The organism is Pseudomonas savastanoi (genome assembly GCF_020917325.1).
Lineage (GTDB): Bacteria > Pseudomonadota > Gammaproteobacteria > Pseudomonadales > Pseudomonadaceae > Aquipseudomonas > Aquipseudomonas amygdali.
This window is the reverse complement of the sequence record NZ_CP076652.1, coordinates 3,226,778-3,284,448: the sequence shown is the minus strand read 5'-3', so window position 1 is coordinate 3,284,448 and position 57,671 is coordinate 3,226,778. Positions and strand designations below refer to the sequence as shown.

The following is a 57,671-nucleotide window of genomic DNA, read 5'->3' as shown; positions in this document are numbered from 1 at the left end:
CCCAAGGCAAGACCCTGGCGATGCTGACCCTGACCGCAGAACCTGGCTGGTTCCATTTTCATACGCTCGGCACTGTCCAGGCGGCGGCCGAGGCCGTCTCGCGGCAAATGGCCTTGCAGGCGCTGCTGGAAGAACAGCAAACCGTTCTCGAAGTGCTCAACGAAGGTTTGGTGGTACTGGACGAACGAGGCTGTATAAAAGCGCTCAATCGCTATGCCCGGCAGCTTTTTCGGGTCGGCCTGGATTTGCTGGGCAGCCCGTTCCAGCGTCTGGGGCGCAGTGATTTGAACGAGCAGATTCTGGCGCGTATCGGTGAAGGGCTGCGGGACCTGGACTGCACCTTTGAACTGCATGATTTCAGCCAGTTGTCCTGTCTGGTTTCGGTATGCCCACTGGAGCAGGGCGGGCGCGTGGTGTCGCTGCGAGAAAATCGGCGCATTCGGGAGATCACCCGGCGAATTATCGGCACTCAGGCCCGTTACACGTTCGAGACCATTCAGGGCCGTTCACGGGCGATTGCAGATGCCGTGCATTTCGGGCGGATCGCCAGTCGCAGCGATTCCACCACCTTGATTCTTGGCGAAAGCGGCACCGGCAAGGAGTTGTTCGCCCAGGCGATCCATAATGCGAGTGACCGCAATAGCGGGCCTTTTGTAGCGGTCAACTGTGGCGCGATTCCCCGGGACCTGGTGCAAAGCGAGCTGTTCGGCCATGTCGAGGGCGCATTCACGGGTTCGGCTAAAGGCGGGTCGGCGGGCAAGTTCGAACTGGCCGATGGCGGCACGATCTTTCTTGATGAGATCGGCGACATGTCCTTCGACGCGCAGGTCAGCCTTTTACGGGTGTTGCAAGAGGGCGAAGTGACCCGGGTCGGTGCGAAAAGCTCGCGACCAGTGGATGTACGCATCATTGCCGCCACTCACCGTAACTTGAGTCAGGCAGTGGCCGAAGGCGCCTTTCGTGAAGATCTGTATTACCGACTCAACGTGCTCAACCTGACCGTACCGCCGCTGCGTATGCGTCGGGAAGACATTGCCTTGCTGGCGCAACATTTTCTTGATCGTTGTGCCCGTTCATTGCGCAAGTCAGTGCTGGGGCTTTCTGCGCAAGCCCTGGAATTGCTGGTGGCTTATAGCTGGCCGGGCAACGTGCGAGAGCTGGAAAACAGCATTGAGCGCGCGACCAATCTGGCCACGGGTGAGCTCCTCCAGCCCGCCGATCTGCCCCTTGAAATCAGGCAGCGCAGCGGCCCCGCGGTGCCGGGCCGGCTGCCAGTGCCTTTGGCGGCCCATGACCTTGGCACCCACGAAATGCACGCGATTATTGCGGCGCTCGAAAGCACCCGAGGCAACATTCGCCTCGCTGCTCGACAGCTGAACGTTTCCCGCGGCGGGCTGTACAACAAAATGAGTCGATTCGGCTTGAACGCCGCCGATTTTCGAGGGCTCTGACGCCGGTCAGGCGTCGGTATTCTCCGAGGTTACGATCTGTAGCGGTACATACACCCGGTGCCTGAGCGGATCGAAGCTGTTGACGGTCTGCAACTCGATCAGCAGATTTACCAGTGCCTCGGCAATTTGAAGAGGCTGGGAGTCGATCACCACGTCAACCAGCCCGTTCGCGAGTGCGAGGCGCGACAGTTCGGTGGACTCCTGCAAAATGCAGCACAGCGCTGGACGTCTGGGCAGTTGCGCGAGGGCACTGATGATGCCGTCGCCACCACCGCCCACCACGCACAGCCCGCGCAGATCGTCATGATTGCCCAGCAATTCCAGGCTCGCCTCTTCGGTGATATCACAGTTGTCGAGGTTGATCAGCGGCACCAGAGGACGTAACCCCGGCGCATGTTCTGCCAGGTAACTGTGTAGCCCTTCAACCCGCGCCTGATGGCCAAGAAAGCGATGGCCGCCGAGCAGAATGCCGATGCTGCCTTTGCGAGCACCGCAGGTACGTGCCAGCAGCCAGCCCATGGTGCGTCCGACCTGATAATTGTCCTGACCGACGTAAGGCTCATCGGCCTTCTCATGAATGTCTGAAAGCAGCGCTATCACCGGGACGCCAGCCTGGCGAATCTGTTCAAGAGCAGCGTTGATCAGCGGGTGGGCGAAGCTGACCACCGCCAGGCCGTCACATTGCACTGCCAGTTGTTCGAGTTGGGCAACGATGGCGGCCGGGCTGCGATCAGTCACGTATTCGAACTGGCAGGTCAGATTGGCCCCGATACGACGTTGCGCGGCCTGGCCAATGGCCTGAGCGAGGTTGGCATAGAACGCCTGGGCGGTGTTCAGCAACAGAATGCCGAAACGGTAAGTGGGACGTTGCTCGACAATGCGCTGCGCAATCAGCCGTGCGGCGAAATAACCCACTGCTTCCGCGGCCTTCAGCACCTGCTCGGCGGTAGCGGGGTTTACCGGAGCGCGGGCGTTGAGCACGCGATCGACAGTCGCGACACTCAAGCCTGCCTGCGCGGCAACAGTCGCGATGGTGGGGCGCTTATTGTTATTCATGACATGCCCTTGAAGCGGCTTGATAGAAAACTATCAAGCACCGCAGATGCTCGATGATAGCTTGATAGTGAATGTATTCAAGGCCTTGAGAGGGGGGTGGGTGCTCTCTATATTTTCTTACGCAAAGTTCCTGAAACTTCACACTTGCGGAGAATAATAACAATGCCTCAAGACACTGCAGCCTGTCAGCGCGACTATAGCCTGACCGGCCCCGAAGCTGCCCGTGCAGCGGAAAAAGGCCTGGTATCTGCCGAGTGGTACCAGTCGCCCATCTCTCGTCAACGCATGAAACAATTGATGCAGCGCCGCGACGGCCCGGCCTTGCTCGACACCGCGATTTGGTTGCTGGCGCTGCTGGTCAGCGGTTTTGGCGGCTACTGGTTCTGGGGTTCCTGGGCATGTGTGCCGTTCTTCCTGGCTTACGGCGTTCTTTACGCCACAGCCTCCAACCCGCGCTGGCACGAGACTGGCCACGGCACCGCGTTCAAGACGCGGTGGATGAATGACGGGTTGTACCAGGTGGCCAGTTTCATGTGCATGTTCGAGCCACATGTATGGCGCTGGAGCCATGCGCGGCATCATACCGACACTATCGTGGTAGGTCGCGACCCGGAAATTGTCGAGCCACGGCCGCCGAGCCTTGTGATGATGTTCCTGAGCCTGTTTCAGATTCCCTTGCTGATCAAAACAATGGGCGGCGTGTGCCGACATGCTTTTGCGCACATGAGCGAGCAAGAGAAGGATTTCATCCCGGTGTCCGAATGGCCCAGAGTGTTTCTGGCCGCGCGTATCTGGCTCGCCATTTATGCCGGAGTGGTTGCTGCGGCACTGTATCTGCAAAGCTGGTTACCCCTCATGTACGTCGGTTTGCCCATGCTTTATGGCGGCTGGCTGTCTTACCTGTTCGGCCTTACTCAACATGTGGGGCTGGCTGAAGACGTGCTCGATCATCGCAGCAACTGCCGCACTATCTACATGAACCGCGTGCTGCGCTTTCTGTACATGAACATGAACTATCACCTTGAGCACCATATGTACCCGATGGTGCCGTATCACGCGTTGGCGCAACTTCATGAAGAGATCCGCCACGACTGTCCGCCGCCTTATGCCAGCCTCGGCGAAGCCTTCAAGGAAATTATTCCAACCCTCCTGAGGCAGCGCCGCGACCCGACCTACTTCATCAAGCGCCAGGTGTCACATGCTTCAGCGCCTGCCACCGCCGCACGTCCCCAGCCTGAAGCGACCTCCGGCTGACACTTTCCGGTTGTTCCCGAACGAGAGAGAAAAACCATGAACAATCAATGGATTGATGTATGCGCCGTGGGCGAAATTGATGAAGAAGACGTCATGCGCTTCGATCACGGCCCGCATACCTATGCCGTATACCGTTCCGCCGACAACGAATTTTTCGCCACGGCGGGCCTGTGCACCCACGAAAAGATTCACCTCGCCGACGGGTTGGTAATAGATCACGTCATCGAATGCCCTAAACATAACGGCCGCTTCGACTATCGCAATGGCAAAGCCCTGGGAGCACCCGTGTGCGTCAATCTCAAGACCTTTGCCGTACGGGTCGAAGCCGGGCGGGTTTTGCTTGCGGTCAGTGACTGAAAATCAGGAGTGCATGCCATGAATGCTCCATTGATTATCGTTGGCGCGGGTCATGCAGGTGGCCGTGCAGCGCTGACCTTGCGCGATCAGGGTTACGCCGGCCGACTGATACTGATCGGCTCCGAGCCGCACGTGCCGTATGAGCGTCCACCTTTGTCCAAGGGCGTGCTGCGAGGCTCCGTGGACCTGGCCGGTTGCAGCCTGTGTGCGGACACGCGCCTCACTGAGCTGGGTATCGAGCATCTGACCGACAATCCGGTAAAGAGCCTCGACCCGCAGGGTCATCGCCTGCAGTTGGCTGACGGCGATGAGTTGCCTTACAGCCGATTGCTGTTGGCGACCGGGGGCAGGGCGCGTTGCCTGGCACAGATCCCCAGGCACCTGAGCAATGTTTTCTACCTGCGCACCCACGATGAAGCATTGGCGTTGCGGGGTGCCTTGATCCACGGTTCACGCCTGGTGATCATCGGTGCCGGGTTCATTGGCCTTGAAGTTGCGGCGACGGCGCGGGCTCTAGGCTGCCAGGTGACGTTGCTCGAAGCAGGCCCTCGTCTGGCCGGGCGCGTCTTGCCTGAAGAAGTGTCCCGGGCATTGCTGGATTTGCATCGGCAGCACGGCGTCGATGTACAACTCAATGTCGTGCTTGAAGGCGTGCAAGGCAATGAGCGCGCCGAGTCAGTGCTGCTGGTCGACGGCCGGAGTGTGCTTTGTGACGCAGTGGTTGTCGGCGTTGGCATGCAGCCGAACATCGAGCTTGCAGTAGCGGCTGGCCTTGCCGTGGGGCAAGGGATTCGTGTCGACGATCGACTGCGCACCAGCGCCCCGGACATCTTCGCCGCCGGTGATGTGTGTGAGTATCGCCTGCACCCGGAGGGGGTATATCAGCGGCAGGAGACCTGGCGCAACGCCGAAGCGCAGGGGCGCCACAGCGCATTGAATATGCTGGGGTACGATCTTCCGTTCCAGGAGGTGCCCGGCTTCTGGTCCGATCAGTACGACTGGAGCGTGCAGACAGTCGGTGTAACCACGCAGCCCCTGCCTTCAGCCAGCCGCGCATTGGCCTGCGGTGGGCGGTTGCTGTTCTACCTGGATGCGCAACAACGACTGCAGGGGGCCTGTGGCCTGGCGCTGGGCAACAGCGTTGCCAAAGATATCAAGCTGTGTGAGCGCCTGATCGTTGCCAGAACTCCGCTGAGCGTCACCATGCTCAACGACCCCAAGTGTTCGCTCAAACAACTGCTGAGGCTCTGACATGGACACATTTCTGGTATTTCAGTCGCTATGGGCCATGCAGGACCATCGTGGCCAGTGTGACCTTCCCATCGAGGCGCAACTGGACAGAATTGCCGCCGCCGGCTTTGACGGGATCACCGACCATTACTGGCATGCCCCCGATGTCATGCGGCTGCATGCCGCCGCAGAGGCCCGTGGCTTACAGATTGAAGGTCAGCTATTCCCACAGACAGTAGCCGATCTGGACAGGGCGCTTGAAGTTGCTTGCCGCTACGGTTGTCACCACCTGACTCTGCAGGCCGATGCACGTCCGCGGACGCTGGCCCAGGCGATCACGTTGATCGAGGGCTGGCAGCGTCTGGCCGAGCAGGTGGACTTTCCGGTTCTGCTGGAAACTCACCGTTACCGCCTTACCAGTGATCTGTTGTTTACCCTCGACGTGCTGGCGCAGATGCCGGACCTCAAACTGTTGGCTGATTTGTCCCACTACGTGGTAGGTCGGGAGTTGCCCGAGTCGGCGACGGCCGAGGACGACGAGCACATTCACAGCATCTTGCGCCATAGTTGGGGCTTTCACGGCCGTATAGCCAATAGTGAACAAGTGCAGGTGCCTTTGAGCTTTGCACAACACCGCCCCTGGCTTGAGCGGTTTTCAGCCTGGTGGCGTTACGGTATTGAAGATTGGCTGGCTCGACCGAATAAACCAGCCAGCCTGTCTTTCACGTGCGAGCTGGGCCCACCCCCGTATGCAATCACAGGGAGTGACGGGCGCGAAATTTCAGATCGCTGGAGCGAGGCACTGTTACTCAAGGATCTGATTCGCGGAATCTGGAATGATTGCCGTTCAAGGGTCTGACGGGTTCAGCCCACTTGATGCGAATGGTGAACTCTTCAAAAGCATACCGATGTGTACATTTTAGGTTGACGACCCATCGCCAACGGTTTAAAACTATACACGTCGGTACAGTTTTGGTGGTCTCGCAGTTCATTGCAGACTGACACACATCCAGAACAGTCCGGCAGCGCCTCGCAGAGCAGTCTGATGATGATCGATTAAATGCCGTGCAACGCGGTACGTCGCGATCATGGATGGCCCTGCATCAGGCAAGAGAGTGCTCCGAGATACAGTGCCTCTGGAAAACGTGCTTCTGGATAAACAGTCCCGGGATATTACCAGTGCCCTTCAAAGGTACTGCCCGTGACGGTGCGTGCCTGATAGTAGTCGGGCTCGGGGATTGACGGTGAGTGCTTGAATTTCAATAACCTGATCACGCTGGAGAGTTCTGCATGCACTACGTTAAAAACATGAAGTTGGCCGGGCTGTTGTTATTGGTTTTTCTGGTCACGGGGTGTGCCAGTCACGAGCCGTCGCCTTATTCAGGAATCGAGTCATCACTTGAAATGCGGCCCAACAAACAGGACAGCTCGGGTCGTATTCCCTTCAAGTACTCGACGTCAGTCAACTGGAACCAATACGATAAAGTAATGCTTGAACCCGTGGTGATCTACTCGGGAGCGGATGCGCAATTTTCAGACCTGGAGCGCAACGAAAAGACCGTCCTGGCCAACGACATGACGGTCAGGTTCTCTGAAGCCCTGGGCAAGCATTTCCGGTTCACCGACACACCTTCACGCGGGACAATGCGCATTCGCCTCACCCTGACCGGGGCCGAGACCACTGTTACCGGGCTGTCTACATTCTCCCGATTCGATATCGGCATGGGGTCATATAACCTCGTTCAGGCCTCCAGAGACCGTGAAGGTACGTTTACCGGGTCCGTCAGCTACGCCGTCGAGATCTACGATGCGTCCACTTCTCAGCTTCTGGAGTCCTATGTCACTCGGCAATATCCAAAGGTTTATGACATAAGCTCGACCTTCGGGCGTTTGTCGGCGGCGCAGGCGGGTATTTCCAGAGGCGCGGATGAGCTGATTGAGTTGTTGCTCTCAAAGTAAAGCAGCCTTGGGAAGCCCGGCCTGATAATCGGGTCTTCCTGTCAGTCAGACACCTGAGAACTGAAAATGCTATTTGTGAATAATAAAATAAATATAAATCAAAAATAATAATATTAGCTTATGACCAAATAGAATTATATTTTAGAAATTGATTCCGTTATGTTTGGTTTCAACAGCCTACCCCTTACCTCGGATGGTACCAATCGTTATCAGGATTCTGCGCATCAGGCCGCCGTCGAGTGCGCCATGACCGAGGGATAAACCATTCCCCTCAAGCAGAATCGTTGGAAGGGAGTTCAACGTATGTTGCCTGTTCAATCCTGCCACTGGCTTTATTCCTCTCGCCCTGCTGTTGACAGGCGCTGCGCGTCACTTCTGCCGCCAACCGGCTTCTCACCCCACCGCTAGCTCATCGCGCAGGTTTTACCTGCACAGCCTGAAACGTGCGTACCGCGCTGTCCCTACGACAGCAGGAACGCCCGACTTTGCGATTTGCATGCATGGCTTCAATGACGGCCATGTCTGGAGTGAATATGAAGCAAGCTTTACACCGTGCCCGAGCCTCGACTGCCGTGCTGGGCTACTGCCCGCTGGCGTTGGCGATAGGGAGCGTTTTGCTGTCAGGGACGATTCAGGCCGAGGAAAAAACCTCCGAGGATGAGCGTCGCACCTTGTCCACCGTGGTAGTTACCGGTAATCGCGGTGCCGAGCAGCGCACCGTGACCAGCAGCCCGGTGCCGATCGATGTGGTCAGTGCCAAACAATTACAGAGTACTGGCAAGCCCGGCCTGATGGAGGCATTGAGCGCGGTCATCCCATCTCTGACACTGCCGGAAAAAACCGGTTGGGACGCCAGCGGCATTGCCCGTGCGCCCAACTTGCGTGGTTTGAGTGCCGCCGAGGTGCTGGTGTTGGTCAATGGCAAACGCCGCCATACCAGCGCGACTCTTAATATCAACGGCATCAACACCGGCGCTGCGCCGGCAGACCTCGATCTGATCCCGATCAGCGCCATTGATCATGTAGAAGTGCTGCGTGACGGTGCCGCGGCTCAATATGGCTCCGATGCCATTGCCGGGGTGATTAACGTCATCCTCAAGGCCGACACCAGCGGCACCTCGGTGACCAACGCCGGGCTCGGTTATGACGGCAAGAAGCAGACCGTGCAGCAAAGCCTCAATAAAGGCTTCGAGATTGGCGACGGCGGTATCGTGCAACTGGCGCTGGATGCCCGCAGCCAGAATGACGACAACAAGGCCAGCGCCAATGGCTACAGCTACGAACAAGCCTACGACCTGGCGGGCAAGTCCACGTATGGCGGTTACGGCGCGCCGAAAACCAATCTGCTGACCTTGGGTTACAACGCCGAGCTGCCGATCGATGACAGTTTCAGTCTGTATTCCTTCACCACCTATTCGCGTCGCAAGGCCGAGCAGGGGCAGAATTTTCGCCTGCCGACCATTACCAATACGATCACCACCGGGCCCAATGGTTATCCGGCGGGATACACACCGACCTGGTACATCGACGAAGACGATTTTCAGGCTGCGTTTGGTGGCAAAGGCACGCTTGGTGAATGGGACTGGGATCTGTCCAGCACTTACGGGCGCAACGAGGCGGAGCAGGGCACCACGCATAACCAGAACCCGTCGCTGGGTGAGGCCACGCCCAACAGCTTCACATCAGGAACGTGGATTTCCACCGAGCTGACCACCAATCTGGACTTCAAGCGCGGCTTTGACATCGGCCTGCAAAAGCCCCTCGACGTGTCCTACGGCCTTGAACATCGACGCGACACGTATGAGGTGCAGGCGGGCGACTATGAATCCTATGCCAACGGTGGTTACTGCGTCGCACCGGGCAACTGTGCATCGTCAGGTGCGCAGGTCACCAACGGCATTTCGCCGGATGAAGAAAGCAGCGCCTCGCGCAACAGTGTCGCCAGTTATGTCGACGTAGGCTTCAACCCTGTGCCTGACTGGTATGTCGGCAGCGCACTGCGCTATGAACATTACAACCAAGGTGTGGGCGCGACCCGCAGCGGCAAGTTGACCACACGCTACGACTTCACCCCGCAGTTCGCCGTTCGCGCCACCGTCAGCAATGGCTTTCGTGCGCCATCCCTGGCCAACAGTCTATTCAGTGCACGTTCGACCACTTACGGCGTGGTGGACGGCGTGTATCAGTCGATCAATTACGGCGTACTGCCGACCGGCTCGGGTGCCGCCAGAGCGTTGGGTGCCGAGGACCTCAAGCCGGAGCGCTCCACCAATTTCAGCCTCGGTTTCACCCTGACGCCTACCGATCAGTTGACCCTGACCGCCGATGCCTACGTGATCAATCTGCGTGACCGCATCACCCTGACCGGCACCCTGCTGGGTGATGAAGTCACTCAGGTGCTGCTCAACAACGGCATCGATTCGACGTCGGGCGGCCAGTATTTCATCAACGGTGCCGACACCCGCACCAAGGGGCTGGATCTGGTCAGCAACTACCGTCAGGACCTTGGGCAGTACGGGTTAGTGAAGTGGACGGCGGCGTTCAACTGGAATCAGACAAAGATCCTCAGCTACAAGGAATCCACCTCGATCCTCGGTACTTCCTATGAGCTGATGGACCGCGAAGCGCGCAATCTGATTACCGGCGTGCAGCCGCGTACCAAACTGATTCTGGGCGGCGACTGGAGCATCGAGCGCTTCAACCTGAACCTGGCGCTGACCCGTTACGGTTCCTACAAAGAGGTCAACTCCTCAGCCAATCGCGATCTGGACCGGGTGTACAGCGCCAAGTGGATCACCGATCTGGACCTCGGCTACAACCTCAGCAAAAACCTCAACGTTGCCATCGGCGCAAAGAACCTGTTCGACATCTATCCAAAGAAACAGGGGGTTCCCAGCAGCACCATGGTCAGCAGTTACGGCACCTATTCGCCCTACGGTTTTACCGGCGGTTACTACTACACCCGGCTGACTTACGCCTTTTAAGGCCAGCACCTGAAAACCCCCATTGAGTGCGAGGAACAAGCATGCCCACTGTCGCCAAACCCTATGACTTCATCGACGAGACCAGCCGTTACCCGCTGCGCCAGAGCCGGGTAGCACAACCACCGATCAAGGCATTGCAAGTAGTACCCGCCCGGCATCCCGGTCGCTGGGTGGGGTCGATATTCGCTGCACTGGTGCTGGTCGCCATCGTGCATTCGCTGGCGACCAATCCGCGCTGGGAGTGGGGCGTGTTCGGGCAATGGTTCTTCTCGCCGTCAGTGCTGCGCGGCCTGGCCCAGACGTTGCTGCTGACACTGCTCAGCACCGTGTTTGGCATCGTTCTCGGCACGGCGCTGGCGCTGGCACGCCTGTCGGGCTCACCGCTGCTGGCGGCGCTGGCCTGGGGCTACATCTGGTTTTTCCGCTCGATGCCGGCGCTGCTGGTGTTGATCATTCTCTACAATTTCGCCTACCTGTACGACCACATCGTACTGGGTGTGCCGTTTACCGATCTGGTCTTCGCCGAATGGTCAACGGTCGACGTGCTCAGTCAATTCACCGTGGCGGTCCTGGGCTTGAGCCTGATGCAGGCGGCGTATACCGCAGAAATCATTCGTGGCGGGCTGATCGGTGTCGATGCTGGCCAGCATGAAGCCGCTGCAGCCCTCGGCTTGCCGGCTTCGCGTCGGGTTTTCCGCATCATTCTGCCCCAGGCACTGCGCTCGATCCTGCCTTCGGGCTTCAACGAAATCATCGGCCTGGTCAAAGGCACTTCCATTGTTTACGTGCTGGCCTTGCCAGAGCTGTTTTACACCGTGCAGGTCATCTACAACCGTACCCAGGCGGTGATTCCGCTGCTGATTGTTGCCACCGTCTGGTACCTGATCATCACCACGCTGTTGACCAGCGCGCAGTACTACGTCGAGCGACACTTTGCTCGTGGCACGGCGCGTGTTTTGCCGCCCACGCCCTTGCAGCGAGTGCGCGGCTGGTTGAAGGAGAAGCATCATGAGTGAAGCCTCTGCACCCGTGCGCGCGGGGCGCATTCAGATCCAGGGCGTGGGCAAACGCTTTGGCAGCCAGCAGGTGCTCAAGGACATTGACCTGAGCATTGAACCGGGCAAGGTCACGGTGATTCTCGGGCCGTCCGGCTCGGGCAAGTCCACGCTGTTGCGCACCATCAACCACCTGGAAAAGATCGACAGCGGTTACATCACCATCGACGGCGACTACGTTGGTTATCGGCGCAAGGGTGATCTGCTCTATGAGCTCAAAGAGCGTGAAATCCTCAAGCGGCGCATCGAGGTTGGCTTCGTGTTTCAGAATTTCAACCTGTTCCCGCACCTCACCGCCTGGGAAAACATTGCTGAAGCACCGTTGGCCCATAAACGCTGGAGCAAGGCCGAGGCGCAGGCAAGAGCAGGTGAATTGCTGGCCAGGGTTGGCCTGGCAGACAAGGTGGACGCTTACCCACGCCAGCTTTCCGGGGGCCAGCAACAGCGCGTCGCCATTGCCCGTGCGTTGGCGCTGGACCCCAAGGTGCTGCTGTTTGATGAACCTACCTCAGCCCTCGACCCCGAGCTGGTCGGCGAGGTGCTGGATGTCATCAAAGGGCTCACGCAACTGGGGGTCACGCTGGTGGTAGTGACCCACGAGATCGGTTTTGCCCGGGAAGTGGCGGATCACGTGGTGTTTCTGTGCGATGGCCAGTTGATTGAGCAAGGGCCGCCGGAACAGGTTTTCCACCATCCCCGACACCCTCGCACCGCTGCCTTTCTCGGCAAGGTGCTGTGAATTTCCCGCTTTCAAGGAGTGATTGCTGATGCTAGTGAATACCGCCCGCGTAGCCCTGCTGACGATAGCCGTCAGCGTGGCGCAAAGTGCTTTTGCTTCCACCGCGCAACCGGTCGACCTCAGTCCTGACCGGCAACGCATTCATGTACCGCGTAACGAAGCGGCCATTGCGCAGATCCCGGCGGGCTTCAAGTTTGCCCAGCCAGGCAAGTTCACCGTGGCCGTCTCCGGTGTGGCGGGGCCGCCCCTGGCGCTGCTGGCCAATGATGACAAGACCACCATCGGCAGCGAGGCCGACACCGCGCAACTGGTGGCGGACAGCCTGGGCCTGCAATTGAACGTGGTGCAGACCAGTTGGGAGGACTGGCCGCTGGGCGTCAGTTCGGGCAAATACGACGCAGTCATCAGTAACGTCACTGTGACCGAAGCGCGCAAGAAACGCTTCGATTTCGCCACCTACCGCCAGGATGTCCTGGGCTTCTATGTCAAGACCAACAGCAAAATCAGCGAGATAAAACAGGCGTCGGACATCGCGGGGCTGAAGATCATCGTCGGCTCCGGCACCAATCAGGAAAAGGTCCTGTTGGCGTGGAACGAGGCTAACGAAAAGGCTGGTATCAAGCCTGCGCTGTTGCAGTATTTCGATGATCAGGCGGCTGCGCAGCTTGCCATTCAGTCGGGGCGCAGTGATGCGCTGTTCGGGCCCAATTCGGTGTATGCCTACTCGGCCGCCATCACCGGAGGCATCAAGCGGGTCGGCACGGTTAACGGCGGCTGGCCACTGCAGGCTGATATCGCCGTGACCACGCGCAAGGACAACGGTCTGGTCAAACCGATTCATACCGCCCTTGAAGGCGCGATTGCCGGCGGGCAGTACGAGCAAGTGTTGCAGCGCTGGGGCCTGGATGTGGAGCGCGTCGACAAGTCGCTGATCAACCCGCCCGGCTTACCGGATTGAGGCCTTCAAGGGAGCAAATGACATGGGACTGACACGACGTGAAGCACTTTCCAGCATTGCTGCGGTAGGTGGCGAAAAAGCCGTCAAGGACGCGCTTGCGGTACTGGGGCTGGGGCCTTCATCACACCGGCGGCCAAAACCTCTGAAACTCGGAAGCGGGCTGGGGCAGGGCACTCGCGTACTGGTGCTGGGTGCCGGAATCGCCGGGCTGGTGACTGCGTTGGAATTGACGCGGGCAGGGTTTACTGTGCAAGTGCTGGAGGCCCGTGATCGAGTGGGCGGCCGCAACTGGACGTTGCGCAGCGGCGATCAGGTGGACTACAAGGACGGTCGCACGCAGACCGTGGGCTTTGATCCCGGGCTGTATTTCAATGCCGGGCCAGCGCGGATTCCCAGCCAGCACCGCACGCTGCTCGACTATTGCAGCGAGTTGGGAGTGCCGCTTGAAGTGCTGGTCAATAGCAGTCATGGCGCTCAGGTCCGCCCGGACCTGCAACAGCCCGCGTTCACTGTCGGCCAGGCTATCAACGACGCCCGTGGCCACCTCTCGGGTCTACTGGCCACGGCGGTGCAGCGCGATGCTCTGGACGATGTGTTGAGCGGCGAAGAGCGTCAGCGCCTGTTAGCGTTTTTGCAGGTGTATGGCGACCTCTCGCAGGAACTGGCTTATGAGGGCAGCCTGCGTTCCGGACATCAGGAGTCGCTCTCGCATCCGGGGGCATTGCCGACCAGTGCGCAGCCGGTAGAGCTGGAGCGCCTGCTGCATCCCGAGCTGTGGGGCGCGCTGCTGCACACTGAGTTTCCCGAGTTCTCGGCGACCATGTTTCAGCCGGTCGGCGGTATGGACCGCATCACCGACGCCTTTTACCAGCGCCTCACCGAACAGGTGCAACTGGGCGCGCAGGTGCGCCAGATTCGTCAACTGGAAGACGGTGTGGCGGTCACCTATCACGACAGACACAGCGGCCGCGAACAGGTAGTACGCGCCGATTATCTGGTCTCGACCCTGCCGTTGCCGTTGCTGGCCAGGCTGGATACCGACTTCAGTAATCCGGTAAAGGCCGCTTTGCTGAGCACCCGCAACGATCAGGCGACCAAGGTGGCGTGGCAATCCCCGCGCTTCTGGGAAACCGATTACCGCACCTATGGCGGGTTGTCCTGGATCGACCATCCGGCGCGCCTGCTGTGGTACCCGAGCAATGACTTGAACACCCGCGATGGCCTGCTCGTCGCCGGTTACGTGACCGGGGAGGGTGCCGACGTGTTCGGCGCGAAACCGTTCGAGGCGCAATACGCAGCCTCCAGAGAGGCGGTCGAACTGCTGCATCCCGGTTACTCGCATCACTTGCGTAACCCCTTGGCCGTGTCCTGGGAGCAGATTCCTTACAGCGAAGGCCCGTGGCTGCAACGCGAACATTTCCCGGCCGACGCCAGCGCCTTGCTGGATGAACCTCATGGCCGGGTTTACTTCGCTGGCGACGGGCTGGTGCAGAGCGGCGTGGGTATCTGGCAGGAATCGGCCGCCAATTCGGCGCGCCATGTGGTCGGGCAACTGGCCGAGCGGGTCATCCAGCAACGGCAGACCGCGGCCCTCGCGGCGTCGTGAGCCTTCATTGCAGCATCAACATCTATTGGGGAGAGACACCATGAGCGACAGCATTCAACGTACCAGCGTCGGCGATTTTCCAATCTCGCAAACCGTGACCGTGCCTGCCTCGGCCAGCCTGGTATTCATCAGCGGCACTTTGCCCGACCTTGCCGACCCACACGCTCCGGCGGGCACGCCTGCCGCCTATGGCAACACTGAAGTGCAAAGCGTTTCGGTGTTCAGCAAACTGCGCAATATCCTCCGGCAACAGGATCTTGACCTGGGCGATATCGTGCAGTTACGAGTGTTTCTGGTGGGGGCCGAGGAAACCGGCGGCAAGCTTGATTTTGCGGGCCTGCAGGCCGGTTACACGCAGTTTTTCGGCACCCCCGAGCAACCCTTGAAACCTGCGCGCACCGCTTTGCAGGTAGTGGCGCTGCCATTGCCCGGTGCGCTGATCGAGGTCGAAGCCATCGCGGCCAGACCTGCTTGATCCAGTGCCGTCAGTTGCTTGACTATCGCCGTGCGGCCCGGGTACTGACGTCCACCCACACCGCCAGCACCAGGATGCCGCCCTTGACGATCATCTGCCAGTAACTGTCGACGTCGAGCATGGACATGCCGTTATCGAGACTGGTGATGACCAGCGCGCCAAGCAGGGCACCGTAGACAGTGCCCGAGCCGCCGCGCATGGAGGTGCCGCCGATAAAGCAGGCGGCAATGGCGTCCAGTTCACCCATGTTGCCGGCCGAGGGCGAGCCTGCAGCCAGGCGTGCGGTATTGACCAGCCCGGCGAAGGCACACATGACGCCCATGATGCCGAAGATCCACAGTTTTACGGCCTGTACGTTGATGCCGGATAACCGCGTGGCTTCCATGTTGCTGCCCACCGCATAGACGCGACGTCCGAAAACCGTCTGGCTGGTGACATAACTGAACACACCGAGCAGGACCAGCAACAGCAACACCGGAACGGGGATTCCGTCGTAGCTGTTGAGCACATAGACAAACCCGCCCAACACAGCGCCGATCAATACCACGCGTAACACATCACGAATCATCGAGTGTGCCGCCAGCCCGTGCAGTGCTCTGTTGCGCCGTTGTTTCCAGGTCAGAAACAACGTCAGCGCCAGCAACAGTACGCCAAGCCCTGTGCCGACAGAGTGCGGTAAATACCCTTGGCCAACGTAGACCAGCGAAGGCGATACCGGGGCGATGGTCGTACCACCGGTGATCCCCAGCAGAATGCCGCGAAAGGCCAACATACCGCCCAGCCCGACAATAAAGGAGGGAATGCGCAGGTAGGCCGTCATGTAGCCGTTGGCCAGGCCAATCATCAGCCCGCATAGCGCAACCACGCTCAGGTTTGCCAGCAGCGGCACGTGGTAGACCACATCGAGAATCGCCGCCAGGCCACCGAGCAGGCCCAGCAATGAACCCACCGACAGGTCGATCTCGCCACTGATGATCACCAGCACCATGCCACACGCCAGAATGCCGGTGATGGACATCTGCCGCAGCAGGTTGGAAAGGTTGCGCGGGGTCAGAAACCCGCCGTCGGTCTGCCAACTGAAGAACAGCCAGATAACCGCGATGGCAATCACCAGCGCAAGCATTTTGTAGCGGGTGAAGAACTGTTTGACCTGGTTCATCTATGCGGTCTTCCGGGCATTATTGTCAGGGGCATCGGGGTGGCTGAGCGCAGCGGCGAGCACCTGTTCCTGAGTGAGTTCATGGTTGATGAAGTCGCCGCGCAACTGGCCTTCGCCAATTACCAGCACACGGTCGGACACGCCCAGCACTTCGGCCAGCTCCGAAGAGACCATGATGATCGATACACCTTCGGCCGCCAGCGCGCCCATCAGCTTGTAGATCTCGTACTTGGCACCTACATCGACGCCGCGGGTGGGCTCGTCGAGGATCAGCACGCGCGGTCGGGTCAAAAGCATTTTCGCCAGAACAGCTTTCTGCTGGTTGCCACCAGACAGGCTGGTGATCGGCAGGAACGGGCTGGCTGTCTTGAGGTGCATGCGCGAGATTTCCCGGTCGATGCTGCCCAGCTCGGCTTCGGCGTCGATGCGGGTCATTTTCGAGTAGCTGTCGAGGACCGCGAGGGTGATGTTCTGACCAACGCCCAGGTCCGGAATAATGCCCTGACGCTTGCGGTCTTCGGGAACCATGCACAAGCCCGCGCGGATTGATTTGAGCGGCGTGCGTGTGTCGACAGGCTGGCCGTCCAGCCACACTTCACCGGTATATCGGCCCGGGTAGGCACCGAACAGCGCGGACACCAGTTCGGTGCGACCTGCGCCGACCAGCCCGGCAATGCCGAGAATTTCCCCGCGCTTGAGAGCAAACGAAATGTCGTCGACCCGTTTGCGTCCGGGGTTATCGACGTCGTAACAGGTAATGTTTCGCGCCTCGAAAATCACCTCGCCGATCTCGTGGGGTTCGGTGGGGTAAAGGTTGCTCATTTCGCGACCGACCATCTGGGTGATGATCTTCGGGATGTCCATGTCCGACATGGCGGTGGTGGCGATATGCTTGCCATCGCGGATCACCGAAATGGTGTCGCACACGGCCGCCACTTCATCGAGTTTGTGCGAAATGTACACGCACGCCACGCCCTTGGCTTTCAGGTCACGAATGATGTCCAGCAGCACCTCGATTTCCGAGCGGGTCAGGGCCGAGGACGGCTCGTCGAGGATCAACAGGCGCGCCTTCTTGTTCAGTGCCTTGGCGATTTCCACCAGTTGCTGATAACCGCCGCCGTACTGGGAAACCGGCAGTGCCACGTTCATGTCTGGCACTTTGAGCTCACGCATCAACACTTCGGCGCGGTGGATCATGGCCGGGTAGTTCATGCGCCCACCGGGGAGCGTCAGTTCATGACCCATGAAGATGTTTTCGGCCACCGACAGGTCAGGCACCAGCGTGAGTTCCTGATGAATGATGACGATCCCGGCTGCTTCCGTTTCGCTGATGGACTGCGCCTTGAGCGACTGGCCGTCCCAAAGGATCTCGCCGTCCCAGGTGCCGTAGGGGTAAACCGCCGACAGCACCTTCATCAGCGTGGACTTGCCCGCGCCGTTTTCGCCGCACAGGCCGACGCACTCACCGGGCCGGACCTTGATGTCAATGCCGTTCAAGGCTTTGACGCCGTCAAAGGTTTTGACGATGCCGTTCATTTGCAACAGGTAGTCGGACATGGCACGGGCTCACACGGGGATTCATGGGCGTGCCTGGGCCTGCGCAGCCATGCTGCACAGGCTCAGGCTTTCTATCGACTGATTATCGATAGCTCACTGGCCGCCCATCTGCGCCTTGGTGTAGAACCCGTCTTTCTCCAGCAGGTCGATGTTGTCCTTGGTCAACGGTGTCGGGGTTAGCAGGATGGTGTCGACTTTCTTGCTGCCATTGTCGTACTGCGAGGTAAAGGCAGGCTTCTCGTTGCGCACCAGTTGCACCGACAGTTTGGCGGCTTCGCTGGCAATCAGCTTCAGCGGTTTGTAGACGGTCATGGTCTGGGTGCCATCAATGACCCGCTTGACCGCCGCCAGGTCCGCATCCTGTCCCGAAATAGGCACTTTGCCGGCCAGTTTCTGTGCGGCCAGGGCCTGAATCGCGCCCCCTGCGGTGGCGTCGTTGGAAGCAACGATGCCATCGATCTTGTTGTTATTTCGGGTCAGGGCATTTTCAACAATGCTCAGGGCTTCAGTGGGGTTCCATTCCTTCACCCACTGTTGGCCGACGATTTTGATATCGCCCTTGTCGATGGCTGGCTGCAGCACCTTCATCTGACCTTCGCGCAGAATCTTGGCGTTGTTGTCAGTGGGGGCGCCGCCCAGCAAGAAGTAGTTACCCTTGGGCGCTGCTTTCAGCACGCCGCCGGCCTGCATTTCGCCGACCTTTTCGTTATCGAAGGAGATGTAAGCGTCGATGTCGGCGTTGAGGATCAGCCGATCATAAGACACCACTTTGATTCCGGCCTTCTTGGCTTCGGCAACGGCGTTGGTCAGTACGGTGGCGTTGAACGGCACGATGACAATCACGTCGACGCCGCGAGAGATGAGGTTTTCGATCTGCGAAATCTGTTTCTGCTCGTTGGCATCCGCCGACTGTACGTAGACCTTGGCGTCCAGTTTCTCCGCCGCCGCAACGAAGTAATCACGGTCGCGTGACCAGCGTTCCAGACGCAGGTCATCAATGGAGAAACCGATTTTCGGGTGGGCGGAGTCGGCCATGACCGGCAGGGACAGCAAGGCCAGAGCGCTGGCAAGCAGCGTGCGTTTCAGGGTGTTCATAGGGTGCGTCCTTTTATTGTTGTTCGAAAGACACTTCATGATGTGCAGTGTAATGCCGGTGCAACTGTAGAACGTTGTCGGACGCCGCGGGCACAGATTTGTCGTAAGAATGTCACTGCGGCGTCCGTTCTGCCTGGTTTCAGGAGTAGATAAAGCGGTTGACCACACCTTCCAGCAATTCCTGCCGACCGCTGACGGCTTGTGGGTTCAGTTCGTTGTCGAATGCATGGTTTGCAAGCGACTCGAGGCTGAATTCACCCGCCAGCAACGACTTTCCGAAAGGCTGCTGCCAGCCTGCGTAGCGCTGGTCCTTGAACTGCTGAAGCTTATCGTTTTGCACCATGGCCGCTGCGCGCTCCAGCGCCAGGGCGAGCACATCCATGGCGGCGACGTGGCCGTGAAACAGGTCGACTTCGTCGAGGCTCTGACGACGGACCTTGGAATCGAAATTGTAGCCGCCATTGGTGAAACCACCGGCCTTGAGAATCTCGTAGGTGGCGAGGGTCATCTCCTCGACGCTGTTGGGGAACTGGTCAGTGTCCCAGCCGTTCTGCGGGTCGCCGCGGTTGGCATCGATGCTGCCAAAGATCCCCAGCGAGACTGCTGTGGCAATTTCGTGGTGGAAGCTGTGCCCGGCCAGGGTCGCGTGGTTGGCTTCGATGTTGACCTTGATCTCTTTTTCCAGGCCGTACTGCTGCAGAAAACCGAACACCGTGGCGCTGTCGTAATCGTACTGATGCTTGGTGGGCTCCTGTGGCTTGGGCTCGATCAGCAAGTCACCTTTGAAGCCGATCTTGTGTTTGTGCTCGACCACCATGCGCATGAAGCGGCCCAACTGCTCGCGCTCCTGCTTGAGGTCCGTATTGAGCAGGGTTTCGTAGCCTTCACGACCGCCCCACAGGACGTAGTTGGCCCCTTTGAGTCGCTGGGTGGCGTTCATGGCACTGAACACCTGAGTCGCGGCGTAGGCAAATACTTCAGGGTCCGGGTTGCTGGCGGCCCCTGCGGCAAAGCGCGGGTTGCTGAAACAGTTAGCGGTGCCCCACAGCAGCTTGATCCCGGTTTGCTCCTGATGACGCTCCAGCTGATCAATCATCTGCGCGAAGTTGTTGCGATACTCCTTGAGCGAGCTGCCTTCCGGCGCTACGTCGGTGTCGTGGAAACTGTAGTAATCAATGCCCAGCTTGGAAAAGAACTCAAACGCTGCTTCAGCCTTGCCGATAGCCAACTCCATCGGGTCACCGGAACCTTGCCATGGGCGCTTGAAGGTGCCGACACCAAACATGTCGGCGCCTGGCCAGACGAACGTGTGCCAGTAACAGGCCGCCATGCGCAAATGCTCGCGCATGGGTTTGCCGAGAATCAGTTTGTCGGCATCGTAGTGGCGAAAGGCAAGGGGCGAGTCGCTGTCAGGGCCTTCATAGCGAACCTTGTCGACGGCGGGGAAGTACGGCATCTGCGTTTTCCTTATTGTTCTTGGCGATGCCTCGATACTAGCAACGGCCTTGGGCCTGCTGATTATGAAAATCGTCAACGCACAGTGCGATTTTGAGTATTGAGATTGGTCCTTTGCGGGCCTAGTCTGTGTTGAGCGACGTAGTGCTTATCGAATCGATATAAAAATCCGGCATAAAAATAATGAAAACTGTACCCCCCGTTCACCGCATTGCACTGTTGTTCAACGGCAGCAAGATCTATGACCGCGGCATCATCAGCGGCATCGGCAACTACCTCAGCAGTACCCGGGTGTCCTGGGATCTGTTCCTGGAGGAAGATTTTCTCTGTCGCCTGAAAGGCATCGAGCGCTGGCAGGGTGACGGGATCATTGCCGACTTCGACGACCCGCTGATTGGTGAGGCATTGGCCGGCATCAGGCTGCCGGTGGTGGCGGTAGGCGGTTCCTACCAGGATGAGCGCGCCTACCCGAAGGGCATCCCCTATGTCGCGACCGACAACCACGCCTTGATCAAGGCCGCCTACGAGCATTTGATAGTGGCCGGGCTGACCCGCTTTGCCTGCTTCAGTCTGCCTGAGGCTCAGGCCAATCGCTGGGCGCAGGAGCGCGAGCAGGCCTTTCGCCGACTGCTGCAACGCGACGGCTTGCACGCCGAGGTCTATCGCGGCCTGGGTACCAGTGCACCGCTCTGGGACAGTGCTGTAGAACAGCAGATCGCCTGGCTGCAAAGCCTGCCCAAGCCGATCGGCATCATCGCGGTGACCGACGCCCGCGCCCGTCAGTTGCTACAGGCCTGCCTGACTGCCGGAATTGCTGTGCCCGAACAAGTGGCGCTGATCGGCATCGACAACGATCCGTTGACCAGAACCCTCACGCGGGTGCCGTTGAGCTCGGTGGTTCAAGGCACCGACACCATGGGCCGAACCGCCGCGCGCCTGCTGCACCAGATGCTGCACGGCATGCCGTCTTCGGGCACCCACATTCTGATACCGCCGGACGCTGTCAACGTACAGGCTTCGAGTCTGCATCAACCGTTGGGGGACCCCTATGTGATGCAGGCGTTGCTGTTTATCCGGCAGTACGCGTGCCAGGGTATCAAGACCGCGCAGGTAGCGGCTTATGTGGGCGTTTCGCGCTCGTCGCTGGAGGCGCACTTTCGCCGGGTGCGGGGCTGCAGCGTGCATGACGAGATCCTGCGTTTCAAACTGGCCGCTGCCGCACACGGGTTGCAAAACACTGACTGCGCAATTGCCGACATCGCCCGCGATTGTGGTTTCCGGTCGGCGCAATACCTGCACACGGTATTTCGCCGGGAATTTGGATGCACGCCGCGAGAGTACCTGCAGGGTGCCAATGCGGCAGTGCAATGCCCGGTTGCCTGACAATTCAGGCAGCCACGACTCTTATCGTCCAGAAGTCGGTGGACAGATTTTCATCCAGCAGATAGCTGTAGGGCAGGGTGAAGTAGCCTTCCATGCCCCAGCCAGTGCCCCATGAGTTGCGCAAGATGAAATGCTGATGGGCATCGTTGTAACCCACTGCCAACACGCAGTGCCCTCCGAGCATCTTTTCGTGAGGGCCCGGCATCGGGGCATGCCCGGTCTGGGCGACCTTCTTGCTTTCAAAGCTCTCGTAGACGGAAAAACCAATGACAAACGGATAACCTGCCGCCAGGCAGCCTTTCATCTGGTTGAGGTTTTGCGCAACTTTCTGGTAGGACACCGCTTTGTATTTTCTTGCGTCTTTGTAGCAGGCAGCCGGAGGTTTGACAGCGAACTTTTCAATGTCATAAGGCCACTCTTTTTCAGGGCAATCACCTTGCTCCGCTACACTTTTAATTCCGTGGCGTATCATCGCGCCGCTGTCCGAATCGACGGTATGCTCAATGACCCGTTCGTTGTAATAGATAAACAACCGCGAGGGCTCGAACGCCGGCGTCAGCTTTTGCTTCATGCGATCAAACTGAATCGCTCCGGCAATACCGTTCGCGGTACAACTGCCCAGTTGGCCCTGGTCGTATACGGGCGGGCAATGGTGGCGCAGATCAACCATGTGTGGAAGCGCCGCCAGCGCCGTTGTCGGCGCCGCATAAAGATGATCGCGATGATCAGGCAGATCGCGAATCCATCCATACTGTTTTACGGTATAGGTCATTTCGTATCTCCTTGTAAGACACTGTCAGAAAATTTGACAGCGCTCATGTAAACAGGTTTTTGGCAGGCGCGGATTAAACTTCGTTTAGTAAGTAGTGAACTATGAGTTGGCCGGGTGGATTCATTTGGCCAGTACTGTTAGTTGAGCAGCGGGCCATATTAACCAGTTTGTTAAATGGGCCTGCGGAATAGAATTACTGCTTTTTTTTGCGCTTGATACGAGCCAAAGCGCCTTATCGAAAGTGGCAAAACGATACTGCTTTATAGACGCTTATCCTAAGCCCATAAGCGTACCGGTCGGTACATTTAAATTGACAGCATGCGATGTACGGGCTAAAAGATACACCTCGGTACAGTTATGGTCGAAGCGCAAATCGCCACATGCAAGATGAGGGGTAGAGGGATGGATACGATGCAACTGCATGAAATAATGACTGCTCACCTGCGTATCGATACGCCGCAAGCGCTTTGCAATCCTCAGCGGGGGCAGCGTAGCAGCGGTGAGGTACTGGGAGGCGAATTCAACGGCGATCGATTAAAGGGGCAGGTTCTTCCGGGAGGCAGCCTTTTTCTCGTGCCCCAGGATGACAACCTTGCACGATTCAGCCTGTACTACACCTTGCTGACTGACGACGGAATAAAGATAGATGTCGTCGGAGAAGGGCTAGTGGCCTTCAGTGAAACGGACCGCGCGCCATTCGCCGAATCGCAGTGTCGATGCACATGCAGCAAGCAGTTCAGCGTTCCTTCCGGCGCTCATGATTACTTGCAGAGAAACCTGTACGTCGGCAGAGTAAATATAAAAGCCGGGGATGACAGCATGCGTGTCAGTATTTATCAGGTTAACGAGATATGAAGAGCCGTCAAAGAAACGCGTGGATGCGATAGCAAGTGTCAAGTGTGTTATCAAGGTATAACCCTTGTCGCTAACACTTGGCGGGTCGGCGTGATGACATTTAAATTATTTTTGCTCGTTATCTATATAAGCAGGGGCTGGTCAGTCTGACACGCCGGCTTGCGTGCAGGCTGGGTTCAACCATTGTCACTCTATCAGTCGGGTTTGAAGTGCTCGACATGTTGTCCACCAACAAGCAGTTCGAGCGTTACTTTCAAGGGCGTGAGGACGGTCTGTCGCCCACGCCGGATATCTGTCTGGTTCATTGGGTTGTGGCGTGACCGTTACTAGCTGGCAAAAAAGCTCAGCCCTTTGCCGATCGCGCATTCATAACTCACCGGATTGCCGACCTGCTGATAGCCGGGAACACTCAGCGTCGTCATGCTGAACATGGCGCTGCCATTGGAGCGTATCTGGTAGCGAATGAACTGCTCGATGGGCTTGTTATCTCGATCCAGGGTGAAGTGGCTGTCCGAGAACGCGAGGGTGCCGTCGGGAGTGATGCGGTAGGCATCGATGCGTTTGCCGCCTTTGGTTTTGGACGGCTCGGCACCCGCGACCGAGGACTTGCATTGCCCAAGATCAATCGCCACAGCTACCGACTCTCCGGTGTTCAACGCCTGGATGATAGCGGGGTAGCTGACCAGCGCGTCGCCAGCGTGAGCAGCACCGGGCAGTGCAAGGGCAAGTAATGCGGCAGCGTAATAATGTTTCATGGCAACTCCAGTAAGTCAGTCTGAAGGTTGAAAAGACCGTCATCTCGTGGTTATCGAGCGTCGCGAAACCTACCATAAGGTTTCCTTGAAGTGGGCCCTGAATAGCAGTGGCACGGCTCTGATTCGACGTTCTTCATTCTTTTTCTCGATCAGCCGATAGAAATGACGGTGCTAATTTATTCGTCAGCCACGGGAAGGGGATTGAACATGCTGAGACAGCTGAAAATAGCCGCGCGGACCTCCGCCTGCTTTGCGTTGATGGTGGTGCTGGTGTTCGGGCTTGGTATTTTTAGCATTCAGCAATTGCACGGTATTCGTGAGCAATCGCTTGAAATCGAAAACGACGCGCTTCCAGGGATTGCGCTGGGTGACGATATTGCCCTGGCGGTCGAGAAAACCCGCACCACCGTGGCCAAAATGCTTGCCACGCATGATCTTGCGCAGGTAGCTCAGGCTCACAACGAGTTCCTTGAAAGGAAGGCCGGTTTCCAAAAGGCCGTAGAGGCTTACGACCCGCTGATCACCGATGATGAAGAGCGCGCGCTCGTAGAGGGTCTGAAGAGCACTTATCAGGGCTACATCGAGCGTGGCGAAAAGGTCTATACGCTGATCAACGAGAATCAGGCAGAGGCCGGAAGGGCGCTCGTCTGGGGCGAGATGAAGGCCATGGCGGAAAGTATAGAAGCCGCCCTTGGCAAGCTGGAAAAGATCAATGATGACTCCGAAGCCGAATCCAGCGCTGCAGCGACGTCGGTGTATGAAAACGCCCTGATCGTCACTCAGGGGGTTATGTTTCTGACGGTGTTACTGACCGTATTGCTCGCCTGGCGCCTGACCAAAAGTCTGGCAGTGCCGATCAGTCAGGCGCTGCACAGCTCGGAAACCATTGCTGCGGGCGACCTGCGTCCCAGCGCAATCAACCGTGAGGGCACTGATGAAGCGGCCCTTTTGCTGCAATCGATGGAGCGCATGCGCGGCAATCTGAGCCAGACCCTGAGTCAGGTGGGCGATGCCGCTCACCAATTGGCCTCGGCCACAGAGCAAATGAGTGTGCTGATGGCCAACAGCAACGCTGACCTTGTGGTGCAGAACAGCGAGATAGAAATGGCCGCCACCGCCGTTACCGAGATGAGCCAGGCGGTCGACGAAGTAGCGCGAAATGCGGTGGCCACCTCGGAAGAATCCAAAGCCTCTTCGGTGTCGGCCCGCGAAGGTCAGGAAGAGCTCAATCAAACCGTTCAGTCGATCCTTGAACTGACCCGCAATGTCGGCACCGCGTCGGTCGAGGCGCAGGCGCTGGCAACCCGCACGCTGGATATCACCAAGGTCCTGGATGTTATTCGCGCAGTCTCCGAGCAAACTAACCTGCTGGCCCTCAATGCCGCCATCGAGGCGGCACGGGCTGGCGATGCCGGGCGGGGTTTTGCCGTAGTCGCGGACGAAGTTCGCGCGCTGGCTCATCGCACCAGCGAGTCGACCCGTGAGATCGAGACCATGATCGGGCACATCCAGCAGGGCACCAAGAGCACGCTGGTGGCGCTTGAAGTCAGTACCGAGCAGGCCCAACGTACCAAACAGCAGGCCGAGTCGGCCAACGCCGTGCTGGCCAGTATCGCCAGTTCGGTCATGGTCATCGATGAGCGAAATACGGTGATCGCCAGCGCTTCTGAGGAGCAGGCGCTGGTCGCGCGCGAAGTGGATCGCAACCTGGTACGAATCCGTGACTTGTCGGCGCAGTCGGCAGTGCGTACCGGCCAGACCGGCAGTGCCAGTCAGTCGCTGGCCGAACTGGCGAGTGATCTGACTACTACCCTTAGGCAGTTCAAGCTTGGCTAAGCAGTCAGGCATGACCTTGCTGTTGCCCGGACAACAGCGAATCGACAATGTGTTCGCCGCCTTGGGCCTGAAGCGTCGGCTATCAGCCTAGACGCAATTCGGCGCAATAGCCTGCAAGCCAGGCTCTGCGCCGTTGCCAGCGTAACCGCAGGGCTTTGGGCATGACCTGTGCACTGCTGATCAGGATTGTTTTCCTGAGCCAGCGGAGCCACCCGAATGCCTGATGCCGTCCCGATTTATAAGCCAACCCGTCTGCATGCAATAGGGCGCGCCCTGGCGCTGACCCTGTTGGCCACCAGCCTTGTCGCGACGGCACATGCCGATGACAGCGATGTACCTTCGCTGGCGGGCAAGCGCATCGCGATCAGCATGACCGGCACCAGTCACTACTTCGATATCAAGACGTTTCAGGCCCAGGTGGATGAGGTCAAGCGTCTGGGCGGCACGCCTATAACGCTTGATGCAGGTCGCAACGACAAGAACCTGGTCAATCAACTGCAGACCGTGGTTACGCAAAAACCCGACGCGGTGATTCAGACCCTGGGCACACTCAGCGTTATCGACCCCTGGCTCAAGCGCATCAGCAAGGCGGAGATTCCACTGTTCACCATCGATGCACCGTCGCAATACAGCCTCAACAACACCACCTCGGACAACATTGCCACCGGCAAGGCACTGGCCGGGCAACTGATCAAAGACGCGGGTGGCAAGGGCAACGTGCTGGTGTTCAACGGCTTTTATGGTGTGCCGGTGTGTGCCATTCGTTACGACCAGCTCAAGTTGGCGCTCAAGGATCATCCGGGACTGAAAATCATTGAGCCGGAGTTGCGTGACGTCATTCCCAACACGGTTCAGGACGCTTACTCGCAAGTCTCGGCGCTGCTCAATAAATACCCCAAAGGCAGTGTGTCGGCCATCTGGGCGGCCTGGGACATTCCTCAACTGGGCGCCAGCAAGGCACTGATCGACGCCGGAAGAACTGAAATCAAGACCTATGGCGTTGACGGCACGCCGGAAGTACTTGAGCTGATGCGCCGTGAGAACTCACCGATTGGTGCCGTGGTTGCGCAGCAGCCGGCCCTGATCGGCAAGACTGCAGTGCAGAACGTCGCTCGCTATCTGGCCGGGCAACGCGACCTGCCCAAAGAGACTCAGGTGCCGACCTTGCTGACCACGGCCGCCAACCTGCCGCAAGTGCAGGAGCTCAGGGGTGATAACTGACGGAGGAGATCGACCATGAGACCAGCGATTGCAGACGTTGCAGCGGCACCAGCGGCCTTGCACTTGCAGGGCATCAGTAAGCGCTTTGGTGCTACTCAGGCACTGGATGGGGTCAACCTGCGGGTCGAGGCCGGAACCATTCATGGGCTGGTTGGCGAAAACGGCGCAGGCAAGTCAACCCTGATCAAGGTCCTTGCCGGTATTCATCGCGCCGATGCGGGCAGCTTGAGCATTTATGGCCAGCAGTTCGACAGCTTTACTCCGCGCCAGATTGAAGCCGCGGGCGTGCATTTCATTCATCAGGAGCGCTTGCTGCCGGGCAGCTTCAGCGTCGGTGAGGCGTTGTTTTTCGGGCAGGAAATCAAACGCGGTCTGTTTGTCGATCGACGCGCTCAGGAGCGCGAGGCGGCCCGGTTGCTGGATGATTATTTTGCCATGCGCCTGCCGAGCGGGGCGCTGGTACGCGATCTGGACAGCGCGCAGCGACAGATATTGCAGATCACTCGCGCACTGCTGGCCAAACCGCAGGTGCTGGTGTTCGACGAGCCGAGTGTGTCACTGGTCAAGCAGGAGGTGGACCGGTTGCTGGCCATTGTCCGGCGCTTGCGCGATGACGGGCTGAGCATTGTGTACATCTCCCACTATTTGCAGGAAATCGAATCGTTGTGTGATCAGGTCACCGTGCTGCGCAATGGGCGCGACGTGGCGGTGGTTGATCCCGCGCATGTCAGCACCGCGCAGATCGCCCGGTTGATGGTCAATCGTGACGTGGGTGAGCAATATTTCCGGGCGCAGACGCAGCCCGGCCCGCCAGTGCTTCAATTGAACGGGCTGGGAGCAGGGCGCTTTTACAACGGCGTTGACCTGAGCGTGCGAAGTGGCGAGGTGGTGGGCCTGACCGGGCTGGTCGGCTCGGGTGCCAAGGAACTGCTCAAGAGCCTGTTCGGGCTGCTCAAGCCGGATCGCGGCGACGTGCTGTTGAACGGTCAGCCGTTGCAACTGAAATCCCCTCGTGATGCGGTGCGCAACGGTATCGCGCTGGTCCCCGAAGAGCGCCGCACGCATGGCGTAGCGCCAGCGCTTTCGGTGCTGGAGAACATTACCCTGGCCAGCCTCGGGCGCTTCAGCCGCTGGGGATTGCTCGACGGTGCTGCGCAGTCAAGGGAAAGTCAGCGCCTGATAGGTGAACTGGCGATCAAGACCTCAGACCATGATGCGGCGGTTCAATTGCTTAGTGGTGGCAACCAGCAAAAGGTCGCCCTGGCCAAATGGCTGAGTCGACACTCGACGTTGTACCTGCTGGATGAGCCCAGTGTGGGTGTCGACATTGGTGCCAAGGTGGAAATCTACCGGCTGATTGCCCGGCTGGCTGAAGGCGGTGCAGCAGTGCTGGTGCTGTCGTCGGACCTGCCGGAACTGATCGGCATCACCCAGCGCATTGTGGTGCTGCACAGAGGGCGTATTGCGGGTGAATTCGATTCGTCGAGCACCGACAGTGACCAGTTGCTGGCCTGCGCCACCGGGGCCAGTGAAAGCCGTCATGACGGTAAAAACACCCTCCAGGAGACCCGCCATGTCTACGCTTGAAACATCAGTCATTCAGGTCGGCGATCCATCGCAACGCTGGCTGGTACGGCTAGCACAACGCGGTTCGTTACTGGTATTTCTGGCGATACTGCTGGGCTTTGCGGTCAGCGCGCCCAACTTTCTCAGCATCGGCAACATCAGCAACGTGTTCGCCCAGTCAGCCGTGCTGGGCATATTGGCGCTGGGCCTGACATGTGTGGTCATCGGCGGTGGCTCCAACGTTGTCAGCGGCGGGCTGGACCTGTCGCTGGCGGCTAATCTCGGTCTGTGCGCAGCCGTTTACAGCAGCCTGAACAACGCCGGTTTCGACGCATGGCAGGCGATTGGCCTGACGCTCGGCTGTGGTCTGCTGGTTGGCGCGCTCAATGGTCTGGCGGTGGTGTTTTTGCGCTTGCCGCCGTTGCTGGCGACGCTTGCGAGCATGAATTTGATTGCAGGTCTGGAGCTGGTGCTGACCCAGAACACCGTACTGGCTACCGATTCCGCTTTGCTGGACAACCTCGCTTCCTGCGTCTGGCTGGGCATTCCGGCGCTGGCGTGGGTGTTGCTGAGTGTCGCAGCGCTGTTGTGGCTGCTGATTCAGCACAGTGCGTTTGGCCTGCGCCTGTACGCCATCGGTGAGTACCCGCAAGCGGCAACTGCTGCCGGCCTGAATCTGCAGGGCTATGTGTTCGCCAGCTACCTGATTGCCGGTGGCTGCGCCGCCATTGCGGCGTTCTGCTCTGCTGCATTTTTCAGTGGCAGCACCACCGGCTCCGGCGACATGCTGCTGTCAGTGGTGGCGATTGCCTTTCTCGGTGTGGTGTTCTCGCGGCGCCTGACCGCCAACATTCCTGGCACCTTGCTGGCGACGTTGCTGCTGGGTTTTCTGATCAATGGCTTTCAATTGCTGAACATCTCCAATTTCTGGGTCAATGGCGTTCAAGGCGTGCTGATCCTGCTGGTGGTGGCATTTTCCGGGGCGCTGGGCCGCCGGGAGGGTGAACAATGAATACGCTGACCCTGAACACTTCTTCAACACTGGTGAAATTCCTGCCGCGCCTGTTGCCTGCGGTCCTGCCGCTGTTGGTATTGATCATCCTGCTGTTTTTCGCCATCAATGCACCGGGATTTCTGAGCTGGGGCAACCTGTCGAGCCTGGTGCTGAACAATTTTGTGTTGCTGGCCATTGTGGCCGTTGGCATGACTTGGGCAGTTGCTGCCGGCGGCATCGATCTGTCGGTGGGAACGGCGCTGGACTTTGCCAGCCTCGGCTTTGTCGTCACGCTCAATGGCGGCCACGGTCTGGGCGCGGCCATCGCGGTGGCCTTGTTGGCAGGCGGCGCGGCGGGCGCGTTTAATGCGACGCTGATCGCCGGGCTGCGTATTTCGCCGTTTCTGGCGACGCTGGGTACATTGTTTATCGGCACCAGCGTGCAGCAGCTGTTATCCGACGGTGGTCAACCTATCTACATCGCTCAGGGCGCGTTGCCGGGCATTAGCGGTGTACTGATTCTGGGCGTGCCATTGCCTCTGGTGGTGGTCGGGGTGCTGGCAGGGTTTTACGGGCTGGTGCTGGCGCGTGGCCGTTTGGGGCGGGAAATGCTTGCGCTGGGGACTCAGCCGCAGCTGGCGTATTACTCGGGGCTTTCTACCCGGCGCATCGCCGTACAGGTGTTTGTCGCCAGCGCTCTGGCCTGCGCGGTCGCCGGTATCCTGCTCAGCTCCACGGTCAACGCCTACGTGCCGATGTCGGGCAATGCCTACCTGATCAACGCCATTGGCGCGGTGTTCATCGGCACGACGCTGAGTCGCCATGGGCGTGCCAACATTGTCGGGACGTTATTGGGCGTGCTGTTCATCAACGTCATCGCCAATGGTTTGTTGTTGATCGGCTGGAACTTCTATTGGCAGCAGGTGGCGACCGGGGTGCTGATCTTTCTGGTGCTGGCGTTCAGCTTTGCCAGTCGCCACCTGTTGCGTAACGCGGCGTAACCTTACGCCTCAGGCTTTGCCGGTACCGCTGCCGATCTGCCAGACAAAAGGCGGCTCGGTACCATTGATGCGCCAGTCACCGACAATGCGCGCCTTGTAGATCAGCGGATTGTGCGATGCCGCTGTGCGCGCATTACGCCAGTGGCGATCCAGCGCCTTGTTGACGCTGACGCCTGACGCGCCCAGCGCATTGAACAGCTCGGTGGCAGAGCGCAGCACCAGTTCCGACACAATGACCTGCGCCTTGGCCGTCTCGATTTCCGCGGCAATGTTGGCGTCCTTTTCCTGCTGTGGATTATTGCCGAAGCGTGCCACATAAGCGCGTTGCAAAGGCTCGGCAGAACGCAGGGTGGCCGCCTCGGCGGCGTAGACCTGAGAGGAGATCTGCCCGACCACTTGCTGCACCTGTGAGTCCTGGCTGACGCTGCCCGCGTTGCCGTGGCTGAAGATGCGCTTGCGGTCGCGCACTTCCTGCGCGATGTCGCGTTCGACGGCTCGGCCAATACCTGCCAGCACCGCCAGCAGCACCAGCTGATAGAACGCCGTCTGGTACTTGAAACGCTGCTCGAACGGGATGACATGTGTGGCGGGCAGCGGCACATTGTCGTACACCGATGTGCCGCTGCCGGTGGTGCGCTGGCCAAACCCGTCCCAGTCGTCACTGTGACGCACGCCTGCGTGCCTGGCATCGACCACCGCAATCACATCAGCTCCAGTGTCGGCGCGCTGGGCGTAGACGTCGATCCAGTCGGCGAAAATGCTGCCGGTGCTGTAAAACTTGGTGCCGTTGAGCACGAAGCCATCGCCCTGAGGGCTGACTTTGGTAATCACATCGCCGATTTTCACTGCACCGACCTCGGTCCAGCCATTGCCGACCAGATCCCCAGCCACGAAGCGTGCAAACCATGTGTCACGGTTGGCGCCGGGTGGTGCATTCAAGCGGTCTTCGACAAAGGCGAAATGCGCTCGCAAGGCTTGCGGAATGTTCGAGTCGGCTTCGGCCAGTTCTATCAGCAGTTGAAACAGCTGGCTGACCGAAGCACCCGCACCGCCGTATTCGACGGGTACCCGCACAGCGCCGAAACCGGCCTTCTTCAGCCAGGCAATCGGTTCGTAGGGCAGGGCGCGGGCTTTTTCGCGTTCGACGTTGCCAGCGCCGATCTCGCGGAAGATTGGCCGGAACCGGTTGGCCAGGGTTTCGTAATCGGTCCCCAGCGAGAGAGGGTTTGAGCCGGTTGATTGAGTCATGCGGTACTCCTGAACACGAAGAGATCGGCACATGGGCCGGGAGGGTTCGTGCTGATCTCTGCATGCTTTATGCCTGAATCTAACTATCTGATTTTAATGATTTATTTTTTTGTTAGATGATGTTCATGTTGATTAGCCAACAGTTGCATGGCCGCTGGCTGGAAAATCCCAACGCGTTGTCAGCGATGCCGGCAGCTCATGAGCCCTGGAGGACCTGTGTCTGCGCGGGATGCGCTGTGAATACGCCGCTGTTCGGTCAGCAACAGCGTTCGAACATTTTGTGCTGCAGGGGGCGGCCAGTCATGGGCGGTAATTTGCAACGTACTGTTTTAAAAGAAAAATAATTTACGGCACGGGCTGTGCACTGTTCAAGGTCAAGCGTGTTGAGTGTTTTCAACCTGTCGCCAACGAGCAGGAGCCAGTCCATGAGTAAGCCACTCTCAATTCCACCTGCAGCACCGCCCAGAGCGCATGTCATCGCTTCCGATGCCGAAGCCATTGAAGTCGCCACAGCACTGGCCAGCCGGTTTGCCGAGGAAGCGTCGCTGCGTGATCGCGAACGCCGTCTGCCGGTCGCCGAGCTGGATGAGTTTTCCGCCAGCGGACTGTGGGCCATTACCGTGCCCAAAGCCTATGGCGGCGCAGGCGTTTCCTACGTCACCGTTGCGCAAGTGATCAAGATCATTTCTGCCGCCGACTCTTCGCTCGGGCAGATCCCGCAGAACCATCTGGGCGTGCTCGATATCCTGCTGCAGACCGGCACCGAGGAGCAGAAGCGCCACTACTTCGGCAAGGCGCTGGCCGGTTACCGCTTCGGTAATGCGTTCTCCGAGTCGAAAAGCAAGAACGCCGGAGCCTTCCAGACCCGTATCCGCTTCGATGGCGAGCACGCGGTGCTGGACGGTGAAAAGTTTTACTGCACCGGCGCGCTGTTCGCGCACATCGTGCCAGTGGCGGGGGTCAACGAGAAGAATCAGGCCTTTATCGCGTTCGTCGAGCGCGACAATCCGGGCCTGACGATCATCGACAACTGGGACGGTTTCGGCCAGCGCACCACCGCCAGCGGCGGGGCAGTCCTGAACGCTGTCCGCGTGCCGTCGAGCGCGGTGATCCCTGCGCACCGGGCATTCGATGAGCCGACTGCCGACGGGCCGATTTCGCAGATCATTCAGGCGGCGGTGGACACCGGCATCGCCCACGGCGCCTTCGAGGAAACCCTCAAGCACGCACGACTGGCGCGGCCATGGATCGACAGCAAGCAGGATTTCGGCTGGCAGGACCCGTTCAGCATCGCCACCATCGGCGACTTGCAGTGGCGGCTGCATGGCACCGACGCGATTCTCGCCAAGGCCGGCCAAGCCATTGACCATGCGTTGGCCGAACCCAGTGAGGCCAGCGTCGCGCAAGCATCGGTGATCGTCGCGCAGGCCAAGGTGCTGTCGGCACAGATTGCCTTGCTCGCCAGCAGCCAGCTGTTCGAACTGGCTGGCACCCGTTCGGTGCTGGGCAAACTCAATCTGGACCGTTACTGGCGCAATGCGCGAACCCACACCCTGCATGACCCGGCACGCTGGAAATATCACCTGATCGGTAATCAGGTGCTCAACGGCATTGCACCGCCACGCCATGCCTGGAACTGATCAAGGAGTACGCCCATGACGCATCCCGCTATTACCGCACAACTGAAGGTCGCCGCCGAAGACCTTGGTCAGGCGCGCGAAGGCTTGCAAGACACCCTCGATTACCTGCGTGAGCACGCTCAGCCATGGCCGCTCAGTGACCTGCAGCGCATTGTCGATGACCCCTATGTGATCAGCAAAGTCGGAGATCTGCAGATTCGTCTGGAGGTTGCCGCCGCGCTGCTGGAGCGTGCCCAAAGGCTGGATGGCTCTTCCGAGCAGCGCCTTGTCGCCAGCAGCGAGGCGGTCATTGCCAGTGCCGATGCATTGCAGGCGGTGGGCAATATTCAGTACGAACTGACCGGCAAACGTTCGTCATTGCCTGCCCCGACCGGTCGTGAACCGCTGCGCTGGCACTATCAGGTTATAGGTAATCAACGCCTCAATGGCGTGGTTCCGCCGCAGCTTCAGGAGTAAGTGTATGTCTCGTCAGATTCGCCTCAATGCCTTCGACATGAACTGCGTCGGCCATCAGTCGCCTGGTCTCTGGGCTCATCCTCGTGATCGCTCCTGGCAGTACAAGGACCTGGAATACTGGACCGATCTGGCCAGAATTCTTGAGCGCGGCAAGTTCGATGGGTTGTTCATTGCCGACGTGCTGGGCATTTACGACGTCTATCGCGGCAACGGTGAGGCGGCAATTCGCCAGGCCACTCAAGTGCCGGTCAACGACCCGTTGCAGCTCATCCCGCCCATGGCGCTGGTGACCGAGCATCTGGGCTTCGGCCTGACCGCTTCGCTATCGTTCGAACATCCTTATCCGTTTGCCCGTCGCCTGTCGACGCTAGATCACCTGACCAAGGGCCGCGCAGGCTGGAATATCGTCACCTCGTATCTGGAAAGCGGCGCGAAGAACCTGGGGCAGAAAACCCTTACCGAGCACGATGCGCGCTATGACTATGCCGAGGAGTATCTGGAGGTTTGTTACAAACTCTGGGAAGGCAGTTGGGAGGAGGGCGCGATTCTGCGTGATCGCGAGCGTCGGGTATTCAGTGACCCCGGCAAGATCCACGAGATTCGCCATGTCGGCAAACACTTCCAGGTGCCGGGTATTCACCTGTGCGAGCCGTCGCCGCAACGTACACCGGTTCTCTATCAGGCTGGGGCTTCAAGCCGCGGCAAGCAGTTCGCCGCCGAGCACGCCGAATGCGTTTTTGTGGCCGCACCCTCCAAGGTTCTGCTGAAAAAGACCGTGGCCGATATCCGTCGCCGCACCGCCGAGGCTGGTCGTGACCCGTCCAAAGTGCTGATTTTCAACTTGCAGACGGTGATCCTTGGCGAAACGGATGCCAAGGCCAAGGCCAAATTCGAGGAATACAAAAGCTGGGTCAGTTATGAAGGCGCCATGGCGTTGATTTCCGGCTGGACCGGCATCGACTTTAGTCAGTTCAAGCCTGATGAGCCGCTTCGGCATGTGCACACCAACGCCATCCAGTCGGCAGTCGAGACCTTTTCCACCGCTGACCCGAACACAGTGTGGACGCCGCAGGCGCTGGCCGATTGGGTCGGTATCGGCGGTTTCGGCCCGTTGTTTGTCGGCAGCCCGGAAACCGTGGCCGACCTGCTCCAGGAGTGGGTTGAAGAAACCGACGTGGACGGCTTCAACCTGGCCTACGCGCTGACCCATGAAACGTTCATTGATGCGGTGGACCTGCTGGTGCCGGAGCTTCAGAAACGCGGCGTCTACAAGACTGAATACGCCAAAGGCACCCTGCGCGAGAAACTGTTCGGCGAAGGACCACGCCTGGAAGCAGGGCACCCGGGCGCTGCCTTTCGCGACCTCGCTGCACTGCATCGCACTCGCCAAGCGGAGAGTGCCTGAAGTGTGATGACTGTCCTTGCGCAGGCGGCGCGGCGCAGATTTGTGACGCGGAGCGTCACGAACGGCGTTCCCACGCTGGAGCGTGCGGAACGGTAATCCCGACTATCGTGCGGCGCTCCGCGTCGCATGCAGTTCTGGACGCTCTGCGTCCGGTCTTGAGGTTGCGGCGTGGCGCAGATTTGTGACGCGGAGCGTCACGAACGGCGTTCCCACGCTGGAGCGTGCGGAACGATAATCCCGACTATCGTGCGTCGCTCTGCGTCGCATGCCGTTATGGACGCTCTGCGTCCGGTCTTGAGGTTGCGGCGCGGCGCAGATTTGTGACGCGGAGCGTCACGAACGGCGTTCCCACGCTGGAGCGTGCGGAACGATAATCCCGACTATCGTGCGGCGCTCCGCGTCGCATGCCGTTCTGGACGCTCTGCGTCCGGTCTTGAGGTTACGGCGCGGCGCAGATTTGTGACGCGGAGCGTCACGACAGGCATTCCTACGCCGAGCGTGCGGAACGATCATCGTAACTATCGTGCGTCGCTCTGCGTCGCATGCCGTTCTGGACGCTCCGCGTCCGATGTTGGGTGCTTGGAACGGCATGGATGATGACGTGTGCTCAACGCTGTGACGGTCAAAGCTCAAGCTTGTAGCCCACGCCGTAAAGCGACTGGATCGGATCCTGACCAGGACAGGCGTGCTCCAGTTTGCGGCGCAGGTTGCGGATGTGGCTGTCCACTGTGCGGTCGGTCACTACGCGATGATCCGAGTAGAGCCTGTCCAGCAGATGGTCGCGGGAAAAGACCCGACCCGGCGAGCGGGCGAAAGTGGCCAGCAGGCGCAGTTCAACCGGGGTCAGGTCCAGGCTGACACCATTGAACGAGGCTTGATAATGCGCTTCGTCCACCTGCAAACCCTTGGGCGTGTGCGGGTCGCTTGAAGAAGTGCGACGCAGTATTGCCTTGACGCGAGCGACCATCTCCCGCGGGCTGAACGGTTTGCAGATGTAGTCATCCGCACCGAGGTCCAGGCCCAGCAAGCGGTCGATTTCCTCTACCCGCGCGGTGATCATGACAATGGGCACGGCGCTGAAACTGCGCAGCTCCCTGCAGATGTCCATGCCATCGCGACCGGGCAGCATGATATCCAGCAGGATCAGTTGCGGCGGCTGGGCTCTGACTGCTGGCACTACCTCCAGACCGTTGCTCAGGCAGTGGGTCGAATAACCGGCAGCGATCAGGTAGTCGCGCATCAGCGAAGCCAGTTTGGGTTCGTCTTCGACAATGAGAATCGGCGTTTCGGTGGTCATGGAGGTCATGGCCGCAGCCGTCCAGGCAGGCACAGGGTCAGCCAGAGGCCGCCTGTGGGCGAGTGGTCGGCGCTCAGGGTGCCGCCGTGGGCGAGGGCGATGCTGTGACAGATCGCCAGCCCCAGACCCGCACCACCGCTGGCGCGGTTACGCGATGTTTCACCGCGATAAAAGCGTTCGAACAGCTTGGGCAGTTGTGCGGGATCGACGCCGGGGCCGGAATCCATGACTTCGATACGTACTTCATCATCGCGCATGGCTGCGCGAACCTGCACCGTGCCACCGGCATCGGTGTAGCGCACCGAGTTTTCCAGCAGGTTGCTGATCAACTGTTGCAGGCGGCCTGGGTCTGCGTGTACCGACAAGGGTTGAGTTGCAAGTTCCAGCTGCAAACTCAATTGACGCGCTACGCAACGCTCTTCGAACATGTCAGTGATATTCGTCAGCAGCTCCGCCAGATCACAGTCGACCTTGCGGTAGGTCAGGGCGCCCACATCCGCCAGGGACAGCTCATACAGATCATCCACCAGCTTGCTGAGCATGCCGACTTCGCCCTGCAGGGACTTCATCGACGCCTGATCCAGTGTGCGCACGCCATCCTCGATGGCTTCCAGTTCGCCACGCAGTACCGACAGCGGGGTGCGCAGCTCATGGGAGACATCGGCCATGAATTCGCGGCGCATCTTCTCATTGCGCTCCAGGGTGTACGCCAGCTGATTGAAGTCGCGAGCCAACTGGCCTACCTCGTCGTTGGAGGAAACCGCCACGCGGCTGCTGTATTCCCCTGCGGCGAGCCGATGGGTTGCAGCGGCCACACGCTTGACCGGGTCGAGCAGCGTGCGGGCAATCCACCAGGCAATCAGCACCGCCAGCAGCAGCGACAGCACACCCATCGCCAGGCTGGCGCGCAACTGGTACTGCTGAAAGCGCTCACCACCCGCTTCACTGACGCTCTGAAAGGGTGTGACGGCCAGCCAGCCCACGATTTTGCCGGCGACTTCCACCGGGCGCATAAACTCATCGTCATGTACGCCCGGAAACCCCATTACAAGGTTCTTCTGCGCATCCAGCAGGGCGATTCGAAACACTGCACCAGTCAGATCGGAAGTGGGTGGTGTGGCCAGTCCGGGAATGGCGAAGTCCTGCGCGGGCTCCGGGCGCATCACCTCAAACCAGCGATCCTTGTTGTCACGCATGAACTCCCAACTGCCTTCGCGAGCATAGGCCACTGCCAGACGCGGCAGGACCGGCGACATACGTTGCATGGCCTGCTCGTTGAGATAACCCAGAAAACCGCGGGCAAAACTCCAGTTCGCAGTCAGACCCATGATCAGGATCACCGACAGCACGCTGGCCAGCACCGCGACAAACAGTTTGGTGGAGATGCTCGATTTCATGAAGGCTCGGGTTTTCCCTGAAGACGGCGTCCATTTAGGCCTTCGTGACCGCAAGTTTCAAGTCGGCGCAGCAATCTTCAATTTTCCTGCACATTTGCCTCGCACTCTGACATCAGGCTTTCGCCACAACGTCCTGAGGCAAACATGTCGAGCAAGATTTTCGCCAAATACCTGATGACGGTGACCTTTGTCATCTACGCAGCCCTTATCAGTCTTCTAAGCGGTTGTTCAGAGGATGATTCGCCGCCCGCTGCGCCAAAACCGACGGTTTCGGTCATCACTGTGCAGCCGCGCAGCCAGGCGCTGACCACCGAGCTGGCGGGGCGCACTCAAGCGTTCATGGTCGCCGAGATCCGTCCTCAGGTCAGTGGCATCGTTCAGCAGCGGCTGTTCGTCGAGGGGGCTGACGTCAAGGCCGGTCAGCCTTTGTATCAACTCGATAGCGCGACTTACCAGGCTGCGCTGGCAGAGGCACAGGCCGCGCTCGCCAAGTCCCGTGCCACGCTCAAATCGGCGCAGGCAACTGCCAAGCGAGATATAGGGCTGGCAAAGATAGATGCCATCAGCCAGCAGGATAAAGAAGACGCCGAAGCCAGTCTGTTGACCGCTGCGGCCGAGGTAAAAGTGGCGGAGGCCGATGTGCAAACCGCGCGCATCAACCTGACATATACACGGATTACCGCGCCCATCAGTGGCCGTATCGAGACCTCGACCGTCACACCTGGCGCATTGGTGGTGGCCCAGCAGGACACGGCGCTGACCACGGTTCAGCAACTGGACCCGATTTACGTCGATGTCACGCAGTCCACCACCGAGTTGCTGCGTCTCAAGCGCGACCTGGCCAGCGGAAAGCTGCAAACCAACGGCGATGGGCAAGCCCGAATCACCCTCAAGCTGGATGACGGCAGCACTTATAACCACGACGGCCGCCTGCAATTCAGTGGCGTCAGCGTCAACGAAGGCACTGGTACCGTGACGCTGCGTGCCAGCTTTGCCAATCCAGAGCGGTTGTTGCTGCCCGGCATGTACGTGGTGGCGGTGCTGGAGCAGGCGCAGGATCACAACGCGATTCTGATTCCGCAAAAGGCCGTCACCCGCAGTGCCAGCGGCCAGACCACCGTTTTACTGGTGGTCGACGGCAAGATCGAGCAGCGGGTGATCAGCGTCGACCGCACGGTGGGCAACCAGTGGTGGGTGAGCAGCGGGCTCAAGGCCAATGAGCAGGTGGTGGTCGAGGGCGGGCAGAAAACGCCGGTGGGCACTGAGGTGACTATTCAAAACGCCGACAGCCCGAATTTGCCATCGCCGAGCGGCACTGTCGCTGCTACTGATGTGAAGGAGCGCTGAACATGGCTCGTTTCTTCATTGATCGGCCCATCTTCGCCTGGGTAATTGCCATCTGCATCATGTTTGCCGGTGGGCTGTCCATCAGCCAGCTGCCACTTGAGCAATACCCCAATATCGCGCCGCCGACGGTAAAGATCTCCGCCACTTACACTGGTGCATCGGCCAAGACCGTCGAAGACTCGGTCACCCAGGTCATCGAGCAGCAGATGAAGGGGCTGGACCGGCTGACTTATATGTCCGCCTCCAGCAGCTCTGCGGGCAGTGCGAGCATCAGCCTGACCTTCGCCGCCGGCACCGACCCTGATGTGGCGCAGATGCAGGTGCAGAACAAGCTGCAGCAGGCTGAATCGCGCCTGCCGCAAAGCGTGCAGAGCGAAGGCTTGACGGTGACCAAGGGCAGTTCCGACTTCCTTATGCTGGTCGCCCTGGCCTCCGATAACGAAAGCGTCACCGGCACGCAGATCGGTGATTACATTTCCAGCACGCTGCTCGATCAACTGAGCCGTGTGGATGGCGTCGGCGATGTGCAGACCCTGGGTTCGGGTTACGCCATGCGTATCTGGCTGGACCCGGCCAGGCTGGAAAAGTACGCACTGATGCCCTCCGACATCAGCTCGGCGCTGGAGGCGCAGAACACCGAGGTTTCGGCAGGCCAGTTGGGTGCCTTGCCTGCGGTGGCCGGGCAGCAACTGAATGCGACCATCAGCGCCCGCAGCAAGCTGCAGACGCCCGAGCAGTTCGAGAACGTGGTCGTCAAATCTTCCAGTGACGGCGCTGTTGTGCTCCTGCGCGATGTGGCGCGGGTGGAACTGGGCAGCGAGAGCTACGACATCAACTCGGCGCTTAATGGCAGGCCAGCGGCGGCAATGGGCATTCAACTGGCGTCAGGCGCAAACGCGCTGAGCGTTGGCGAAGCGATCAAGGCCAAACTCAAGGAACTGGAGCCGTTCTACCCCACGCAGATGCAACTGAAGACAGTGATTGCCTATGACACGACACCGTTCGTGAGCCTGTCGATCAAAGAGGTGGTGAAGTCGCTGGGTGAGGCAATCGTACTGGTGGTGCTGATCATGTTTCTGTTCATGCAGAACCTGCGCGCCACGCTGATTCCGGCGATTACTGTGCCGGTGGTGCTGCTGGGCACGTTCGGCGTGCTGGCGCTGTTCGGCTATTCGATCAACACCCTGACCATGTTCGCGATGGTCCTTGCCATCGGCCTGCTGGTCGACGATGCGATTGTGGTGGTGGAAAACGTCGAGCGGGTGATGGGCGAAGAGCAACTGAGCCCGCTGGAGGCGACCCGCAAATCAATGGATGAAATTACCAGTGCGCTGATCGGCATCGCGCTGGTGCTGAGCGCCGTATACATCCCGATGGCCTTTTTCAGCGGGTCCACCGGGATTATCTACCGGCAGTTTTCGGTGACCATCGTTTCGGCCATGCTGCTTTCGGTACTGGTTGCAATGACCCTGACGCCAGCGTTGTGCGCAACGATGCTCAAAGCCTCGGATGCTCAGTTGCATGCACAACGGGGTGGCTTTTTCGGCTGGTTCAACCGCACGTTCGACCGTAGCGCCGACCGTTACCAGCGAGGCGTTAGCGGTGTGATCAAACATCGTGGACGGGCTCTGCTGGTGTACGTGCTGGTGCTGGTGGCCATGGCTGTGGGTTATGTCAGCCTGCCCACGTCGTTTTTGCCGGATGAGGACCAGGGTGCGCTGATGGCGCAGATCCAGCTGCCGGTTGGCGCTACTGACAGCCGTACGCAGGCGGTGATGAGGCAGTTCGAGACCTACATGCTCAAGCAGCCGGAGGTCGAGGCACTGATCAGTATCTCCGGGCTGGGGATGGGCGGTAACAGCCAGAACACTGCCAGGGCGTTCATCAAGCTCAAGGACTGGAGTGAGCGTTCCGGCGAGGAGCAGGGCGCCGCGCAGGTGGCGCAGCGGGCGACTCTGGCGCTGGCGAGCATTGGCGACGCCAGTGTGTTTGTCATGCAGCCGCCTGCGGTGCGCGGGCTGGGGCAGAGTTCGGGGTTTGATGTGCAGATCAAGGACCTTGGCGGCGTGGGGCATGAGGCGCTGGTCGCGGCACGCGAGCAGTTTATCGAGCTGGCGAGAAAGGACTCGAGCATGCTGGGCGTGCGCAGTAACGGCCTGGACGACACTCCGCAGTTAAAAGTGACCATCGATGATCGCAAGGCCGGTGCACTGAGCCTGTCTACCAGCGACATCAATTCGACCCTGTCGACTGCACTGGGCGGCAGCTACATCAATGACTTTCTCAATCAGGGTCGGGTGAAAAAAGTCTACGTGCAGGGCGAGGCTGCTTCGCGCATGCAATCAGCCGATCTGAACCATTGGTTCGTGCGCAACAGCAATGACGAAATGGTCCCGTTCTCATCATTTGCCCGCAGCAGCTGGAGCTACGGCTCGCCCTTGCTGGAACGCTACAACGGCAATTCGTCGCTTGAAGTGGTGGGTGATCCTGCGCCGGGTGTCAGCTCGGGCACGGCAATGGATGCCGTTGAAGCAATCATCAAGCAACTTCCCGAAGGCATCGGTTACGAGTGGACCGGGCAGTCCTATCAACTGCGTTTGTCCGGCTCTCAGGCGCCCATGCTCTACGCGGTTTCAGTGCTGTTCGTGTTCCTCTGCCTAGCGGCCTTGTATGAAAGCTGGTCAGTACCGTTTTCGGTCATGCTCGTGGTGCCGCTGGGCGTGGTCGGCGCGGTGCTGGCGACGCGGCTCAGCGGTTTGAGCAATGACGTGTACTTTCAGGTCGGGCTGTTGACCACCGTCGGCCTGGCGGCAAAGAACGCGATTCTGATTGTCGAGTTCGCCAAGCACCTTCAGGTACAGGGCAAAAGCCTGCATGAAGCCACCCTTATTGCTGCCCGGCAACGCCTGCGCCCGATTATTATGACCTCGCTGGCGTTCATGTTTGGTGTACTGCCGTTGGCCCTCAGCACTGGCGCAGGCTCGGCTGGGCGCAATGCAATCGGCACTGGCGTGCTGGGCGGCATGTTCAGCGCTACCGTGCTGGGAATTTTTCTGGTGCCGCTGTTCTTCGTCGAAGTCCGTCGCCGCTTCAGTCGTTCTTCAGGCAATGCTGCGGTTGCCCAATCCACATCTACAGGTGAAGCATGATGCGTCTTTTCTGGCCTTCGCTGGCTGTCACGGCGCTGCTTGCGGGCTGCGTCAACCTGGCTCCGGATTATCAACGCCCCCAAGCGCCTGTATCGAGCCAATGGCTGCCGGCGACGGCGGGCCAACCTGTTGCGTCAGCCAGCGTGCCCCCAGATATCGACTGGCAGAACTTTTTCACCGACAAGCGTTTGGTACGCCTGCAAACCCTGGCGTTGGTGAATAACCGTGATTTGCGCCTGGCCAGCCTGAATGTCGAGAAAGCCCAGGCTCAATACCGTATCGAGCGTGCAGCGAGCCTGCCGACCATTGATGCCAGCGGCAGCGGCACGCATACACGCACATCGTCATCGACCTCGATGACCGGAAAGTCGTCGATCAGCCACGAGTACAGCGCGCAGCTGGGTTTGAGCAGCTATGAGCTGGACGTGTTCGGGCGCATTCAGAACCTTCAGGACGAAGCGCTTGAGGATTACCTGGCCTTGACCGAAACCCGGCGCAGCACGCAGATCAGCCTGATTGCCGAAGTGGCGACCGGCTGGCTCACCTTGGCTGCCGACAACCAGCTTTTGAAACTGGCTGAAGATACGCTGGCCAGCCAGCAGCAAAGCTACGACCTGACCAGAAGCAGTCATGCGCTGGGCGGTTCTTCCGGGCTGGAAGTGGCCCAGGCGCAGACAACGGTCGAATCGGCGAGGGGCGATGTGGCGCAATATAAAAGCCAGATTCTTCAGGATCGCAACGCCCTGCGTCTGCTGGTGGGCAGCGATCTGCCGGAAGAGCTTCTGCCCACTGCCGACGTGCCATCCGTGGCGCAACTGGTGCAGGTGCCGGACGAATTGCCCTCCAGCCTGCTGCAACGTCGTCCGGACGTGCTGAGCGCCGAACACAGCCTCAAAGCAGCGAACATCGACATTGGCGCAGCGCGTGCTGCGTTCTTCCCCAGCATCACCCTTACCGCCAGTGCAGGTTCTGCCAGTTCGAGCCTTTCCGGCCTGTTCAAATCCGGGACCGGCGCATGGAGCTTTGCGCCGAGCATCAGCGTGCCGATTTTCGATGGCGGGTCCAATCGGGCCACGCTTGACTCGGCCAAGGTCGAAAACCAGATCCAGATTCAGACCTATCAGCAGACGATTCAGACTGCTTTCAAAGAGGTGGCCGATGCGCTGGCGGTGCGCAGCACGCTGGACGAGCGGGTTGCCGCACAACAGGCCTATACCGATGCCAGCCGCAGGAGCTACGAACTGGCCGATGCCCTGTATCGCGGCGGGTCGCAGAGTTATCTGGAGGCACTTGAGTCCCAGCGCTCACTGTACAGTGCCGAGCAGGAGCTGATTTCCCTTCGCCTCACCGAGCAGAGCAACCGGGTAACGCTCTACAAGGTCATGGGCGGCGGATGGAATCCGGGGTGACTTTTTCTACTAGCCTTTGAATAATTGCCTGGCTTAAACGTTTTACCCTTAACTGCAGTGCGGTCATTTAGGTGCTCGCACTGTGGTTTTGATCCTTCATGAACAGGAGTTCTCATGAAACCCTCCCAGCCGAAGTACGTCCGCGCTCTGTCGCTGCTGGTCACTTCACTCATCATTCAGACGCCAGCCCAGGCTCGTACGCCGTCTTCTGCAACTGCCGACAACATTGCCCGGCTTGCGGTGGTCAAGCCCATCAGCGCGTGCTCTGCGCTGACTGGCGTGGACCTCAACGATATCGGCGGGCAGGGCAGTCGCGTGCTATCGGCCAGTGAGTCGATGCGCAACGATGTAGCAGTGTGTGCCGTGGAAGGCCGATTGGCAGCGCAGATAAACTTCAGGCTTGAACTGCCTACCGGCACCTGGGCACAACGCTACCTGCAAGTCGGCTGCGGTGGGCTGTGTGGCAACATCAACTCGACCGTGCGCGCCGCTGATGGCTGTAAGCCGCTTGGTACCGGTGCATTTGCAGTAGCCTCCACCGACATGGGGCATCAGGCGGCAGATAACCATTTTGGCGACGATCCGCAGAAACGCGCCGATTTCGCTCACCGTGGCGTGCACCTCACCGCGCTGGCGTCGAAAAAACTGATCACTGCGTTTTATGGTCGCAAAGCTGAATACGCCTACTTCAGTGGCTGCTCGGACGGCGGCCGGGAGGCCCTGATCGAGGCCCAGCGTTACCCGGACGATTTCGACGGCATCATCGCCGGAGCTCCTGCGCTCAACTTTCAGGTACAGAAAACGCTGTACCACGGCTGGATGGCCCGCTCCAACCGAGGGGCAGACGGCAAGCCGATTCTCCTCGCGTCCAGACTGCCACTGCTGCACAAGGCCGTACTCGCCCAATGTGATGTGCTGGACGGGCAAATCGATGGCCTTGTATCCGACCCACGCATCTGCCACTTCGACCCCGCCGTACTGCAATGCAAGACAGCAGCCGACACTGCCAACTGCCTGAGTGCAGAAGAAGTGGCGGCCGTCAGACGTTTTTACGAGGGGCCGAAAGACCCTGTCAGTGGCGAACATTTGACCTTGGGCGGGCCGCAGCCTGGCTCGGAACTGGCCTGGGCGGGCGTATTCGTACCGGTCAGCGCCGATCAGCCCGTCTACAGCGAAACGGCTGCACTGGAGGCCATTCGCAATGTGGTGTTCGAGAAGAACCCGAGCGCGGATTTCGATCTGAACGCACTGAACTTCGACAAGAAAACCTTTGATCAATTGCGTCCGCTGCATGCGCTGTACGATGCCACCAACCCGGACCTGTCGCCATTCGCCAGCCGCGGCGGCAAGCTGATTCTCTGGCACGGCTGGGCCGACCCGAACATCTCGCCGCTCAACACCCTGGCGTACCACGAGGCGGTCGAAGCACAGATGGGCAAGACACGCACCGAGGCGTTCTCAAGGCTATATATGTTGCCCGGTGTTTATCACTGCGGCGGCGGGGAAGGGCCAAGCCTGGTTGATCTGCTGACGCCGATCATGGCCTGGGTTGAAAAAAGCCAGGCACCGGATGCCATTGTTGCCCGACAGGCAGGCCCCGAGAAGGCCGGCAACCGGCAGAGACCGCTGCCAAAAGCCCTGCCAGCATCGATGGTCAAGGAAAACATCGGTAATCGCGGACGTACCCGCAAGGTCTTTCCGTACCCGTTCATGGCCGAGTACGACCACAAGGGCTATTCAAAAAACGCTAACAGCTACCAGCGCGCCCAGCCATTGACCACAGAAAAAACACCGCACTGGATGGGGGCAGGCTTCTTCAAACCGTATGCGCCTCTGGAGCGTCAGGTTGATTAGCCATTACACCTGCGCACAGTGAGCGAATTATTTTCTCCTCGTTCTTGACATGACATGCGAACCAGTACAGAATTGCGTCCATTCCTGAGCAAGGAATTGAAAAAAACCCTTTAGATTCAATGGGTTGGAAGCCAAAGAAATACCGGTTTCCCGCGAAATGAAAATACGTTTGATGTTCGAGTGAAGCATCTTTCGTTTGAGGCCGAGTAGCAAAATGGTTATGCAGCGGATTGCAAATCCGCCTACGCCGGTTCGATTCCGACCTCGGCCTCCACTATTCAAAGCCCCGCAGATTAACGTCTGCGGGGTTTTTTATTGGGCGCGATGAAAGTGATGGGGTCCGAAAACCGAGCTCAGCCGCTATTTAAAGCGGCTTGCGTTGATATAGCCGTATTGGTTTTGCTGATAAATCGTGTAAGGCAGGAGCAGTGTATCTACGATGCCTGATAAGCCCATGTCCAGTAAAACCCACTCGGGAGCATTGGTCTTCTGATAAGCGCTACTCTGTTTGGGCTCTGCGTTCAGTTCACAGAAATCGAGCATAACTCCGCTGTAAACGCGCGGAATGGAGGAGCAATTTGATTTCCAGTCAGTGAGCTTTTCACCTGCGACGGAATCGGGCCTGAACGTTGTGTTGATTGTTCCGCATCCCGTCAACGCAAGCGTGAGCAATAGCAGGCACTGAATTTTCAGATGAGGCACACATGACTCTTTTTGGGTTATGAAACCTGGCTTCATGACTACGTTCCTTGTGTTTTCAATGCAATTGGGACGGCAGAGCGAGCGCGCGAGGCACATGCCCGTCGGTGTTGCATGAACGCCGTGGGTGTTCAATGGATGGTTGTTTCGCCGGGAATTGATCTGTCACATGCAGCACGATTATTGCTTGCCATGCCCAACCAGTCTGTCAGGCATAACCGAGGTAAACCCGATGAGCAAACCCCTTGTCCGATGGCCGATCAACCCGCTCAGAACGGCGGTCATCGTCGTAGATATGCAAAAAGTCTTCTGCGAGCCCGCTGGCGCGTTGTACGTCAAGAGCACGGCTGACATTGTCCTACCTATCCAAAAACTGTTGGGCGTCGCGCGAGCTGCTCAGGTGACGGTGGTTTATCTGCGCCATATCGTGCGCGGCGATGGTTCGGACACCGGGCGCATGCGCGATTTGTACCCGAATGTGGATCAGATACTGGCCCGGCATGATCCGGACGTTGAGGTGATCGAAGCACTCGCGCCTCAGTCAGGTGATGTGATTGTCGACAAGCTGTTCTACAGCGGCTTTCACAACACGGACCTGGACACGGTGCTGCGTGCGCGGGATGTCGATACGATCATCGTCTGCGGTACTGTCACCAACGTGTGTTGTGAAACCACGATCAGGGACGGCGTGCACCGGGAATACAAGGTTATCGCCCTGAGTGACGCCAATGCTGCGATGGACTACCCGGATGTCGGTTTTGGTGCAGTTTCAGCCGCAGACGTTCAGCGTATATCGCTGACGACTATTGCCTATGAGTTCGGAGAGGTCGCCACGACCGCCGAGGTCATCCGGCGTATAGAAAGTGCGTAGCCGCACGGGAGATAAATGTGCGCAGTTCTGGGCCGTTTTTCATCTGTGCGCATTCAAACCATGCGTTCCGTTTCAGACCGTTTGATCTGGCTTGAACGGTCGATACGGCTAACTGTTTGTATGAATTGTGAATTCTTGCAGTGGCATGCTTTCTGCTCTCGTCTCGCTGACCTTCACCCTTGCCGGTGAAACTTTCCCGCACCGTGTCAGCGAGAGGAAGCAGCCGTATGACTCTGCACTATGTGCCCATTATCAACCTGGCCCCTTATTTTTCAGGAGAACCGGACGGCAAGGCAGCCGTGGCGCAGGCAGTCAATCAAGCGTGTAAGGACATTGGGTTTCTGGTAATCACCGAGCACCAGATTCCCAAAGAACTTATTGATAAGGTCTCCGGTTTGACCCGCCAGTTCTTTGATTTGCCGCTGGCGGAAAAACGCAAGGTTGATCGTCCCAGCCCGGAGATGGTGCGTGGGTACAGCGCGATAGCCGAGGAGAGCCTTTCATATTCTCTGGAAGAAAGTGCGCCGGGAGATCTGAAGGAATCCTTCTCCATCGGGCCGAGCAACGTGCCGAACGAAGATTATTACCACAACGCCGAAGCAGGCTCGCACTTCGCGCCGAATGTTTGGCCTGCCGAGGCATTGCTGCCTGGGTTCAAAGAGGCTTATCAAGCTTATTTCGAGGCGATGAGTGAACTGGCGCAATCGTTGATGCGCCTGTTTGCCCTGGCATTGGAACTGGATGAGTGCTTTTTTGATGACAGAATCGACCGGCATATCAGCATGTTCCGCAGCCTGAGTTACCCGGACATCAAGACCGAAGTCGAGGCTGGCCAGCTGCGCGCCAGCGCGCATACCGACTACGGCAGCCTGACCATTGTGCGCCCCGACAATGCGCTGGGTGGCTTGCAGGTACGTAATCAGCAAGGCGAATGGGTCGATGTGCCCTATGTCGAGAACGGTTTTGTGGTCAACATCGGCGACCTGATGATGCAGTGGACCAACGACCAGTGGATTTCCACCCTGCACCGCGTGATCAACCCGCCCATTAGCAGTGAGCAGGACAACCGTCGGCAGTCACTGGTGTTCTTCCATCAACCCAACTACGACACCTTGATCGAGTGTCTGCCCGGTTGCCTGCCGCCTGGCACCGCGCCACGGCACGCGCCGGTCACCTCGGGCGATCACTTGCTGGCCAAGTTCGTCAAACAGACGACCTTCGGCGGCAGCAAGGTGGCCTGACATGAGCACACTTTCATACGTCAACGTGTTCGCGCAGGACATCATCGGTTTAAGCGGTTTTTACTCAAAGCTGTTCGGCTTCAGTGAAATCGAGGCGATCAGATCGCCGATTTTTCGTGGGCTGGACACAGGCAAATCCTGCATCGGTTTCAATGCACTCGATGCCTACGAATTGTTGGGGCTGGATGAGTTTACTGGTAGCACCGGTTGCCGGTTTCTGCTCAACATTGATGTCGATGAGCAATCCGAGGTGGACAGGTTGGTGCCTCAGGCAGTGGCGCTGGGTGCGCGATTGATCAAGGCGCCGTATCTGACGTATTACCATTGGTATCAGTCGGTTTTGCTGGACCCCGAGGGGAATATATTTCGGATTAACTTCATGCTTTAAGTGCTGCGGGCACGTACAACAACGGTGGCGGGTTGGGCAGTTCACCAGCCCTCACGTTTCAGGTTTTCACAGAAAAATCTACTGGCTGTACTGCTAGCTATCCGGCCCATGGAAGCAGGTCTTCAATTGTGCAACAGGCAAGGCATGCCTGATTCAAGAATTGGGGATATGGAAATGAGCGAATCTGATAGTAAGCAACCCAGACACGGCAGGGTTATCGAGCCTGCATCGCGGGGCTCGTATGCCATGGATCAGGGGATGGTACTGGAGTGGCATCTGCACGGAATAGAAAGTGGCAAAAACTTCCCTGATAAATTAGAAGGCCCTGCACACGATTTTCCTCGCACAGACGAGTATGCAGATGGCGATGTTGATAGTGCTGTCCCGCCAGTAGATGGACTGATAGTGAGTGCAGGCTGGACTGATGAGCGCGACTGTTTGAATTACACCGATACAGAGCTCACTGAGGCACTGAAAAAGAAGGGCATCATTAACACTGAAGGCTGGCCTCGCCTGAGCGTGAAAAGTGGGAGTACGTTTGACGTAACCTGGAGGTATGAAGCGACTCATGTGACGCGTGGTTATCGTTGGTTCATTACCAAGGATGGATGGGACGAGAGCACCCGATTGACTCGCAATCACTTTCAAGAGAAACCTTTTGACGAAAAAATTTCCCCCCTTCAGCCTTTTGACAAACACCGCGATGAGCTTGAGCCGGCAGTAATAGATTCGGCAGTGCTGCCAGAGGGCAAAAAGGGTCACCATTGCATTCTTCTGCTCTGGATTGTTGCAGAGTCGCCGATGGCGTTTTATCAAGCATTTGATGTCGACTTTGGTGAGTAAATCGGCATTCTGCAAGGTCTGCGGTTTAACCGCCGGTTGCTTCCAGGCTCGGGTTCCGTCTTGCATTTTGGGTGTTCAGGTTACTGGAGTGCAGCGACAGACGTGAAGACTGCGGAGCAAGCCCCAGCGACCCCATTCGCCGGTATCTCTCAGGAATGTTCTCCAAATGACTCGCTCACTCTCCAGTTTGCAGCGATACCTGAAACGGTCGCCATCGTCCCGTCGATAGGCTATCTCAGGTGGACTTTGCTGAACCGTCTTCATGTTTTTGGTTTTAAGACCCATTTCAATTGAAAGAGTAGCCTTGCATATTTCCGAGGGCGAGAAGTCAGCGCCTTGGGCTCTGGCAACATGAAGAGGCTTAAACTGACTCACGCTTTTTATGTGGAGTTCAAGTGTGAACAGGCTTTTAGAACGATTGCTTGCCCTTGTTCTGTTTGTGCCTCTGATGTTTGCCGGTGCGTGGCTTGGGTTTGAGATACCTGGAATAGATCACGGCACACGGACAGTATTTTTCATCGGCTGGATGATCGCGATGGCATTTGTTGTCGATCGAATCTGCACAAGAGTATTCAGAGAAAAATAGACATTAGAGCCGGGATCTACATGACCGCGCCTGGTATCTGCTATTGCCTCGAAATCTCGCTGAACGGAACCGCGGTGGCGTTGACCTTTTTTGGTGTACCTGACGTACGTGGAGTGACCCCTAATCGCGGTGAGGGCGTGCAGTGCTTGAGTGCTTCAGATTTGGGGAGTCGTGTTCGTCGGCAGGACGCCGGAGAAGGAGTTTTTTTGGAATTGCGGACCACGACTGTTTTTGCGGACCAAAACAAAAGGGCCTACTGAGCAAAATGCCCCGTAAGCCCTTGATCTATATGTGGTGCCCCGAGCCGGGGTCGAACCGGCACGTCCAAAGGACGAGGGATTTTAAGTCCCTTGCGTCTACCAATTTCGCCATCGGGGCGGTAGCGCCAAGAGCAGGGAATATATACACCCGGCCCCCATGAAGCAAGCTTGAAAGCGTCACAAATGACTCGGAATGCCGCTTTTTTGCCTGCCGGAAATGCTTGGTAAATCATGAGGCTACGAAATTTTTTTGGAGCAAAGGCTGACGTGCCGCGTTCAGGCGGCTCAGGCGGCTCAGGCTTTGCTCTCTTTCACCACCGCATCGCTCACTACAGCCTCGACCTTGTCAGCCAGTAATCGCAGGTAGCTCGCCAGGGCGACTTCCTCCAGGCGCAGGCCTTTGCGTTGTCGGGAGCGGGGGAGTTTGGCCAGGTTGCCGAGCAGGAAGCCTTCCAGTACTGCGGGGTGGATGTAGCATTTTCGGCAGATGGCAGGGGTGTTTCCCAGTTGTTTCGAGACCGCCTTGACCATATCGATGATGTGCCGCTTGGCGTCGGCCTCCGGCTCCCAATGCAGTTTCTGCAACGTCGCGAGCGCCAGCGCACTCGCTGCCCAGGTCCGGTAATCCTTGGCGGTGAAATCCGAGCCGGTAAGGCTTTGCAGGTAGGCGTTGATATCGGATGACGTCACCGCATGGCGCACGCCATCTTCGTCCAGGTACTGAAAGAGGTTTTGTCCCGGCAATTCCATGCAACGCTTGATCACATTGGCCAAGCGCCGGTCCTTGACGCTGACCTTGTGTTCAACGCCGCTTTTACCACGGAACTCAAAGAGGATCTGGCCGCCCTTGACCTCGACATGCTTGTTGCGCAGCGTGGTCAGGCCGTATGAGCGGTTTTCCTTGGCGTACTGGCTGTTGCCGATGCGGATCAGCGTCGCATCCAGCAATGAAATGACCGTCGCCATGACTTTTTCCCGGCCCATGCCCGGCTGCGCGAGTTGTGCTTCGATCTGTTTGCGCACCTTGGGCAGCGCATGACCGAACTCTATCAGGCGCGAGTATTTGTCCTGGTCGCGTATCTCGCGCCAGCGCGGGTGGTAGCGGTATTGTTTGCGGCCGCGTGCGTCACGTCCGGTAGCCTGCAGGTGGCCCATCGGGTCGGCACAGATCCACACATCGGTGTAGGCGGGCGGGACTGCCAGCGCGTTGATGCGCTTGATCTCCGACTCGTCCTTGATGCGCTCACCTTCAATGTTGAAGTAGGCGAATTTGCCGCGCAGTACCTTGCGCGTAAGGCCCGGCTGAGTGTCGTCTACATAATGCAGGTCACTGGCGGGCTGGCTGATGGCAGTCGAGTCAGGCATGGCTAATTTCCAAAGGCAGTTAAAAACACTGACCTCGGTCTTTTACCGTGGTGCCGTTTATTTGCTGACTGACCGGTTTTTCAGGGCATCAGGCCAGTACGGCAACCGCCTTGATCTGCGCCCAGAGCGACTGGCCTCTGTGCAGGTTCAACTGGTCACTGGAGTAGCGCGTGATGCGCGCGAGCAAAGGCGTGCCCCCGGCGTCCAGTTTCACCAGCACATGTGCCGAGTTGTCAGCCAGCGCTTCCTCCACCACCGTGACCGGCAAGCGGTTGAGAATGCTGCTTTGATCGTCGGGTTGCAGGTTCAGGCTGACATCCCGGGCCTGAACCTTGACGCGCAGAAGGGTGCCGATCTGCATTTCGGCGTGTGCGACGCGCATGCACAATGTGCTGTCGGGCAGCGTCACGCTCAGTAATTGGTAATGACGATCATAGGCACTGACCGTGCCTTCAATGACCACGCCTGCATCGCCGCCCATGGCCAGTGGCAGGTCCAGCCGCGCCAGTGTTTCGCGAATCGGGCCGCTGGCCAGTACGTTGCCGCCTTCAAGCAGCACCAGATGATCTGCCAGGCGTGCAACCTCATCCTGAGCGTGGCTGACATACAGCATGGGAATGTCCAGCTCCCTATGCAGGCGTTCGAGGTACGGCAGGATTTCACTTTTGCGCCTGGCGTCCAGTGCCGCCAGAGGTTCGTCGAGCAGCATCAGGCGCGGGCTGGTTAACAGTGCGCGTGCAATGCCCACGCGCTGACGCTCCCCACCGGACAGCTTGTCAGGGCTGCGCTCCAGCAGATGGTCGATACCGAGCAGTTCAGCGGCCTGCGGCAATTGAATGTTGCGCTGCTGACGCGGGATGCGTTTCATGCCGAATTCCAGATTGGCCCGCACGGACAGGTGCGGGAACAGGCTGGCTTCCTGAAATACATAGCCGATCGCCCGTTTGTGCGGAGCGAGGAAAACGCCTTTTTCAGTGTCTTGCCAGACTTCATCATGAACACGAATAAAGCCCTGGCCAGCTTTTTCCAGCCCGGCAATGCAGCGCAGGCATGTGGTCTTGCCCGAGCCTGAAGGCCCGAACAGTGCTGTGATGCCCGACCCCGGCAGGGTCAGGTCGGTACGCACGGTGAAATCCGGGTAGGTCATGTGCAGGCGGACTTCTATCGGTGAGGCCATGACTCAGCTCCATCCTGCTTTGGATTTACCGCTGGAATACAGCGCCAACAGCACCAGAAAGGAGAACACCAGCATCGCTCCGGCCAGCCAGTGTGCTTGCAGGTACTCCATGGACTCGACGTGATCGAAAATCTGCACAGACACCACGCGGGTTTTCTCGGGAATGTTGCCGCCAATCATCAGCACCACGCCGAACTCGCCGACCGTGTGCGCGAACCCCAGAATCGCCCCAGTGATAAAGCCAGGTTTTGCCAGCGGCAGAATCACGTGGAAGAACGTGTCCCATGGACCCGCTCTCAAGGTGGCTGCCACCTCCAGCGGACGGGCGCCAATGGCTGCAAATGCGTTCTGCAGCGGCTGGACGACGAAAGGCATCGAGTACAGGACCGAGCCGATCACCAGTCCGGCAAAGCTGAAAGTCAGTGTGCCCAGTCCCAGGCTTTGGGTAAGCTGGCCCACAGCTCCGTTGGGGCCAAGCAACAGCAACAGATAAAAGCCGATGACTGTCGGCGGCAAAACCAGGGGCAGGGCGACGACCGCGCCAATCGGCCCCTTGAGCCATGAATCAGTGCGCGCCAGCCACAGCGCGATGGGCGTGCCGATGATCAACAGGATGATGGTGGTCAATGACGCCAGCTTCAGTGTCAGCCAGATCGCCGCGATGTCGGCACTTCCCAGTGGCATTTACAGCTGGTATCCGAAGGACTTGATGATGGCGGCGGCTTTCGGGCCTTTCAGGTACTCGACCAGCGCCTTGGCAGCGGCGTTGTCCTTGCCCTTGTTGAGGATAACGGCATCTTGCTTGATCGGGTCATGCAGGGCGTCCGGCACGATCCAGGCCGACCCGCTGGTCAGTTTGCCGTCCTTGTAGATCTGCGACAGGGCCACAAAGCCAAGTTCCGCATTGCCGGTGGAAACGAACTGGTAGGCCTGGGTAATGCTCTGGCCTTCGACAATTTTGGCTTTGGTTGCGTCGGTCAGGCCCAGTTTGCTCAGCACTTGTGTCGCTGCCAGACCATAAGGGGCAGCCTTGGGGTTGGCGATGGACAAGTGTTGATACTGATTGGTCTTGAGCACTTCGCCCTTGCTGTCTACATAACCGTCCTTGGCCGACCACAGCGCCAAAGTGCCCACTGCATACGTAAACCGCGAGCCCTTGACGGTGTCGCCTTCCTGCTCGAGCTTTGCCGGGGTGGTATCGTCTGCAGACAGGAACACCTCGAAAGGGGCGCCATTCTTGATCTGTGTGTAGAACTGACCGGTAGCGCCAAACGCGGCAACAAGCTTGTGGCCGGTGTCCTTCTCGAAGTCAGTGGCAATCGCCTGGATGGGCGCTGTGAAGTTGGCCGCGACGGCGACCTGCACCTCGTCGGCAAACGCGTTGGCTGTAGCTGATACGGCGAAGGCCAGGGCAGAGAACTTGAGAATGGCGCGCAGCGTGGTCGTTCGCATGGAACAGCTCCTTGATGATGAAAACGCACGCCGTCGAAATAAAGGCGTTTCGCTATATAGTTAAATATATAGCGATAGCCTGTTGTTCTGAAAGCACTGTTTTACCGGGGTGAGAGAATTTTCAGCGCGTTTTCAGCCAGTTGCCGAGTCAGCTCGGTCGCACCCAACTGATGTTTGATACCAACTGCCTGACCTGCCCAGAGGTTGGTAAAGTCACTGCTGCCCTGTTTTTCCGCTTGTGCGCGCAACGGCATCAGGGCACCGCCTGCCAGAGGGAACGCAGGGGCGAGTGGGCTGACGGGGCCAGCTTCGCGCATGATCCGGTTGACGATGCCGCGCGCCGGACGCCCGGTGAAGAGGTTGGTCAGCGCAGTCTGGCTGTCCGTTGCAGTGTGCAGCGCCTGGCGATGCAGTGCACTGACGCTGGCTTCAGGGCAGAACAGATACGCCGTACCTACCTGAACCGCCGAGGCACCCAGAACAAATGCCGCCGCAACCCCGCGACCATCTGCAATACCACCCGCAGCGATGACCGGAATGCGCACGGCGTCCACTATTTGCGGCACCAGCGCCAGAGTGCCGACCTGAGTGTGCAGTTGATCGCTGAGGAACAGGCCCCGATGACCACCGGCTTCGTAGCCCATGGCAATGACCGCATCGCAGCCATGCTTATCCAGCCAGACGGCTTCCTCGACCGTGGTCGCCGAGGAAATGATCTTTGCCCCGGTGGCTCTGACCCGTTCCAGTAGCGCTCGCTCGGGAAGGCCGAAGTGGAAGCTCACCACCTCCGGCTTCAGGCGCTCGACCAGAGCGCAGGTGGCGCTGTCGAAAGGGGCACGGTTGGATACGGGCGTCGGCGCATCGAAATCGGCCCCCAACTCTTCGTAATAGGGTTTTAGCGCCTGTTTCCAATGCTCGGCGCGTTCGGCATCGTAGGCCGGAGCCTGATGGCAGAAGAAGTTCAGGTTCAGGGGCAGATTGCCGGTATGTTGCCGAAAGGTGGTGACTTCCTGTTCGATTTGCTCAGGGGGCAGCATTGCGCAGGGCAGCGATGCCAGCCCGCCAGCCTTCGCGACAGCAATAGCCATTTGTGATCCGGTGGCTCCGGCCATAGGCGCTTGCAGCACCGGCAGCTCTATAGTTAGCAGGTCAATAATGCGGGTGTCCGGCCATTGGCTCATGTGTTTCTCCGGCTTGTATTCGGGCAGTCATGTACATGGCATTGAGCGCGAGAATAGCGTGAATGGCAAACGGCATTTCCGGCGCAAAACATAGACCGCGCGGCGAGGTTGACATAAAAAACGATCGGTCTAATATTCCTGCATGACTCAATTGCCTGTAAAAACCAGACGCCCCGGGCGGCCACCGAAAGTGGACCGCGACAACCTCGAAACCCGCGAGGCACTGTTGCGCCGTGGTCTGGAAGTGCTGACCGAGCAAAGCTTCTCGGCCACCGGGCTGGATTACATCCTCAAGGAAATCGGCATTCCCAAAGGCTCGTTCTATCACTACTTCATCAGCAAGGAAGCCTTCGGCCGGGCGGTACTGGATGAATATGCCCGCTATTTTGCACAACGGCTGGACCGCTGGCTGCTGGACGAAGCGCTTTCGCCACTGGAGCGACTGGTGGGCTTTGTCCAAAGCGCCAAGAGCGGCATGGCGCGGCATGATTATCGACGCGGTTGCATGGTCGGCAATCTGGGCCAGGAAGTCGGTCTGTTGCCGGAAGGGTTTCGTGGCGTACTGGAGCAGACGCTGCTGGACTGGCAGTCGAAGTTGGCCTGCTGCCTCAGGGCCGCGCAGGCGCATGGCGAGTTGGCCAGAAGCGCCGATTGCGATGAATTGGCCGCGTTTTTCTGGATCGGCTGGGAAGGGGCGGTGCTTCGCGCCCGGCTGGTCAAAAGCGACACACCATTGAACACGTTCATTGCCGGTTACCTTCGTGGTTTGCCGCAATGAATTTTTCAAGACTATTTAAAGACGATCAGTCTAAATTGGAGGCGCACATGTTCAAGGGCATTTTGATCGACAAGGACGAGGCAGGTTATCGCGTCAATCTGACCGATATTGACGAAGCACAGTTGCCTGCGGGTGACGTGACGATAAACGTGTCGCACAGCACGCTGAACTATAAGGATGCGCTGGCGATCACCGGCCAAAGCCCCATCGTGCGCAGTTTTCCGATGGTCCCGGGTATTGATCTGGCGGGTACGGTGCAAGCCAGTGATACGCCTGAGTACAAGGTGGGCGACAAGGTTCTGCTCAATGGCTGGGGTGTTGGCGAAGGGCACTGGGGCGGTCAGGCACAAAAGGCGCGGCTCAAGAGCGAATGGCTCATTCCATTGCCGGATGCCTTCACGCCCGCGCAGGCGATGGCCATTGGCACGGCGGGCTATACCGCAATGCTTAGTGTGCTGGCCCTTGAGAAACACGGTTTGACGCCCGACCACGGCGATGTGCTGGTGACCGGCGCCAATGGCGGGGTCGGCAGTTTTGCCATCGCTATTCTTGCCAGGCTTGGCTATCGGGTGATTGCCTCTACCGGGCGTGTTTCGCAAAGCGAGTATTTGCATCAACTCGGCGCAGCGCAGATCGTTGACCGGGCGACCCTGTCGCAGCCGGGGCGACCTTTGGTCAAGGAGCAATGGGCAGCGGCAATCGACTCTGTCGGTAGTCATACGCTGGCCAATGTGTGCGCCGGTATTCGTTATCGCGGCGTAGTCGCGGCCTGCGGTCTGGCGCAGGGTATGGAGTTTCCGGGCTCGGTTGCACCGTTCATTCTGCGCGGCGTCACCCTGGCCGGTATCGACAGCG

The 57,671-nt window shown here is 58.8% G+C and carries 48 protein-coding genes, 2 tRNA genes and 2 pseudogenes (2 of these 52 running past the window's edge); 35 read left to right on the top strand and 17 right to left on the bottom strand.

Annotated features, from left to right (window positions below):
- Nucleotides 1-1,451: the 3' portion of a sigma-54 interaction domain-containing protein gene (locus tag KP808_RS13710; RefSeq protein ID WP_230016296.1), read on the top strand. 544 nt of this gene lie to the left of the window's left edge; only the last 1,451 of its 1,995 coding nucleotides appear in the window; its start codon lies beyond the left edge, outside the window; it ends in the stop codon at nt 1,449-1,451.
- Nucleotides 1,452-1,457: 6 nt separating this feature from the next.
- Here the strand turns inward: KP808_RS13710 and KP808_RS13705 are convergent.
- A pseudogene (locus tag KP808_RS13705) lies at nt 1,458-2,548 on the bottom strand (LacI family DNA-binding transcriptional regulator).
- A 121-nt stretch (nt 2,549-2,669) separates the two neighbouring features.
- Here KP808_RS13705 and KP808_RS13700 point away from each other — a divergent pair.
- The 11 genes from KP808_RS13700 to KP808_RS13650 all read left to right on the top strand — a co-directional run bounded on the left by KP808_RS13700 (nt 2,670) and on the right by KP808_RS13650 (nt 15,124).
- Nucleotides 2,670-3,761 (top strand): fatty acid desaturase family protein, encoded by a 1,092-nt coding sequence (locus tag KP808_RS13700; RefSeq protein ID WP_004667662.1) that lies wholly within the window; start codon nt 2,670-2,672, stop codon nt 3,759-3,761.
- Nucleotides 3,762-3,797: 36 nt separating this feature from the next.
- Nucleotides 3,798-4,118: a MocE family 2Fe-2S type ferredoxin gene (locus tag KP808_RS13695; protein WP_002553354.1), complete on the top strand. Its 321-nt coding sequence runs from the start codon at nt 3,798-3,800 to the stop codon at nt 4,116-4,118.
- An 18-nt stretch (nt 4,119-4,136) separates the two neighbouring features.
- Nucleotides 4,137-5,369, top strand: coding sequence for an NAD(P)/FAD-dependent oxidoreductase (locus KP808_RS13690; protein ID WP_230016295.1), 1,233 nt, complete (start codon nt 4,137-4,139; stop codon nt 5,367-5,369).
- Between the two features lies 1 nt (nt 5,370).
- Nucleotides 5,371-6,207, top strand: coding sequence for a sugar phosphate isomerase/epimerase family protein (locus tag KP808_RS13685; protein ID WP_057401202.1), 837 nt, complete (start codon nt 5,371-5,373; stop codon nt 6,205-6,207).
- Nucleotides 6,208-6,638: 431 nt separating this feature from the next.
- On the top strand, nt 6,639-7,307 hold the full coding sequence (locus KP808_RS13680) for a DUF3313 domain-containing protein (RefSeq protein WP_005746429.1): 669 nt from the start codon (nt 6,639-6,641) through the stop codon (nt 7,305-7,307).
- A gap of 533 nt (nt 7,308-7,840) precedes the next feature.
- Nucleotides 7,841-10,291 carry a TonB-dependent receptor plug domain-containing protein gene (locus KP808_RS13675; RefSeq protein WP_193601066.1) on the top strand — a complete coding sequence of 817 codons (2,451 nt, stop codon included), beginning with the start codon at nt 7,841-7,843 and terminating at the stop codon, nt 10,289-10,291.
- Between the two features lie 41 nt (nt 10,292-10,332).
- Nucleotides 10,333-11,307, top strand: coding sequence for an amino acid ABC transporter permease (locus KP808_RS13670; RefSeq protein WP_122259986.1), 975 nt, complete (start codon nt 10,333-10,335; stop codon nt 11,305-11,307).
- Nucleotides 11,300-12,085: an amino acid ABC transporter ATP-binding protein gene (locus tag KP808_RS13665; protein WP_004665212.1), complete on the top strand. Its 786-nt coding sequence runs from the start codon at nt 11,300-11,302 to the stop codon at nt 12,083-12,085. The genes KP808_RS13670 and KP808_RS13665 overlap by 8 nt, the downstream gene beginning before the upstream one ends.
- 28 nt (nt 12,086-12,113) lie before the next feature.
- Nucleotides 12,114-13,043: an ABC transporter substrate-binding protein gene (locus tag KP808_RS13660; RefSeq protein ID WP_005733125.1), complete on the top strand. Its 930-nt coding sequence runs from the start codon at nt 12,114-12,116 to the stop codon at nt 13,041-13,043.
- Nucleotides 13,044-13,065: 22 nt separating this feature from the next.
- Nucleotides 13,066-14,649 carry a flavin monoamine oxidase family protein gene (locus tag KP808_RS13655; RefSeq protein WP_058408105.1) on the top strand — a complete coding sequence of 528 codons (1,584 nt, stop codon included), beginning with the start codon at nt 13,066-13,068 and terminating at the stop codon, nt 14,647-14,649.
- A gap of 40 nt (nt 14,650-14,689) precedes the next feature.
- A complete protein-coding gene (locus KP808_RS13650; RefSeq protein WP_058408104.1) occupies nt 14,690-15,124 on the top strand; it encodes a RidA family protein in 435 nt (144 codons plus the stop codon).
- Between the two features lie 22 nt (nt 15,125-15,146).
- On the opposite strand, the gene KP808_RS13645 is transcribed toward KP808_RS13650, so the two are convergent.
- From KP808_RS13645 to xylA, 4 genes are all read right to left on the bottom strand, one after another.
- Entirely contained in the window at nt 15,147-16,283 is a 1,137-nt protein-coding gene (locus tag KP808_RS13645; RefSeq protein ID WP_058408103.1) for a sugar ABC transporter permease, read from the bottom strand.
- The gene (gene xylG, locus KP808_RS13640; RefSeq protein ID WP_230016294.1) at nt 16,284-17,840 is read right to left on the bottom strand and encodes a D-xylose ABC transporter ATP-binding protein; all 1,557 of its coding nucleotides are present in this window, start codon (nt 17,838-17,840) and stop codon (nt 16,284-16,286) included. It lies immediately after the preceding gene.
- Between the two features lie 93 nt (nt 17,841-17,933).
- Nucleotides 17,934-18,935 (bottom strand): D-xylose ABC transporter substrate-binding protein, encoded by a 1,002-nt coding sequence (gene xylF / locus KP808_RS13635; RefSeq protein ID WP_122280772.1) that lies wholly within the window; start codon nt 18,933-18,935, stop codon nt 17,934-17,936.
- 139 nt (nt 18,936-19,074) lie between these two features.
- Nucleotides 19,075-20,391 (bottom strand): xylose isomerase, encoded by a 1,317-nt coding sequence (xylA, locus tag KP808_RS13630; RefSeq protein WP_122280771.1) that lies wholly within the window; start codon nt 20,389-20,391, stop codon nt 19,075-19,077.
- Between the two features lie 182 nt (nt 20,392-20,573).
- On the opposite strand from xylA, the gene KP808_RS13625 reads away from it, so the two are divergent.
- Nucleotides 20,574-21,773, top strand: coding sequence for a XylR family transcriptional regulator (locus KP808_RS13625; protein WP_005746439.1), 1,200 nt, complete (start codon nt 20,574-20,576; stop codon nt 21,771-21,773).
- A gap of 4 nt (nt 21,774-21,777) precedes the next feature.
- Here KP808_RS13625 and KP808_RS13620 read toward each other — a convergent pair whose 3' ends face one another.
- Nucleotides 21,778-22,545 carry a C1 family peptidase gene (locus KP808_RS13620; RefSeq protein WP_005746440.1) on the bottom strand — a complete coding sequence of 256 codons (768 nt, stop codon included), beginning with the start codon at nt 22,543-22,545 and terminating at the stop codon, nt 21,778-21,780.
- Nucleotides 22,546-22,947: 402 nt separating this feature from the next.
- On the opposite strand from KP808_RS13620, the gene KP808_RS13615 reads away from it, so the two are divergent.
- The gene (locus tag KP808_RS13615) at nt 22,948-23,400 is read left to right on the top strand and encodes a DUF3237 family protein (protein WP_230016293.1); all 453 of its coding nucleotides are present in this window, start codon (nt 22,948-22,950) and stop codon (nt 23,398-23,400) included.
- 326 nt (nt 23,401-23,726) lie between these two features.
- Here KP808_RS13615 and KP808_RS13610 read toward each other — a convergent pair whose 3' ends face one another.
- Nucleotides 23,727-24,155 carry a VirK family protein gene (locus KP808_RS13610; RefSeq protein ID WP_230016292.1) on the bottom strand — a complete coding sequence of 143 codons (429 nt, stop codon included), beginning with the start codon at nt 24,153-24,155 and terminating at the stop codon, nt 23,727-23,729.
- 162 nt (nt 24,156-24,317) lie between these two features.
- Here KP808_RS13610 and KP808_RS26160 point away from each other — a divergent pair.
- From KP808_RS26160 to KP808_RS13585, 6 genes and pseudogenes are all read left to right on the top strand, one after another.
- A pseudogene (locus KP808_RS26160) lies at nt 24,318-24,839 on the top strand (MCP four helix bundle domain-containing protein); the annotation flags it as partial.
- Complete coding sequence (locus tag KP808_RS13605; RefSeq protein ID WP_407692680.1) at nt 24,813-25,991, top strand: methyl-accepting chemotaxis protein; 1,179 nt, start codon at nt 24,813-24,815, stop codon at nt 25,989-25,991. The pseudogene KP808_RS26160 and the gene KP808_RS13605, both read left to right, overlap by 27 nt.
- Before the next feature lie 216 nt (nt 25,992-26,207).
- The gene (locus KP808_RS13600; RefSeq protein WP_230016290.1) at nt 26,208-27,212 is read left to right on the top strand and encodes a sugar ABC transporter substrate-binding protein; all 1,005 of its coding nucleotides are present in this window, start codon (nt 26,208-26,210) and stop codon (nt 27,210-27,212) included.
- A 15-nt stretch (nt 27,213-27,227) separates the two neighbouring features.
- Nucleotides 27,228-28,799, top strand: a complete 1,572-nt coding sequence (locus tag KP808_RS13595) for a sugar ABC transporter ATP-binding protein (protein WP_230016289.1) — start codon at nt 27,228-27,230, stop codon at nt 28,797-28,799.
- Nucleotides 28,786-29,790 (top strand): ABC transporter permease, encoded by a 1,005-nt coding sequence (locus KP808_RS13590; RefSeq protein WP_230016288.1) that lies wholly within the window; start codon nt 28,786-28,788, stop codon nt 29,788-29,790. Before KP808_RS13595 ends, KP808_RS13590 begins: the two co-directional genes overlap by 14 nt.
- A complete protein-coding gene (locus KP808_RS13585; RefSeq protein WP_004665242.1) occupies nt 29,787-30,773 on the top strand; it encodes an ABC transporter permease in 987 nt (328 codons plus the stop codon). Before KP808_RS13590 ends, KP808_RS13585 begins: the two co-directional genes overlap by 4 nt.
- Before the next feature lie 9 nt (nt 30,774-30,782).
- Here KP808_RS13585 and KP808_RS13580 read toward each other — a convergent pair whose 3' ends face one another.
- Nucleotides 30,783-32,021, bottom strand: coding sequence for an acyl-CoA dehydrogenase family protein (locus KP808_RS13580; protein WP_230016287.1), 1,239 nt, complete (start codon nt 32,019-32,021; stop codon nt 30,783-30,785).
- A gap of 425 nt (nt 32,022-32,446) precedes the next feature.
- On the opposite strand from KP808_RS13580, the gene KP808_RS13575 reads away from it, so the two are divergent.
- From KP808_RS13575 to KP808_RS13565, 3 genes are read left to right on the top strand one after another with little or no spacing between them, the layout of a single operon-like run.
- A complete protein-coding gene (locus KP808_RS13575; RefSeq protein ID WP_230016286.1) occupies nt 32,447-33,661 on the top strand; it encodes an SfnB family sulfur acquisition oxidoreductase in 1,215 nt (404 codons plus the stop codon).
- 15 nt (nt 33,662-33,676) lie between these two features.
- Complete coding sequence (locus KP808_RS13570; RefSeq protein ID WP_057452982.1) at nt 33,677-34,117, top strand: acyl-CoA dehydrogenase family protein; 441 nt, start codon at nt 33,677-33,679, stop codon at nt 34,115-34,117.
- Between the two features lie 4 nt (nt 34,118-34,121).
- Nucleotides 34,122-35,522 (top strand): LLM class flavin-dependent oxidoreductase, encoded by a 1,401-nt coding sequence (locus KP808_RS13565; protein ID WP_230016285.1) that lies wholly within the window; start codon nt 34,122-34,124, stop codon nt 35,520-35,522.
- A 622-nt stretch (nt 35,523-36,144) separates the two neighbouring features.
- Here KP808_RS13565 and KP808_RS13560 read toward each other — a convergent pair.
- Together KP808_RS13560 and baeS are read right to left on the bottom strand one after the other, a co-directional pair.
- Entirely contained in the window at nt 36,145-36,819 is a 675-nt protein-coding gene (locus KP808_RS13560) for a response regulator (RefSeq protein WP_230018877.1), read from the bottom strand.
- A 5-nt stretch (nt 36,820-36,824) separates the two neighbouring features.
- Nucleotides 36,825-38,216: a sensor histidine kinase efflux regulator BaeS gene (baeS, locus tag KP808_RS13555; protein ID WP_230016284.1), complete on the bottom strand. Its 1,392-nt coding sequence runs from the start codon at nt 38,214-38,216 to the stop codon at nt 36,825-36,827.
- 144 nt (nt 38,217-38,360) lie between these two features.
- On the opposite strand from baeS, the gene KP808_RS13550 reads away from it, so the two are divergent.
- From KP808_RS13550 to KP808_RS13530, 5 genes are all read left to right on the top strand, one after another.
- Nucleotides 38,361-39,563, top strand: a complete 1,203-nt coding sequence (locus KP808_RS13550; RefSeq protein ID WP_230016283.1) for an efflux RND transporter periplasmic adaptor subunit — start codon at nt 38,361-38,363, stop codon at nt 39,561-39,563.
- A gap of 2 nt (nt 39,564-39,565) precedes the next feature.
- Entirely contained in the window at nt 39,566-42,712 is a 3,147-nt protein-coding gene (locus KP808_RS13545) for an efflux RND transporter permease subunit (RefSeq protein ID WP_230016282.1), read from the top strand.
- Nucleotides 42,712-44,121 carry an efflux transporter outer membrane subunit gene (locus KP808_RS13540; RefSeq protein WP_230018871.1) on the top strand — a complete coding sequence of 470 codons (1,410 nt, stop codon included), beginning with the start codon at nt 42,712-42,714 and terminating at the stop codon, nt 44,119-44,121. Before KP808_RS13545 ends, KP808_RS13540 begins: the two co-directional genes overlap by 1 nt.
- 114 nt (nt 44,122-44,235) lie before the next feature.
- A complete protein-coding gene (locus KP808_RS13535; RefSeq protein WP_230016281.1) occupies nt 44,236-45,975 on the top strand; it encodes a tannase/feruloyl esterase family alpha/beta hydrolase in 1,740 nt (579 codons plus the stop codon).
- Between the two features lie 200 nt (nt 45,976-46,175).
- Nucleotides 46,176-46,249 (top strand) — tRNA-Cys (locus KP808_RS13530).
- Nucleotides 46,250-46,335: 86 nt separating this feature from the next.
- On the opposite strand, the gene KP808_RS13525 is transcribed toward KP808_RS13530, so the two are convergent.
- Nucleotides 46,336-46,713 carry a YceK/YidQ family lipoprotein gene (locus KP808_RS13525; protein WP_230016280.1) on the bottom strand — a complete coding sequence of 126 codons (378 nt, stop codon included), beginning with the start codon at nt 46,711-46,713 and terminating at the stop codon, nt 46,336-46,338.
- A 193-nt stretch (nt 46,714-46,906) separates the two neighbouring features.
- Here KP808_RS13525 and KP808_RS13520 point away from each other — a divergent pair, with 193 nt between their 5' ends.
- The 5 genes from KP808_RS13520 to KP808_RS13500 all read left to right on the top strand — a co-directional run bounded on the left by KP808_RS13520 (nt 46,907) and on the right by KP808_RS13500 (nt 50,603).
- Nucleotides 46,907-47,545: an isochorismatase family cysteine hydrolase gene (locus tag KP808_RS13520; RefSeq protein ID WP_230016279.1), complete on the top strand. Its 639-nt coding sequence runs from the start codon at nt 46,907-46,909 to the stop codon at nt 47,543-47,545.
- 227 nt (nt 47,546-47,772) lie between these two features.
- Nucleotides 47,773-48,786, top strand: coding sequence for an isopenicillin N synthase family dioxygenase (locus KP808_RS13515; RefSeq protein ID WP_230016278.1), 1,014 nt, complete (start codon nt 47,773-47,775; stop codon nt 48,784-48,786).
- A 1-nt stretch (nt 48,787) separates the two neighbouring features.
- A complete protein-coding gene (locus tag KP808_RS13510) occupies nt 48,788-49,174 on the top strand; it encodes a VOC family protein (protein WP_230016277.1) in 387 nt (128 codons plus the stop codon).
- Nucleotides 49,175-49,342: 168 nt separating this feature from the next.
- Complete coding sequence (locus KP808_RS13505) at nt 49,343-50,017, top strand: lytic polysaccharide monooxygenase auxiliary activity family 9 protein (RefSeq protein WP_230016276.1); 675 nt, start codon at nt 49,343-49,345, stop codon at nt 50,015-50,017.
- Between the two features lie 397 nt (nt 50,018-50,414).
- Entirely contained in the window at nt 50,415-50,603 is a 189-nt protein-coding gene (locus KP808_RS13500) for a hypothetical protein (protein ID WP_080396456.1), read from the top strand.
- A gap of 292 nt (nt 50,604-50,895) precedes the next feature.
- Here KP808_RS13500 and KP808_RS13495 read toward each other — a convergent pair.
- The 6 genes from KP808_RS13495 to KP808_RS13470 form a co-directional block, all read right to left on the bottom strand.
- Nucleotides 50,896-50,981, bottom strand: a tRNA-Leu gene (locus KP808_RS13495).
- A 176-nt stretch (nt 50,982-51,157) separates the two neighbouring features.
- Nucleotides 51,158-52,228, bottom strand: coding sequence for a DNA topoisomerase IB (locus KP808_RS13490; RefSeq protein WP_122280978.1), 1,071 nt, complete (start codon nt 52,226-52,228; stop codon nt 51,158-51,160).
- 88 nt (nt 52,229-52,316) lie between these two features.
- A complete protein-coding gene (gene modC, locus KP808_RS13485; protein ID WP_122259970.1) occupies nt 52,317-53,405 on the bottom strand; it encodes a molybdenum ABC transporter ATP-binding protein in 1,089 nt (362 codons plus the stop codon).
- A 3-nt stretch (nt 53,406-53,408) separates the two neighbouring features.
- Nucleotides 53,409-54,089: a molybdate ABC transporter permease subunit gene (modB, locus tag KP808_RS13480; protein WP_230016275.1), complete on the bottom strand. Its 681-nt coding sequence runs from the start codon at nt 54,087-54,089 to the stop codon at nt 53,409-53,411.
- Nucleotides 54,090-54,857 (bottom strand): molybdate ABC transporter substrate-binding protein, encoded by a 768-nt coding sequence (gene modA / locus KP808_RS13475; RefSeq protein ID WP_058409475.1) that lies wholly within the window; start codon nt 54,855-54,857, stop codon nt 54,090-54,092.
- 101 nt (nt 54,858-54,958) lie between these two features.
- Nucleotides 54,959-56,038, bottom strand: coding sequence for an NAD(P)H-dependent flavin oxidoreductase (locus tag KP808_RS13470; RefSeq protein WP_230016274.1), 1,080 nt, complete (start codon nt 56,036-56,038; stop codon nt 54,959-54,961).
- Nucleotides 56,039-56,180: 142 nt separating this feature from the next.
- On the opposite strand from KP808_RS13470, the gene acuR reads away from it, so the two are divergent.
- Together acuR and acuI are read left to right on the top strand one after the other, a co-directional pair.
- A complete protein-coding gene (acuR, locus tag KP808_RS13465; RefSeq protein WP_230016273.1) occupies nt 56,181-56,816 on the top strand; it encodes an acrylate utilization transcriptional regulator AcuR in 636 nt (211 codons plus the stop codon).
- A gap of 47 nt (nt 56,817-56,863) precedes the next feature.
- On the top strand, nt 56,864-57,671 hold the 5' portion of the coding sequence (gene acuI / locus KP808_RS13460; protein ID WP_230016272.1) for an acrylyl-CoA reductase (NADPH). Its footprint extends 176 nt past the window's final position; the window shows 808 of its 984 coding nt (coding positions 1-808); it begins with the start codon at nt 56,864-56,866; its stop codon lies beyond the right edge, outside the window.

Coding starts and splice junctions, on each gene's coding strand:
- KP808_RS13565 (WP_230016285.1), top strand. CDS start 34,122: ATGTCTCGTCAGATTCGCCTCAATGCCTTCGACATGAACTGCGTCGGC.
- KP808_RS13675 (WP_193601066.1), top strand. CDS start 7,841: ATGAAGCAAGCTTTACACCGTGCCCGAGCCTCGACTGCCGTGCTGGGC.
- KP808_RS13570 (WP_057452982.1), top strand. CDS start 33,677: ATGACGCATCCCGCTATTACCGCACAACTGAAGGTCGCCGCCGAAGAC.
- KP808_RS13690 (WP_230016295.1), top strand. CDS start 4,137: ATGAATGCTCCATTGATTATCGTTGGCGCGGGTCATGCAGGTGGCCGT.
- KP808_RS13610 (WP_230016292.1), bottom strand. CDS start 24,155: ATGAAACATTATTACGCTGCCGCATTACTTGCCCTTGCACTGCCCGGT.
- KP808_RS13515 (WP_230016278.1), top strand. CDS start 47,773: ATGACTCTGCACTATGTGCCCATTATCAACCTGGCCCCTTATTTTTCA.
- KP808_RS13665 (WP_004665212.1), top strand. CDS start 11,300: ATGAGTGAAGCCTCTGCACCCGTGCGCGCGGGGCGCATTCAGATCCAG.
- KP808_RS13575 (WP_230016286.1), top strand. CDS start 32,447: ATGAGTAAGCCACTCTCAATTCCACCTGCAGCACCGCCCAGAGCGCAT.
- KP808_RS13700 (WP_004667662.1), top strand. CDS start 2,670: ATGCCTCAAGACACTGCAGCCTGTCAGCGCGACTATAGCCTGACCGGC.
- KP808_RS13595 (WP_230016289.1), top strand. CDS start 27,228: ATGAGACCAGCGATTGCAGACGTTGCAGCGGCACCAGCGGCCTTGCAC.
- KP808_RS13680 (WP_005746429.1), top strand. CDS start 6,639: ATGCACTACGTTAAAAACATGAAGTTGGCCGGGCTGTTGTTATTGGTT.
- KP808_RS13590 (WP_230016288.1), top strand. CDS start 28,786: ATGTCTACGCTTGAAACATCAGTCATTCAGGTCGGCGATCCATCGCAA.
- KP808_RS13670 (WP_122259986.1), top strand. CDS start 10,333: ATGCCCACTGTCGCCAAACCCTATGACTTCATCGACGAGACCAGCCGT.
- KP808_RS13490 (WP_122280978.1), bottom strand. CDS start 52,228: ATGCCTGACTCGACTGCCATCAGCCAGCCCGCCAGTGACCTGCATTAT.
- acuR (WP_230016273.1), top strand. CDS start 56,181: ATGACTCAATTGCCTGTAAAAACCAGACGCCCCGGGCGGCCACCGAAA.
- modB (WP_230016275.1), bottom strand. CDS start 54,089: ATGCCACTGGGAAGTGCCGACATCGCGGCGATCTGGCTGACACTGAAG.
- KP808_RS13540 (WP_230018871.1), top strand. CDS start 42,712: ATGCGTCTTTTCTGGCCTTCGCTGGCTGTCACGGCGCTGCTTGCGGGC.
- modA (WP_058409475.1), bottom strand. CDS start 54,857: ATGCGAACGACCACGCTGCGCGCCATTCTCAAGTTCTCTGCCCTGGCC.
- KP808_RS13585 (WP_004665242.1), top strand. CDS start 29,787: ATGAATACGCTGACCCTGAACACTTCTTCAACACTGGTGAAATTCCTG.
- KP808_RS13645 (WP_058408103.1), bottom strand. CDS start 16,283: ATGAACCAGGTCAAACAGTTCTTCACCCGCTACAAAATGCTTGCGCTG.
- KP808_RS13505 (WP_230016276.1), top strand. CDS start 49,343: ATGGAAATGAGCGAATCTGATAGTAAGCAACCCAGACACGGCAGGGTT.
- KP808_RS13550 (WP_230016283.1), top strand. CDS start 38,361: ATGTCGAGCAAGATTTTCGCCAAATACCTGATGACGGTGACCTTTGTC.
- KP808_RS13660 (WP_005733125.1), top strand. CDS start 12,114: ATGCTAGTGAATACCGCCCGCGTAGCCCTGCTGACGATAGCCGTCAGC.
- KP808_RS13525 (WP_230016280.1), bottom strand. CDS start 46,713: ATGAAGCCAGGTTTCATAACCCAAAAAGAGTCATGTGTGCCTCATCTG.
- KP808_RS13695 (WP_002553354.1), top strand. CDS start 3,798: ATGAACAATCAATGGATTGATGTATGCGCCGTGGGCGAAATTGATGAA.
- xylG (WP_230016294.1), bottom strand. CDS start 17,840: ATGTCCGACTACCTGTTGCAAATGAACGGCATCGTCAAAACCTTTGAC.
- KP808_RS13655 (WP_058408105.1), top strand. CDS start 13,066: ATGGGACTGACACGACGTGAAGCACTTTCCAGCATTGCTGCGGTAGGT.
- KP808_RS13685 (WP_057401202.1), top strand. CDS start 5,371: ATGGACACATTTCTGGTATTTCAGTCGCTATGGGCCATGCAGGACCAT.
- KP808_RS13510 (WP_230016277.1), top strand. CDS start 48,788: ATGAGCACACTTTCATACGTCAACGTGTTCGCGCAGGACATCATCGGT.
- baeS (WP_230016284.1), bottom strand. CDS start 38,216: ATGAAATCGAGCATCTCCACCAAACTGTTTGTCGCGGTGCTGGCCAGC.
- xylA (WP_122280771.1), bottom strand. CDS start 20,391: ATGCCGTACTTCCCCGCCGTCGACAAGGTTCGCTATGAAGGCCCTGAC.
- KP808_RS13520 (WP_230016279.1), top strand. CDS start 46,907: ATGAGCAAACCCCTTGTCCGATGGCCGATCAACCCGCTCAGAACGGCG.
- KP808_RS13625 (WP_005746439.1), top strand. CDS start 20,574: ATGAAAACTGTACCCCCCGTTCACCGCATTGCACTGTTGTTCAACGGC.
- KP808_RS13620 (WP_005746440.1), bottom strand. CDS start 22,545: ATGACCTATACCGTAAAACAGTATGGATGGATTCGCGATCTGCCTGAT.
- KP808_RS13470 (WP_230016274.1), bottom strand. CDS start 56,038: ATGAGCCAATGGCCGGACACCCGCATTATTGACCTGCTAACTATAGAG.
- KP808_RS13560 (WP_230018877.1), bottom strand. CDS start 36,819: ATGACCACCGAAACGCCGATTCTCATTGTCGAAGACGAACCCAAACTG.
- KP808_RS13615 (WP_230016293.1), top strand. CDS start 22,948: ATGGATACGATGCAACTGCATGAAATAATGACTGCTCACCTGCGTATC.
- KP808_RS13580 (WP_230016287.1), bottom strand. CDS start 32,021: ATGACTCAATCAACCGGCTCAAACCCTCTCTCGCTGGGGACCGATTAC.
- KP808_RS13605 (WP_407692680.1), top strand. CDS start 24,813: ATGAAGGCCATGGCGGAAAGTATAGAAGCCGCCCTTGGCAAGCTGGAA.
- KP808_RS13600 (WP_230016290.1), top strand. CDS start 26,208: ATGCCTGATGCCGTCCCGATTTATAAGCCAACCCGTCTGCATGCAATA.
- xylF (WP_122280772.1), bottom strand. CDS start 18,935: ATGAACACCCTGAAACGCACGCTGCTTGCCAGCGCTCTGGCCTTGCTG.
- KP808_RS13545 (WP_230016282.1), top strand. CDS start 39,566: ATGGCTCGTTTCTTCATTGATCGGCCCATCTTCGCCTGGGTAATTGCC.
- KP808_RS13535 (WP_230016281.1), top strand. CDS start 44,236: ATGAAACCCTCCCAGCCGAAGTACGTCCGCGCTCTGTCGCTGCTGGTC.
- KP808_RS13650 (WP_058408104.1), top strand. CDS start 14,690: ATGAGCGACAGCATTCAACGTACCAGCGTCGGCGATTTTCCAATCTCG.
- modC (WP_122259970.1), bottom strand. CDS start 53,405: ATGGCCTCACCGATAGAAGTCCGCCTGCACATGACCTACCCGGATTTC.